Annotated in this window: 70 protein-coding genes and 2 riboswitches (2 of these 72 cut by a window edge); of the genes, 25 read left to right on the top strand and 45 right to left on the bottom strand. The window is 39.7% G+C overall.

The genetic code is table 11. The features are described from left to right. On the top strand, window positions 1-433 hold the 3' portion of the coding sequence (locus tag NST66_RS16780; RefSeq protein WP_028414703.1) for a hypothetical protein. The gene continues 38 nt to the left of window position 1, outside the view; 433 of the gene's 471 nt are visible here — the last part of the coding sequence; the start codon falls outside the window, past its left edge; it ends in the stop codon at window positions 431-433. A 44-nt stretch (window positions 434-477) separates the two neighbouring features. Here NST66_RS16780 and NST66_RS16785 read toward each other — a convergent pair whose 3' ends face one another. From NST66_RS16785 to NST66_RS16795, 3 genes are all read right to left on the bottom strand, one after another. Beyond that, window positions 478-1,173: a FadR/GntR family transcriptional regulator gene (locus NST66_RS16785; RefSeq protein ID WP_013058211.1), complete on the bottom strand. Its 696-nt coding sequence runs from the start codon at window positions 1,171-1,173 to the stop codon at window positions 478-480. A gap of 225 nt (window positions 1,174-1,398) precedes the next feature. Then, window positions 1,399-2,028, bottom strand: coding sequence for a CPBP family intramembrane glutamic endopeptidase (locus NST66_RS16790; RefSeq protein ID WP_155007807.1), 630 nt, complete (start codon window positions 2,026-2,028; stop codon window positions 1,399-1,401). Between the two features lie 104 nt (window positions 2,029-2,132). Beyond that, entirely contained in the window at window positions 2,133-3,062 is a 930-nt protein-coding gene (locus NST66_RS16795) for a hypothetical protein (RefSeq protein WP_182030348.1), read from the bottom strand. 115 nt (window positions 3,063-3,177) lie between these two features. Here NST66_RS16795 and NST66_RS16800 point away from each other — a divergent pair, with 115 nt between their 5' ends. Both NST66_RS16800 and NST66_RS16805 read left to right on the top strand, forming a co-directional pair. Beyond that, complete coding sequence (locus tag NST66_RS16800; protein ID WP_028414706.1) at window positions 3,178-3,678, top strand: GNAT family N-acetyltransferase; 501 nt, start codon at window positions 3,178-3,180, stop codon at window positions 3,676-3,678. Window positions 3,679-3,751: 73 nt separating this feature from the next. Beyond that, complete coding sequence (locus NST66_RS16805) at window positions 3,752-4,441, top strand: YoaK family protein (protein WP_340843551.1); 690 nt, start codon at window positions 3,752-3,754, stop codon at window positions 4,439-4,441. Window positions 4,442-4,457: 16 nt separating this feature from the next. Here the strand turns inward: NST66_RS16805 and NST66_RS16810 are convergent, their stop codons facing one another. Both NST66_RS16810 and NST66_RS16815 read right to left on the bottom strand, forming a co-directional pair. Next, entirely contained in the window at window positions 4,458-4,688 is a 231-nt protein-coding gene (locus NST66_RS16810) for a hypothetical protein (RefSeq protein WP_340843552.1), read from the bottom strand. Window positions 4,689-4,740: 52 nt separating this feature from the next. Then, on the bottom strand, window positions 4,741-5,499 hold the full coding sequence (locus tag NST66_RS16815) for a DeoR/GlpR family DNA-binding transcription regulator (protein ID WP_014458988.1): 759 nt from the start codon (window positions 5,497-5,499) through the stop codon (window positions 4,741-4,743). Window positions 5,500-5,663: 164 nt separating this feature from the next. Between NST66_RS16815 and NST66_RS16820 the strand changes: the two genes are divergently transcribed. Then, the gene (locus tag NST66_RS16820) at window positions 5,664-6,539 is read left to right on the top strand and encodes a Cof-type HAD-IIB family hydrolase (protein ID WP_088048686.1); all 876 of its coding nucleotides are present in this window, start codon (window positions 5,664-5,666) and stop codon (window positions 6,537-6,539) included. A 28-nt stretch (window positions 6,540-6,567) separates the two neighbouring features. Here NST66_RS16820 and NST66_RS16825 read toward each other — a convergent pair whose 3' ends face one another. After that, window positions 6,568-6,798 carry a DUF3953 domain-containing protein gene (locus NST66_RS16825; protein WP_034264376.1) on the bottom strand — a complete coding sequence of 77 codons (231 nt, stop codon included), beginning with the start codon at window positions 6,796-6,798 and terminating at the stop codon, window positions 6,568-6,570. 11 nt (window positions 6,799-6,809) lie between these two features. Further along, on the bottom strand, window positions 6,810-7,775 hold the full coding sequence (locus tag NST66_RS16830) for a 2-hydroxyacid dehydrogenase (protein WP_063247490.1): 966 nt from the start codon (window positions 7,773-7,775) through the stop codon (window positions 6,810-6,812). A gap of 126 nt (window positions 7,776-7,901) precedes the next feature. Between NST66_RS16830 and NST66_RS16835 the strand changes: the two genes are divergently transcribed. From NST66_RS16835 to NST66_RS16860, 6 genes are all read left to right on the top strand, one after another. Then, window positions 7,902-8,384: a DUF2500 domain-containing protein gene (locus NST66_RS16835; RefSeq protein ID WP_340843553.1), complete on the top strand. Its 483-nt coding sequence runs from the start codon at window positions 7,902-7,904 to the stop codon at window positions 8,382-8,384. A 428-nt stretch (window positions 8,385-8,812) separates the two neighbouring features. Continuing rightward, window positions 8,813-9,124 carry a DUF5391 family protein gene (locus NST66_RS16840; RefSeq protein WP_340843554.1) on the top strand — a complete coding sequence of 104 codons (312 nt, stop codon included), beginning with the start codon at window positions 8,813-8,815 and terminating at the stop codon, window positions 9,122-9,124. Window positions 9,125-9,189: 65 nt separating this feature from the next. Next, window positions 9,190-10,323, top strand: coding sequence for an IS4 family transposase (locus NST66_RS16845; RefSeq protein ID WP_263046296.1), 1,134 nt, complete (start codon window positions 9,190-9,192; stop codon window positions 10,321-10,323). Continuing rightward, window positions 10,320-10,526: a hypothetical protein gene (locus NST66_RS16850; RefSeq protein WP_340843555.1), complete on the top strand. Its 207-nt coding sequence runs from the start codon at window positions 10,320-10,322 to the stop codon at window positions 10,524-10,526. The genes NST66_RS16845 and NST66_RS16850 overlap by 4 nt, the downstream gene beginning before the upstream one ends. Before the next feature lie 196 nt (window positions 10,527-10,722). After that, a complete protein-coding gene (locus NST66_RS16855) occupies window positions 10,723-11,355 on the top strand; it encodes a LysE family translocator (RefSeq protein ID WP_310883817.1) in 633 nt (210 codons plus the stop codon). A gap of 166 nt (window positions 11,356-11,521) precedes the next feature. Next, window positions 11,522-11,662, top strand: coding sequence for a hypothetical protein (locus NST66_RS16860; protein ID WP_013058226.1), 141 nt, complete (start codon window positions 11,522-11,524; stop codon window positions 11,660-11,662). 81 nt (window positions 11,663-11,743) lie between these two features. Here the strand turns inward: NST66_RS16860 and NST66_RS16865 are convergent, their stop codons facing one another. The 4 genes from NST66_RS16865 to NST66_RS16880 form a co-directional block, all read right to left on the bottom strand. Then, window positions 11,744-12,157, bottom strand: a complete 414-nt coding sequence (locus NST66_RS16865; protein ID WP_257042786.1) for a DUF5301 domain-containing protein — start codon at window positions 12,155-12,157, stop codon at window positions 11,744-11,746. A 31-nt stretch (window positions 12,158-12,188) separates the two neighbouring features. After that, a complete protein-coding gene (locus NST66_RS16870) occupies window positions 12,189-12,353 on the bottom strand; it encodes a hypothetical protein (protein WP_186807949.1) in 165 nt (54 codons plus the stop codon). Between the two features lie 74 nt (window positions 12,354-12,427). Beyond that, complete coding sequence (locus tag NST66_RS16875) at window positions 12,428-12,640, bottom strand: hypothetical protein (RefSeq protein WP_028414716.1); 213 nt, start codon at window positions 12,638-12,640, stop codon at window positions 12,428-12,430. A gap of 24 nt (window positions 12,641-12,664) precedes the next feature. Continuing rightward, window positions 12,665-12,865, bottom strand: coding sequence for a helix-turn-helix transcriptional regulator (locus tag NST66_RS16880; protein ID WP_154991910.1), 201 nt, complete (start codon window positions 12,863-12,865; stop codon window positions 12,665-12,667). Between the two features lie 242 nt (window positions 12,866-13,107). Here NST66_RS16880 and NST66_RS16885 point away from each other — a divergent pair, with 242 nt between their 5' ends. After that, complete coding sequence (locus NST66_RS16885) at window positions 13,108-13,239, top strand: hypothetical protein (protein ID WP_259345520.1); 132 nt, start codon at window positions 13,108-13,110, stop codon at window positions 13,237-13,239. Between the two features lie 22 nt (window positions 13,240-13,261). On the opposite strand, the gene NST66_RS16890 is transcribed toward NST66_RS16885, so the two are convergent. The 10 genes from NST66_RS16890 to NST66_RS16935 all read right to left on the bottom strand — a co-directional run bounded on the left by NST66_RS16890 (window position 13,262) and on the right by NST66_RS16935 (window position 25,028). Beyond that, entirely contained in the window at window positions 13,262-13,762 is a 501-nt protein-coding gene (locus NST66_RS16890; protein WP_340843556.1) for a GNAT family N-acetyltransferase, read from the bottom strand. 144 nt (window positions 13,763-13,906) lie between these two features. Continuing rightward, window positions 13,907-14,524 carry an acetate uptake transporter gene (locus tag NST66_RS16895; protein WP_013058231.1) on the bottom strand — a complete coding sequence of 206 codons (618 nt, stop codon included), beginning with the start codon at window positions 14,522-14,524 and terminating at the stop codon, window positions 13,907-13,909. Between the two features lie 142 nt (window positions 14,525-14,666). Further along, window positions 14,667-16,961 (bottom strand): 5-methyltetrahydropteroyltriglutamate--homocysteine S-methyltransferase, encoded by a 2,295-nt coding sequence (metE, locus tag NST66_RS16900; RefSeq protein WP_033580156.1) that lies wholly within the window; start codon window positions 16,959-16,961, stop codon window positions 14,667-14,669. Window positions 16,962-17,111: 150 nt separating this feature from the next. Next, window positions 17,112-17,300, bottom strand: a riboswitch (cobalamin riboswitch). Between the two features lie 79 nt (window positions 17,301-17,379). Continuing rightward, window positions 17,380-17,490: riboswitch (SAM riboswitch) on the bottom strand. A gap of 80 nt (window positions 17,491-17,570) precedes the next feature. Then, window positions 17,571-17,822: a hypothetical protein gene (locus NST66_RS16905; protein WP_033580155.1), complete on the bottom strand. Its 252-nt coding sequence runs from the start codon at window positions 17,820-17,822 to the stop codon at window positions 17,571-17,573. A 258-nt stretch (window positions 17,823-18,080) separates the two neighbouring features. After that, window positions 18,081-18,251, bottom strand: coding sequence for a hypothetical protein (locus NST66_RS16910; RefSeq protein WP_176544811.1), 171 nt, complete (start codon window positions 18,249-18,251; stop codon window positions 18,081-18,083). Between the two features lie 158 nt (window positions 18,252-18,409). After that, complete coding sequence (locus NST66_RS16915; protein WP_230624695.1) at window positions 18,410-19,285, bottom strand: metallophosphoesterase family protein; 876 nt, start codon at window positions 19,283-19,285, stop codon at window positions 18,410-18,412. A 440-nt stretch (window positions 19,286-19,725) separates the two neighbouring features. Beyond that, window positions 19,726-21,105 carry a sugar porter family MFS transporter gene (locus NST66_RS16920; RefSeq protein ID WP_033580154.1) on the bottom strand — a complete coding sequence of 460 codons (1,380 nt, stop codon included), beginning with the start codon at window positions 21,103-21,105 and terminating at the stop codon, window positions 19,726-19,728. A gap of 145 nt (window positions 21,106-21,250) precedes the next feature. Then, window positions 21,251-22,675 (bottom strand): L-arabinose isomerase, encoded by a 1,425-nt coding sequence (gene araA / locus NST66_RS16925; RefSeq protein ID WP_165636345.1) that lies wholly within the window; start codon window positions 22,673-22,675, stop codon window positions 21,251-21,253. Between the two features lie 29 nt (window positions 22,676-22,704). Beyond that, a complete protein-coding gene (locus tag NST66_RS16930) occupies window positions 22,705-23,403 on the bottom strand; it encodes an L-ribulose-5-phosphate 4-epimerase (RefSeq protein WP_328141151.1) in 699 nt (232 codons plus the stop codon). Next, on the bottom strand, window positions 23,397-25,028 hold the full coding sequence (locus NST66_RS16935; RefSeq protein WP_340843557.1) for a xylulokinase: 1,632 nt from the start codon (window positions 25,026-25,028) through the stop codon (window positions 23,397-23,399). Before NST66_RS16935 ends, NST66_RS16930 begins: the two co-directional genes overlap by 7 nt. Before the next feature lie 338 nt (window positions 25,029-25,366). On the opposite strand from NST66_RS16935, the gene NST66_RS16940 reads away from it, so the two are divergent. Then, entirely contained in the window at window positions 25,367-26,473 is a 1,107-nt protein-coding gene (locus NST66_RS16940; protein ID WP_048019405.1) for a GntR family transcriptional regulator, read from the top strand. An 88-nt stretch (window positions 26,474-26,561) separates the two neighbouring features. Here NST66_RS16940 and NST66_RS16945 read toward each other — a convergent pair whose 3' ends face one another. Then, window positions 26,562-27,545, bottom strand: coding sequence for an HD domain-containing protein (locus NST66_RS16945; RefSeq protein WP_340843558.1), 984 nt, complete (start codon window positions 27,543-27,545; stop codon window positions 26,562-26,564). Window positions 27,546-27,775: 230 nt separating this feature from the next. Here NST66_RS16945 and NST66_RS16950 point away from each other — a divergent pair, with 230 nt between their 5' ends. After that, the gene (locus NST66_RS16950) at window positions 27,776-28,156 is read left to right on the top strand and encodes a FixH family protein (RefSeq protein WP_328172047.1); all 381 of its coding nucleotides are present in this window, start codon (window positions 27,776-27,778) and stop codon (window positions 28,154-28,156) included. A gap of 45 nt (window positions 28,157-28,201) precedes the next feature. Here NST66_RS16950 and NST66_RS16955 read toward each other — a convergent pair whose 3' ends face one another. The 6 genes from NST66_RS16955 to NST66_RS16980 form a co-directional block, all read right to left on the bottom strand. Beyond that, window positions 28,202-28,579 (bottom strand): hypothetical protein, encoded by a 378-nt coding sequence (locus NST66_RS16955; RefSeq protein ID WP_154991898.1) that lies wholly within the window; start codon window positions 28,577-28,579, stop codon window positions 28,202-28,204. A 73-nt stretch (window positions 28,580-28,652) separates the two neighbouring features. Then, window positions 28,653-28,994, bottom strand: a complete 342-nt coding sequence (locus NST66_RS16960) for a hypothetical protein (RefSeq protein ID WP_340843559.1) — start codon at window positions 28,992-28,994, stop codon at window positions 28,653-28,655. Window positions 28,995-29,159: 165 nt separating this feature from the next. Further along, entirely contained in the window at window positions 29,160-29,336 is a 177-nt protein-coding gene (locus tag NST66_RS16965) for a hypothetical protein (RefSeq protein ID WP_340843560.1), read from the bottom strand. 180 nt (window positions 29,337-29,516) lie between these two features. After that, complete coding sequence (locus NST66_RS16970) at window positions 29,517-30,884, bottom strand: nucleoside recognition domain-containing protein (RefSeq protein ID WP_445326393.1); 1,368 nt, start codon at window positions 30,882-30,884, stop codon at window positions 29,517-29,519. 13 nt (window positions 30,885-30,897) lie between these two features. After that, complete coding sequence (locus NST66_RS16975) at window positions 30,898-31,629, bottom strand: FeoB small GTPase domain-containing protein (protein WP_340843562.1); 732 nt, start codon at window positions 31,627-31,629, stop codon at window positions 30,898-30,900. Continuing rightward, window positions 31,622-31,879 (bottom strand): FeoA family protein, encoded by a 258-nt coding sequence (locus tag NST66_RS16980; protein ID WP_098627654.1) that lies wholly within the window; start codon window positions 31,877-31,879, stop codon window positions 31,622-31,624. Before NST66_RS16980 ends, NST66_RS16975 begins: the two co-directional genes overlap by 8 nt. Before the next feature lie 424 nt (window positions 31,880-32,303). Between NST66_RS16980 and NST66_RS16985 the strand changes: the two genes are divergently transcribed. After that, on the top strand, window positions 32,304-33,233 hold the full coding sequence (locus NST66_RS16985; RefSeq protein ID WP_340843563.1) for a DUF3298 and DUF4163 domain-containing protein: 930 nt from the start codon (window positions 32,304-32,306) through the stop codon (window positions 33,231-33,233). A gap of 833 nt (window positions 33,234-34,066) precedes the next feature. Next, window positions 34,067-34,447 carry a VOC family protein gene (locus NST66_RS16990; RefSeq protein ID WP_340843564.1) on the top strand — a complete coding sequence of 127 codons (381 nt, stop codon included), beginning with the start codon at window positions 34,067-34,069 and terminating at the stop codon, window positions 34,445-34,447. Window positions 34,448-34,509: 62 nt separating this feature from the next. On the opposite strand, the gene NST66_RS16995 is transcribed toward NST66_RS16990, so the two are convergent. Both NST66_RS16995 and NST66_RS17000 read right to left on the bottom strand, forming a co-directional pair. After that, window positions 34,510-34,893, bottom strand: a complete 384-nt coding sequence (locus NST66_RS16995; protein ID WP_028414740.1) for a FixH family protein — start codon at window positions 34,891-34,893, stop codon at window positions 34,510-34,512. A gap of 204 nt (window positions 34,894-35,097) precedes the next feature. After that, complete coding sequence (locus NST66_RS17000; RefSeq protein ID WP_028414741.1) at window positions 35,098-35,445, bottom strand: DUF6054 family protein; 348 nt, start codon at window positions 35,443-35,445, stop codon at window positions 35,098-35,100. Between the two features lie 143 nt (window positions 35,446-35,588). Between NST66_RS17000 and NST66_RS17005 the strand changes: the two genes are divergently transcribed. Next, window positions 35,589-36,008 (top strand): MarR family winged helix-turn-helix transcriptional regulator, encoded by a 420-nt coding sequence (locus NST66_RS17005; RefSeq protein WP_016765035.1) that lies wholly within the window; start codon window positions 35,589-35,591, stop codon window positions 36,006-36,008. 46 nt (window positions 36,009-36,054) lie between these two features. Here NST66_RS17005 and NST66_RS17010 read toward each other — a convergent pair whose 3' ends face one another. Together NST66_RS17010 and NST66_RS17015 are read right to left on the bottom strand one after the other, a co-directional pair. Next, entirely contained in the window at window positions 36,055-37,218 is a 1,164-nt protein-coding gene (locus tag NST66_RS17010; protein WP_340843565.1) for a DUF4179 domain-containing protein, read from the bottom strand. A 19-nt stretch (window positions 37,219-37,237) separates the two neighbouring features. Next, on the bottom strand, window positions 37,238-37,750 hold the full coding sequence (locus NST66_RS17015) for a sigma-70 family RNA polymerase sigma factor (RefSeq protein WP_340843566.1): 513 nt from the start codon (window positions 37,748-37,750) through the stop codon (window positions 37,238-37,240). 148 nt (window positions 37,751-37,898) lie between these two features. On the opposite strand from NST66_RS17015, the gene NST66_RS17020 reads away from it, so the two are divergent. After that, window positions 37,899-38,912 carry a S66 family peptidase gene (locus NST66_RS17020; protein ID WP_328158937.1) on the top strand — a complete coding sequence of 338 codons (1,014 nt, stop codon included), beginning with the start codon at window positions 37,899-37,901 and terminating at the stop codon, window positions 38,910-38,912. Window positions 38,913-39,058: 146 nt separating this feature from the next. Continuing rightward, window positions 39,059-39,241: a hypothetical protein gene (locus NST66_RS17025; protein ID WP_340843567.1), complete on the top strand. Its 183-nt coding sequence runs from the start codon at window positions 39,059-39,061 to the stop codon at window positions 39,239-39,241. Here the strand turns inward: NST66_RS17025 and NST66_RS17030 are convergent. Next, the gene (locus tag NST66_RS17030; protein WP_047750252.1) at window positions 39,216-39,569 is read right to left on the bottom strand and encodes a DUF4181 domain-containing protein; all 354 of its coding nucleotides are present in this window, start codon (window positions 39,567-39,569) and stop codon (window positions 39,216-39,218) included. The genes NST66_RS17025 and NST66_RS17030 overlap by 26 nt on opposite strands. A 191-nt stretch (window positions 39,570-39,760) precedes the next feature. Between NST66_RS17030 and NST66_RS17035 the strand changes: the two genes are divergently transcribed. Beyond that, entirely contained in the window at window positions 39,761-40,411 is a 651-nt protein-coding gene (locus tag NST66_RS17035; protein WP_340843568.1) for a DUF975 family protein, read from the top strand. 48 nt (window positions 40,412-40,459) lie between these two features. Here NST66_RS17035 and NST66_RS17040 read toward each other — a convergent pair whose 3' ends face one another. After that, the gene (locus tag NST66_RS17040) at window positions 40,460-41,374 is read right to left on the bottom strand and encodes a DMT family transporter (protein WP_098626351.1); all 915 of its coding nucleotides are present in this window, start codon (window positions 41,372-41,374) and stop codon (window positions 40,460-40,462) included. A 338-nt stretch (window positions 41,375-41,712) separates the two neighbouring features. Here NST66_RS17040 and NST66_RS17045 point away from each other — a divergent pair, with 338 nt between their 5' ends. The 3 genes from NST66_RS17045 (at window position 41,713) to NST66_RS17055 (ending at window position 45,174) form a co-directional block, all read left to right on the top strand. Then, a complete protein-coding gene (locus NST66_RS17045) occupies window positions 41,713-42,573 on the top strand; it encodes a LysR family transcriptional regulator (RefSeq protein WP_034267104.1) in 861 nt (286 codons plus the stop codon). Window positions 42,574-42,602: 29 nt separating this feature from the next. Then, the gene (locus NST66_RS17050) at window positions 42,603-44,027 is read left to right on the top strand and encodes an NAD-dependent succinate-semialdehyde dehydrogenase (protein ID WP_154991888.1); all 1,425 of its coding nucleotides are present in this window, start codon (window positions 42,603-42,605) and stop codon (window positions 44,025-44,027) included. A 304-nt stretch (window positions 44,028-44,331) separates the two neighbouring features. After that, entirely contained in the window at window positions 44,332-45,174 is an 843-nt protein-coding gene (locus NST66_RS17055; protein ID WP_034267107.1) for a C40 family peptidase, read from the top strand. Window positions 45,175-45,231: 57 nt separating this feature from the next. Here NST66_RS17055 and NST66_RS17060 read toward each other — a convergent pair whose 3' ends face one another. Further along, on the bottom strand, window positions 45,232-45,903 hold the full coding sequence (locus tag NST66_RS17060; protein WP_340843569.1) for an MOSC domain-containing protein: 672 nt from the start codon (window positions 45,901-45,903) through the stop codon (window positions 45,232-45,234). A 54-nt stretch (window positions 45,904-45,957) separates the two neighbouring features. Continuing rightward, the gene (locus NST66_RS17065; protein WP_311264813.1) at window positions 45,958-46,164 is read right to left on the bottom strand and encodes a hypothetical protein; all 207 of its coding nucleotides are present in this window, start codon (window positions 46,162-46,164) and stop codon (window positions 45,958-45,960) included. Window positions 46,165-46,631: 467 nt separating this feature from the next. On the opposite strand from NST66_RS17065, the gene NST66_RS17070 reads away from it, so the two are divergent. Next, window positions 46,632-47,807 (top strand): NupC/NupG family nucleoside CNT transporter, encoded by a 1,176-nt coding sequence (locus tag NST66_RS17070; protein ID WP_025750788.1) that lies wholly within the window; start codon window positions 46,632-46,634, stop codon window positions 47,805-47,807. 53 nt (window positions 47,808-47,860) lie between these two features. On the opposite strand, the gene NST66_RS17075 is transcribed toward NST66_RS17070, so the two are convergent. The 3 genes from NST66_RS17075 to NST66_RS17085 form a co-directional block, all read right to left on the bottom strand. Continuing rightward, window positions 47,861-48,181, bottom strand: a complete 321-nt coding sequence (locus NST66_RS17075) for a hypothetical protein (RefSeq protein ID WP_328172058.1) — start codon at window positions 48,179-48,181, stop codon at window positions 47,861-47,863. A gap of 80 nt (window positions 48,182-48,261) precedes the next feature. Continuing rightward, window positions 48,262-49,110 carry a sialate O-acetylesterase gene (locus NST66_RS17080; protein ID WP_340843774.1) on the bottom strand — a complete coding sequence of 283 codons (849 nt, stop codon included), beginning with the start codon at window positions 49,108-49,110 and terminating at the stop codon, window positions 48,262-48,264. A gap of 91 nt (window positions 49,111-49,201) precedes the next feature. Continuing rightward, window positions 49,202-49,429, bottom strand: coding sequence for a hypothetical protein (locus tag NST66_RS17085; protein WP_340843570.1), 228 nt, complete (start codon window positions 49,427-49,429; stop codon window positions 49,202-49,204). Window positions 49,430-49,930: 501 nt separating this feature from the next. Here NST66_RS17085 and NST66_RS17090 point away from each other — a divergent pair. Continuing rightward, window positions 49,931-50,119, top strand: coding sequence for a hypothetical protein (locus tag NST66_RS17090; protein ID WP_014458940.1), 189 nt, complete (start codon window positions 49,931-49,933; stop codon window positions 50,117-50,119). 262 nt (window positions 50,120-50,381) lie between these two features. On the opposite strand, the gene NST66_RS17095 is transcribed toward NST66_RS17090, so the two are convergent. From NST66_RS17095 to NST66_RS17120, 6 genes are all read right to left on the bottom strand, one after another. Continuing rightward, a complete protein-coding gene (locus NST66_RS17095; protein ID WP_340843571.1) occupies window positions 50,382-50,867 on the bottom strand; it encodes a tetratricopeptide repeat protein in 486 nt (161 codons plus the stop codon). Between the two features lie 123 nt (window positions 50,868-50,990). After that, the gene (locus NST66_RS17100; RefSeq protein ID WP_340843572.1) at window positions 50,991-51,284 is read right to left on the bottom strand and encodes an RNA polymerase alpha subunit C-terminal domain-containing protein; all 294 of its coding nucleotides are present in this window, start codon (window positions 51,282-51,284) and stop codon (window positions 50,991-50,993) included. 162 nt (window positions 51,285-51,446) lie between these two features. Beyond that, entirely contained in the window at window positions 51,447-52,154 is a 708-nt protein-coding gene (locus NST66_RS17105) for a DNA alkylation repair protein (RefSeq protein ID WP_098626334.1), read from the bottom strand. A 40-nt stretch (window positions 52,155-52,194) separates the two neighbouring features. Beyond that, on the bottom strand, window positions 52,195-52,566 hold the full coding sequence (locus NST66_RS17110; RefSeq protein WP_340843573.1) for an iron chaperone: 372 nt from the start codon (window positions 52,564-52,566) through the stop codon (window positions 52,195-52,197). Window positions 52,567-52,727: 161 nt separating this feature from the next. After that, complete coding sequence (locus tag NST66_RS17115; protein ID WP_340843574.1) at window positions 52,728-53,321, bottom strand: YdeI/OmpD-associated family protein; 594 nt, start codon at window positions 53,319-53,321, stop codon at window positions 52,728-52,730. Window positions 53,322-53,494: 173 nt separating this feature from the next. After that, complete coding sequence (locus NST66_RS17120) at window positions 53,495-54,604, bottom strand: Gfo/Idh/MocA family protein (RefSeq protein WP_340843575.1); 1,110 nt, start codon at window positions 54,602-54,604, stop codon at window positions 53,495-53,497. A 125-nt stretch (window positions 54,605-54,729) separates the two neighbouring features. Here NST66_RS17120 and NST66_RS17125 point away from each other — a divergent pair, with 125 nt between their 5' ends. After that, window positions 54,730-55,026, top strand: the 5' end (the start) of a protein-coding gene (locus tag NST66_RS17125) for a LysR family transcriptional regulator (RefSeq protein ID WP_340843576.1). Its footprint extends 576 nt past the window's final position; the window shows 297 of its 873 coding nt (coding positions 1-297); the start codon lies at window positions 54,730-54,732; its stop codon lies beyond the right edge, outside the window.

Here is a 55,026-nt window from a genome sequence, read left to right on the forward strand (position 1 = left end):
TCTTGCTTTTAAAACAAACAAGCGCTTCACAGCAAATCAAATTGTACACATTTGGATGTTCACCATTGCTGCTCAGCACATCTTTGACGTCTTTATTAATTTCAAATTTCACGGCTACTGGTATTTTACACAAGAGACGGACTGGCAAGGTATTTTTGCTTATACTGTTCTCATTCCGCCTGTAAACATGCTTTTTCTTACCTACTATCCCCTTGCCGGGAAACTCACAAAAAAAGCCGCCTATATTTTATTTTGGTCGGTTGCTGTTTTACTTTATGAAGTAGTGGCTCTTCTCCCTGCTCCTTGGGGTTATTTTCACTACGGATGGTGGACGTGGTGGTATTCGCTCCTCTTAAATCCACTGTTGTTTTGGATGGTGGTGCAGTATTACCGGTGGGTGTGTAAGTTGGAGAGGAATTCTAAAACAATATAAGTAAGCAATAAAAAACGACAACCACTCCGGCTGTCGTTTTTTTATTATTGAGATACCATTACTTTTTGGCGAACGTGCTCTAAGTGATCACGAACCGCTTCTGCTGCTTCTTCTGGCTCTCCATTTTTAATCGCTTCAAAAATGCGTTCATGGTCAGCATCCGTTTGCTTGCGATTTTCTTTTTGGCTTTTATTTAACGAATAAGCAAGCGCTTTTCGATATAAATGCCCTAAATCTTCTACGGCATGAAGAAGGAATGAATTATGAGCTGCTTTCACGATATCATGGTGAAAACGATAGTCTGCTTCATGTCCAATTTCTTCACTGTTATGAACCGTCTTTTTAAATGCTTCTAACGATTCTTTAATTTCAATCAGTTCTTCATCTGTGCGGCGCAGCGCGGCTAAGCTTGCTGCCTGCGACTCAATGATAATACGCATTTCAATTAATTCAAGAACCTGATCTGCTTCAACCATTTCAAACGTCATTGGATCAAGCATCCCCACTAAGTTTACACGCTTTACGTAGCTTCCTCCGCCTTGTCTTGATTCAATCAATCCACTGGCAGAAAGAACGCTTAGCGCTTCACGAATTGGTGCGCGGCTCACTCCAAACATTTTTGACAGTTCATGTTCCGACGGTAAACGAGACTCTGGCGGGAACGTTTTCTCTTTAATCATCTTCTTTAATTGATCAAGCACTTGACTAGATACTTTTTTACGCTCAATAGGTACAAACATACTTCTATTCCTCCTCCAAGTAATTATCTCTCTCTCTTTTTTTAGTGTTCATCGGACCCAGATTAACTATGTGTATTCCGATTTATGTAAACGCTTCAATCTTTGTATTACAAGTATACATTATTTCAATTCAAATGTGTTGATAAAATTTTACTATTATTGTTATTATACCATGAAAACAAGTTATAAATGAATAACGATTCATGGTTTTTTGATATAATACCACTATCTTACATATAATCCGTATACAATCATAATCGCCGCATCCGCTAACGCATGACTGATGATGGCCCCTTTGATACCATATCGCTCTCTTATATACGCCCACATCATACCTGCTGAAAAGACGCCTATTACCGAGATCATATTAAACGGAAATACGAAAACAGGAAGGATAATGAATACGTGATAAAGCGTATAAAAGCTTGATGTAACAGCGCTTGAAGCAAGTACAGAAACATGCTTTTTCACTTTATTTTGTATATACACCCGCCAATACATTTCTTCTAAAACAGGATTAATAAAAATCAAAACGACGGCTAAAACGATAACTTTCCACCCGCTAAATCCCCATATTTGCAAAACCGCTTGCATATCTTTCACATGAAAGATTTTACCAGAAAAAAGCAGGCTGCTTCCAATTATCGCAGCGGCACATAGAATTCCGCTGAGAGTTCCCACATACAGAGATTTCTTTGTAAGCGCTACCTTAAAGTTAATTTTATTATTCGCATATAAAATCATAAACATCCAGCCGTAAAAGCAAACAAATGTTACCAACACATTTTGGATAAGCCACAAACCGAAAAAAACAAAGATTGTAGGCATGAACAGCAAAAACAAAAATTTTATCACGTTTATGGCGCACCTTCTTTAAAAGCCGCTTTTCTTTTACCAAGTAAACCTTTCGTCTTCAAAAGGTTTACTATCTTTTATCTTATAAAAGTCCAGTGGTATTTTCAATTATTTTTTAATTCTTGCTCCAGCTCGCGAAGACTTTCTGCCAGCTTTTTCTTTTCTTCTTCAAAGTGAGCATCGTCTTTAAAAGCTGAAGCCAAAGGCGCTGCCTCTTCATTTTCTCTTAGCCAATCCGGCGTCAATTCTCTGCGAACGACACGCTTTTTATTGACGTAGGAAATCGGCTTGTCAGTCTGTTGACTCGCTAGCGCTCGCTGTGATGTTACATAATGCTTATGAAAAAGATGCTGTTTGATATAAGCAAACGCTCGAATGGTATCACCACTGTATTTAGGCTCGTAGTGATCGAATGCTTCATGCAGTCCTGATAGCGCCGTTTCTAGTGGTATTTCGCTTTTTGCGACTTCGTACATATGCTTCAAGTCATTCGCTGAAGGATACACCCCTCGGTTTCTTCTAGCAATAAAAGCAGCTTCTAACGTTTGGACGTAAGCGTCATGCGCGTCTTCTTCTTTTTTTATTTGAGTTGTATTTTCTGCTGTAGTCTCTGTTAATGACGCCTTCACTGTGACCGGCTCCGCTGCTTCAATTTGACTAGCCCTTTCTGTCAAATTGACATCTTCGAGCTCTTCAAATTCATCGCTTGGCATAAGCTTTTCTAATTGCTCATAATCAATTCTATACCAAACCGTATTATTAAATTTAGAGCGGTTGTATTTTCCTTTTATAATTAACCCTTCTTTTTCAAGCTTTGAAATGATGCGTTGAATCGTTGAAAGCGACCAAAACGGAAACTGCTGCAGCCACTGCTGATTGGTATTGTATACCCACGTATATCCGTCCTGCACGTTTACGCTTTTTTCAAGCCAGTAGTGAAGCTGCTGAAGAAACAGCGCTCCGTTCACTCCTACTTTGACTGCAAGCGCCGGCAGTACAAGTAACGGCTGATCTTTTAATAATAATTTACTCATTACGTCATCTCCTTTGTTATGTAAAATAGCTACTATATATATACAAAGAAAACGGAAAAACGGGGATACCACCTTTAAATTTATGTTAAAATATAGAAAAAAACGAGGTGAGCAGATGATACGTCAAGGGAGAATTGGTGATGAAGCGGGCATTGCCCACGTACATGTAGAAAGCTGGAAATCGACTTATAAAGGACTTGTTCCGGATTCTTTTTTACATTCGTTGAACGCTGAAAAGCGAAAAGCCGTCTGGAAAAAGCAGCTGGAATCAAATTCTGTTTTCGTTGCAGAAGAAAACGGTCAAATCGTAGGCTTTGCTTCTTATGGTAAAGAAAGAACCAACAAGCATCCTTCCTATACCGGAGAACTGTATGCCATGTATTTACTCACAGAGCATCAGCGAAAAGGAATTGGCAAAGCGCTTATGCATAAAATAGCGCAAGAGCTTGTAGACCGTGATATACATACGATGCTCACATGGGCTTTTGAACAAAACGGCGCCTGTCAATTTTATGAAGCGCTTGGCGGAAAAAGAATCGATCGCGCCGACGTTATCATTGATGGTACATCTCTATCTGAAGTGGCTTTTGGGTGGGACACACTTGAAAATTTGTAGGACAACTCTCTGGACAGATTTTTTTCTTCACGGTAAACTGTTTAGTTGGTATAAAAAGAAAGGATGACTTACCGTGACGAATTCTACTTATCGAAACATTATTTTGCTCGTTCTTTGCGTAACAGCAGGTATCGTCGATGTGATTGGCTACTTAAGCCTTGGCCATATCTTTACTGCAAATATGACGGGAAACATCGTGCTGCTTGGGTTAGCAATCGGAAACTCGCTTGAAACAACTGTTTTTCATTCCCTCACAGCTTTAGGAGGTTTTATTGTAGGAGTTGTAGGAGCTGCAATCCTAGTTGGAAACAAAGAAAAAACGTTTTGGCCTAAAGCCGTAACGATTGCCCTTGGAATAGAAGGATTGATTTTACTTGTTTTTGCACTTTTATCTTCGTTTTCTCCTTCTTTACACTTAACTTACTTATTTATTTTCTTATTAAGCTCAGCAATGGGTCTTCAAACAACGGCCGCTCGAAAGCTTGGCGTAGCCGGAATTTCTACAACTGTATTAACAGGGACGCTTGCTAACTTCTTTGAAGACGTAACGGCACGTTTTCGCAGCCCTCGCTACCGCAAAACGTTTAACACCGATGCGATTCTTCGCGCGCTGTCTCTTGTGCTTTACTGCTTTGGCGCTGTTATCGCCGCACTTGCAGAGCCAGCTTATAAATTTGAAATTATTTGGCTGCCAATTGTGATTCTATTAGCCATTATCATTTTTGTCAGCACGAAGTTTCGTACTGATTCAGAAAACAAATAATAATAAAAAACCCGTTTCAATAAAGAAACGGGTCTTTTATTTTCCGGATAGTGCCCCCTAACACGCCAAAAATAATGGCGACCACAGGTCCTACAATAAATAGTCCAATTAAAATCGATCGTATAGCTTCCCATAGAAACCATAAAGGGCCTTGCTTAGACTCTGCTTTTTCCACTCTTTTCTCTAGGTGTTCAACTCTTTGCTGAAGCTTCGCTAATTCCTGCGTAACATCTATTTGTTCGCTCATCGCTCAAGCTCCTTTTTACTCTACATTACCATATACTTCCTTACCAAAACTACTATTTATTTGTGATCACTTCAATGCCGATTTCGCGATAAGCATTTAACACGGTTTCGTTCACATGTTCTTCTGTAATGAGCCAATCTAGTGAGTTGGCTGAGCTGAACGTGTACGTTGAAGACGTATTGAGTTTTTTAGCTGTTACAATAGCCGCTACTTCACTCGCGCTTTTTATCATTTGACTTTTGATGTGCATTTCTTCAAGCAAAGGAATGCTCATACCGATTTTAGGATCGATTGCGTATACGCCTAAAAAACAAAGATCCGCTCGAATTTGTTTAAGCGTATCAACCACGCTTTGTCCTACCGTGACCATCGATTCTTTTCGAAACGTTCCTCCAAGAGAAACAACTTCTACAAAGTCATGTTCCGCTAGTGCAACGGTAATTAACGGACTGTTTGTAATAACCGTAACGTTTAAATTCTTTGGAAAAGCTTTGACGAGCTGAATATTTGTTGTACTTCCGTCCATCAGCAGCACCTGCCCGTCTTTAATTAACGGAAGCGCCGCAACGGCAAGTGAATGCTTAACATCCATCAATTCACGTTTACGCTCTTTGTAATCAACCGCAGACGTGGAACGCGGAAGCGCTCCTCCGTGTACGCGCTGCAGCAGACCAAGCGCATCCATTTCCCGGAGGTCTCTGCGGATTGTATCTTCTGAAACGTTCAGCGTTTGGCTAAGAGTCGTAGCTACAATGCGCCCTTCTTTTTCAAGCAAATTCATAATTTGTTTGCGTCTTTCTTGTTTTAACATTGCTTGTTCACCTGTTTTCTTTCTGCTTTTTACTTTATTATACTTGTTTCTTTTGTAAAAACAATGTAAAAACGCTTGATTATCAGTGTTTTTTCGTTTATTGTAGGATAAACAAGATAAAACATGCAAAAACAAGTAATAATAGTCAAAGGGAGAGATAGTTTATGAAGATGATTTTTACAGACTTAGATGGAACTCTTTTAAATAGCAGCAGTGAAATTAGCACAATTAATGCAGAAGCAATTAAAAAAGCGCAAAAACACGGAGTTGAAGTCGTGGTTGCTACGGGGCGCGCTTATTTCGACGTGCAGGAAATTTTAAAAAAAGCTGAGCTTTCCAACCTTTGGGTGATTGCCGCAAACGGAGCGACTATTCATGACCCGGACGGACAGCTCAGACATTCTGTTCCAATTGATGACCAGCACGTAAAAGAAGCGCTTCAGTGGCTAGATGCAAACGAATTTTATTATGAAGTGTTTGCTGAACATGCGATTTATACACCAAACTCAGGCCGTGAGCTGCTCGCCATTGAAATTGACCGGGTAAAAAGCGCCAACAAAAACGTGGACGAACAAAGACTTCATCACGCGGCGGCTAAGCAGTACAGCCAAACGGGATTTGCCTTTGTTGCATCGTATGAAGATATTTTAAATACAAACGCTGAGCTTTATAACGTATTAGCTTTTTCATTTGATGATGAAAAACGAAAAAAAGGCTGGGATCACTTTAGCAAGCAGCACGACATGACGCTTGTCTCTTCCGCTGATCATAACTTTGAACTCGAACACAAAGATGCGTCAAAAGGAAACGCATTAAACTACGTTGTAAAAGAGCTTGGCGCTTCTCTTCACGATACCATTGCCATTGGAGACAGCTTTAACGACGTATCGATGCTGCAAAGAGCTGGAAAAGGAATCGCTATGGCAAATGCGCACGCAGAAATTAAAGCACTAGCTGATGACGTTACATTAACAAACGATGAAAACGGAGTAGCTTCCGTTATTGAAAACGTGTTAGAAACGCAGCTAAAAGCACATTAAAAAAACGCTTGGCGTATGCCAAGCGTTTTTAAATGGTCATGCGATAAAGACCGACAAACCAGCTGAATAGCGCAACGAAAAACAGCAGCCACGCGCTGGTTTTCTTTCTTTTTTGCCATTCAATTGCTCCTAAAACTAGCATCGTTAAGCCTAGAAGTATATTTAAAAGCGAAAGGAACTGGTCATTGTGAGTGAACATCATATAAAGAGCCAGTCCAACGGTAATAATTGAAAAAATAAGCTGTAATGCTTTTAACAAAAAATCTCTCCTTACTTGTAGTTCACTTCTTCATTCACGCACGTCACTAAAGGCTTTTTCTCAAGACCTAAAAGCAGGTTCTGTACGGCTAGATCTGCCATGCGATTGCGCGTCTCGTACGTAGCGCTTCCAATATGCGGCGTTACTAGCACATTTGAAAGCTGCAGCAGCTTGTGATCTGCCGGAAGCGGCTCTGGGTCTGTTACGTCCAGTGCGGCATACGCAATTTCTTCATTTTTCAGCGCTTCGTACAGTGCTTCCGTGTCCACTAATCCTCCGCGCGCTGCGTTTACAAAATACGCGCTGTTTTTCATAGCTTTAAATTCCGCTTCTCCAAACATGCCTTTGCTTTGATCTGAAAGCGGTACTAAGCATACGATACAGTCAGCTGTGTGAAGCAGTTCTTCAAACGAAAGATATACGGCATCAAGCTCTTTTTCGGCTTCATGCTTGCGGCTTCGGTTGTGGTAAACGATGTTCATCCCCGATGCCTTTGCTCGTCTGGCAACGGCGCTTCCGATATCGCCCATTCCAACAATACCAAGCGTTTTTCCAAATAAATCAACGCCAAATACCGTTTCCCAGTTTCCTTGTTTCACTTTTTCATAGCCTTCATGAATGCGGCGAGCTGCTGACAATAAGAGACCAAACGTTAAGTCTGCCGTTGCTTCTACTAGCACTCCTGGCGTATTGCTAAACGGCACGCCTTTTTTGGTACACGCTTCGACATCTACACTGTCATACCCGACACCCGATTGAGAAATAACGCGCAGATTCGGTGCTGCTTCTAACAATTCTTCATCTACTGTAATGTGGCCGATATTAAAAAAGCCGTCAGCATTACGAAGCCAGTCGCGCAGCGTTTCTTGTGGAATCTTCCCTTCTCCTTCCCACATTTGAATATCGCAGTGTTCCGCTAGCTTTTCGTAAGCGTTTGGCCACGTCTTTCCAGACATAACAACTTTGTATTTCCCCATGTTGATCTCTCCTTTTCCTTGTTCACTCATATGTATGAATAGTAACTAGCTATCCTATCATAAGACTACTATAAAGATGAAACTTTTTCCATTCAGGAACCGTATTTATAGTAAGGGGGAATACGAATGTTTGAAGATGAAATGATATTTGAAGATGATCCGTCCGGAGATGACATTGTTTTTGAAGGTGATGCTGACCTAAGCGGAGGCGCTTTTTTTCCAGACGATGCGTTACTTAACGGAATGCCTACGTTTGTTATGCTATTTTTTGTTATTGTTATTGGTATTTTCTTATTTTCTATTTTTAAAGGAATCAGCACGTGGAGCAAAAATGAGCAGTCTCCCCGTCTATCCGTAAAAGCAAAAATTACGGGCAAACGGACAAACGTCCAGCACCATAACAGCCATGCTCACGAACATCACCACTCTCATACGTCTACAACTTACTACGTAACCTTTCAATTTGAAAGCACCGACCGCTCTGAATTTACTGTTTCAGGCAGCCAGTACGGCAAGTTTGCAGAAGGAGACGAAGGAATACTGACGTTTCAAGGAACTCGTTTTTTGGATTTTCAAAGAAATCTCAGTGAAGAACATACAGATGCGTAGCTTATGACCTCGTGCTTTTAGAGGTCTTTCTTACTGTAAGGGAGCATTGATATAGCCAATGACCTATTTATGCCTTTTTTACATTCTACAAGAACGTTATTTAATACAAAAACATACCGTGTAACACATTCATTTAAACAGGCAGGTGATTTTATGTATTCTCCTTATTCAGGAAGCGGCATCTACTACGGACATTACGGAGAGGCCCCTCATTCGCACCCTATTCAAACAATATTGACGCAATACTGGCACGAAACCCACTATCCAGGCCCACACAAAAAATATGTTCACGTGTATTATCTCAACCCATCTTCTCTTCATTATTATCCAGCCTATCGAACATTTTTGTAAAAAATTGGTGATTTCCGGACTTTTATATTGTAAAATTAATCCATATACTTTTAATTTGGAAAGGAGGTTAACAAACAGTGCGTAATTCTACAGCAAAAAATAGTGTGGCGATCACCACTTTGCTTTCCGGCCTATTTTTCTGCTCTATCATAGTTCTTGCTTCGCTTTCTCCTCTAGCAGATTCAGGCCCCAACGTTAACACGTTTGGTTCAGTTGGGATGTGGTTATCGCTTGGCATGATTCTATTTTTATATCTGTTGCCTTTAGCATTTTATCTGCTAGGAATGCATTTCTTAAAATTTGTAATGGCTGCTTTTTGCAGCATTGGACTTTTAATCGCTGCTAGCACGCCTGTTGATTATCTAATTTATTCCAATAAAACCAAATAAAAAAGAGAGATTCTCATGTAAAATGTAAGTTACCACACCAACATTTACGAAAAGAGGAATCTCTCATGAATAAGAATACCACGTCTCCACATCTCATTCAAAACTTTCTTTCTGAAGCTGAACTTCAAGCGATTCTAGCCGAGTTTGGTTTTGTTGACACAGCCCGAAAATGTACCGTGTCAACGCTTATTTCTTATTTAATTGGTGCAGCGACAAACGAATGGAAAAGCTTACGTCACGCAGCCGATGTTGGGCCAAGTGTTGGACTCGTTTCCATTGACCATTCTTCGCTTTCCAAGCACATGAAGGCTCTTAATTACGCCATTATGAAACGTATTTTTGAAGTCATTGTCGGGAAGCTCAACCGAGCTACTCGTCGCACCCTCAAGATGAAAAAAATACCGATGGCAGTGGATTCGACAACGGTAACAGTCGGGAAGACACGCCTACCATGGGCAGTTTATCACGGCGAACGCGCGGGCATTAAACTGCATGTTAGCTTCACCAACGAAACTGCGATGCCTCTTCAAGTTGTCGAAACAACCGGATTAAAACATGACGGACCCGTTGGTACATGCCTTGAGGATAAACGCTTTATCTTCATAGGCGACCGTGCCTATTTTTCCATTGAAAAAGTCGATCGCTACGTGACAGAGAAAGAAAAACAACATTTTGTCATTCGCTTAAAAGAGAATATCCAGTTAAATCGCAAAAAAGCGCTGAAAGGTACACGTAAAAAGGATTCGAATGTGACCGGCGATTTTACGTGTATCCTTGGTACCCCACAAAAACAGACAAAGACACGCCAGCGTGTCGTGCAATTTACCGATCATGACGGTAAGGAGATACGCGTTGTGACAAGCTTGATGAACGTCACGGCAGAAGAAATTGCCGACATGTATAAAGCACGCTGGGCCATTGAATCGTTCTTTCGCTGGATCAAACAAAACTTAAATGTACCGATTTTATTCGGTACAACACCAAACGCCGTGTTCAATCAGTTGTTCACCGCACTCATCGCCTACGTTTTACTAAAGTTTTTACATATACAAGGTAGCAAGAAAAACACACGAAAACCCTTATCATTTGCAGGGTTCACACGTCTGTTTCTTTGCGCTACCCTGCCTTTAGAATGGCGAATAGCCATCTATGAAACACTTGAATTCTATCAAAAACTATACGAAGGAGTTTCTGGATGATTTTGGTTAATCAACACGTGTGCGCTGCTAGTACTCTATTACTGATGCCGGCTCTGTTTTTATTTGGACTGGAAGATTTCTCAGGAAACTTAGCTTCAATTATAGGAGTAATGATTTCTTGCTTAGGCTTACTGATCACGAATATTGTGTGGTTTGTTGCTGCGTTTAAAAGACCGTCAGCCACTATGCAGGAAAGCGTTTAAAATGGTGAAGAGGAGCAGCTACTGCTCCTCTTTTTATAGCTTGGTAGGTAAAAAGTGCAAATATATATCGAAGCAGCCTTTGTGCTTACTGTTTTTTATACATAACATCAAATTTCACTACATATTTTTATATAATGAAAGACCACTTAAACGGAAAACGATAGTAGATACGAGATTGAAAGAGGTTTTGTTTTTGGTGACGTTATTTTTAACAAATGTGCTGCTCGGTCTTTCGATTGCCCTTCCCGTTGGTACGGTAACGATTGAAATGACGAAGCAGGGTTTAAAAAATGGTTTTCTTCACGGCTGGGTTGTGGGACTTGGAGGCATGACGGTTGATTTGTTGCTAATTGTGCTTCTTTACTCTGGACTGGCTTCTTTTTTGTCTGCTCCTTTTATCCAGCTTGTTATGTGGCTTGTAGGGGCACTTTTTTTACTTTATATTGGCTATGACAGCATTAGACACGCGGATCATGATATAACGGCTCCTGGAGAACACGTAAAAAAGTCGTTTGCCTCTTCTTATGTGAACGGAATCTTTGTTGCGATTTCTCCGAGCAATCTCATTTTTTGGCTGAGCGTATTTGGAACGGTGCTGACAAATTCGCTTCAAGCCTCTCACTCTTTTCATTTCCTAGTGATTGCTGCCGGAATATTAACGGGAATTTTAATTCATGATCTGGGCTTAATGACAATTGTCTCTGGAACTAGAAAAGTGCTGAATCAGCTTTATATCAAATGGGTTTCTATTGCAGCTGGATGTATCTTAATTGGCTTTTCATGCTATTTTCTCTACCGATTTATCGAGAATCTGCGCATGTACTTTTAATGTTTCTACATATTTTATGATTTACTATATCCCCTCTTTATCTAGTATAGAGAGGGAATTTTTATAATCTATCAGGGACTATCAGACAAAAAGTTCACAATTTCGTCACATTTCTATTGATTTTTTTCTCTTTTTATACGAAAATATAAAAAAGGGAGGAAATATCATGAAAATCAAAAAAGCACTTCGCATCTTTATTGGATCAAACGTCCTTGTATTATTAACATTTGGCCTTCTTCCAGCACTGTTAGTTAACCCTGATATTGACCTAATTCAATCATTTATTAATTATATAGGCAAGGATTAATTCTACTTAAAATAGTCTAAATTTTCAATCTATTATTTTCATAAAAAAAGACAGCGCAGGCTGTCTTTTTTAGTAGGTTTTTTATTTAGTTGAAAACAGCTTTTTAACATCTACTTTTTGATCTTTAACAATCGTATACGTGGCCTGCTTTTTATCTTTAAAATTAAATGCTTTTATGTAGTCATTATCGTAAATCGTTAAGCCGTACGCATCTTTTCCGTTTTCAACGATTTTTACCCAGTAAGACTGGTCAAACTTTGGATCGAGTTCCTTGCTTTTTTTCACTTCTACTTTTGCCAAAGAATGTACGATTTGCTTTATCTCTTTTTTATCATCTACTACACGTTTTCCTTCGTCCGTATCTATTTCAATACGCGTAACGTTTGCTTCCTCTACTTTTATGACGTCTTTTAACTGATAGGCTTTCCCGGTATATGTAAAATAAAATACGATGATAAATAAAAGTGCAGCTATAATAATCGTTCTTTTTTTCAAAAGGAACCTCCTTTTCTACATCACGCTGCATTCAGGTGATACACCTTTTTATTCCTCCTGTTCCGCATCCTTTTAGTAGAATGCTGCTTCCTACAAGTAAACTGTAGATTAATCCCGGAACAGGAAGTATTAACGTTATCATCAACAGTAACATGCCCATGCTTGTAAGAGCTACTCCTGCAGCTCGATTTTTCATTCATTTCACCGCCGTTGCTCTGTAAATCTCTTTTATGTGAAGTGATCAAAGTATTTTCGATTTCCGTTCACTTATTAGCTATGTACTTTTCGTTTATAATAAACGAGTGTCCAAAAATATACGCATATTCCTACTAGTAAGATTGTGGCTTCCCAGCCTCTTTCACCGGTTTTAATAAAATCATAGGAAGACCAAATTAACAGCGCTACTGTATAAAATAAAAAGCCGTTTCGCGCCGCTTGCTTGATTTCAAACTTTTCCATTTCGTCCGCTTTTTTTACTTTCACATTACCTTCTCCTTTTTTACTAACTCATGATTTATGAAATAAAAACAGCTCATCTACTGTTGCTCCCAGTTCTTGGGCCAGCTGGAAAGCTAGCGTTAAGCTTGGATCATACTTATTGTTTTCAATTGCATTGATCGTTTGTCTCGAGACGCCGCATACTTTTGCCAGTTCATCCTGAGACATTTTTTTGATTTTACGCAGTTCTTTAATTCGGTTTTCCACCATTCATCACTCATCTCTAAAATGTAAAAAACTTTTTACACCCATATCTTATATTATCTTCCTTGTTACTGTCAAATATGTTTGACAAAGTAGCGTCTTTTACATAACTGAAATAGAGATTGAAACAAAAGTAGGTTAGTTGAAGGACAAGGCGAACGAGTTTGATTAAGAATTCATCTCGTGCTAATTTTTTTATGGGTATGGTGAACGTAGGTTTCGTGTATGTAGGTGCTTCTAGCTGATGATTGGAGGGCAAGGCGAAGACTCCTGCGGGAAAAAGCGGAACAGGTGAGACCCCGCAGGAGCGCAAGCGACGAGGAGGCTCAGCGGCCGCCCGCGGAAAGCGAAGCCTTGCACGGAAATCATTAGCGGTGTAACAAGCAATTCATAGTAGTAACATTAAAGCTCCTTACTCATATTAAACCACTGCACGCCTGCATGCTGAGACTGCGCAACGCCTTGATTCACATATTCGTTTTTTTCGTAAAAAGGAATCAATTCTTCTTTGCACGTTAAGGTAATCGTTAAGCGCTGTTTGTTCCGTGCTTGTTTTTCAAACTCTTTTAGCAGCATACTGGCAATTCCTTTGTGATGATGCTTGGGATTTACAACGATACCTAAAATACTTTGATGACCACCTGTCTCAGGGTTCGAAATCGTTTTTTTAAACAAATCATCCGTAATAAACGGAGCTGAAATGACGGGTCCGTTCACATATCCAATTATTTCGTCATTTTCTTCAGCGATGATAAACGTATCAGGAATAGTTTTAATTCGCGTGATAAATGCTTCTTTTGAGGCAGCTTCTTCAGGTGTAAAGCCTTTGTTTTCTAACGTAATTAATTGGTTTAAATCTTTTTCATCCACTTGTCTTATAATCATTGAAACGATTCCTCTCATTATGTATTTCTCTTTTTTCTCTAAAAGCTTCTATTATATATAACTATCTCTTTCTACTATATATAAAAATGCCCAAACAAAAAAGGATTGACCTCTGCATCATACAGAATTCAACCCTACTTCGCTGTTTAATGAACGTCTTGATTATTTGATAAATGCACCAAACGGCTTGCCAACCGGAAGCACAACTCGACCATAGTGAGTATTTAATACAGCCGCTGCAGATCCATAGAATGAAAACAAAGCGATTAATAGCTCTGACACTGCTGCTAGTAAGTGCGTGTATTCATATGCCACACCAAATGTACTTAGCGATAATCCAATAAATAAGAAATCAATTAACACAAAAATAATAAATAATACTTTATGAGTGCCCATTGCTCCAACCGTCATAAAAACGCTGAAAATTAAGTAGCCGACAAAAGCAAATGCGAGCTGCTTCGGATCCGCTTCTTTTGCGAGCGCTTCCCCAAATGCGCCAAGCTGAATAAGCCATGTCATAGCTACACCTAGCCAAAATAAACCGAAGGCACCAAAAGCAGTTGCGCCGAAGGTATTATTATGTTTGAAATCTTGCATAGACGCAATTAGCTGTCCTATCCCGCCTAAAAAAATTGCCCATGGCAATACCAATGAAACACCATCGGTTACCCCAAGCTTTTGAAACGATGCAACAAGTGTCACCATGGCAAGTCCGAATAGGCCTAGCGCTGATGGATCCGCTGTTACAATTTTAACGTGCTGCGTGCTGTTGTTACTCATGTTGTACCTCCCTGATTTTAAAAACACCTTTAAAAAGATACAAAAATCTACGGGAAGTGTCAATGGATATTTTTGGCCTTTAAAAAACCCATAAGACCAAGCAGTGTAGCGTTTACACTGCTTGGTCTTGACTTTCTTGTTATTAAGCGTTTTGTAATAAATTTTTTCTTGTTTGTTTTGCAGACTCAACCATCACTTTTAAAGCTTCCACCGTCTCGCTGATTCCTCTTGTTTTAAGACCGCAGTCGGGATTAATCCAAAACAATGCAGGATCAAGCACTTTTAGAGCGCGGTCAATGTTTCGTGTCAGCTCTTCAAGCTTCGGTACGCGCGGGCTGTGGATATCATATACGCCAAGTCCAATTCCCTGGTTATACGTATGTTTTTCAAACGCATAAATTAATTCACCGTGGCTTTTGGACGTTTCAATGGAAATCACGTCGGCATCAAGCGCTTTGATCGCATCAATAATCTCTTCGAATTCCGAATAGCACATATGCGTGTGAATTTGCGTCTCGTTTTGCACCGATACCGTGGCTAATTTGAACGCATACACCGCGGCGCTCAAGTAGCTTTCCCAGTTTTCTCGTTTTAACGGCAGTCCTTCACGCAGCGCCGGTTCATCTACTTGAATCATTGAGATGCCCTGACTTTCAAGTGCTTCCACTTCTTTTCTAAGAGCAAGCGCAATTTGATTTGCCACGTCGTAGCGCGGGATATCATCACGCACAAATGACCAGTTTAAAATCGTAATCGGCCCCGTCAGCATTCCTTTAACAGGCTTATTGGTTAGAGACTGTGCGTAGACCGTTTCTTTGATCGTCATCGCCTGCTCGTACGAGACATCTCCGTAAATAAGCGGCGGCTTGACACAGCGAGAACCGTATGATTGCACCCAGCCAAACTTCGTAAACTGAAAGCCTCCTAATTTTTCACCGAAGTATTCAACCATGTCGGTACGCTCAAACTCTCCGTGCACAAGAACATCTAAGCCGATGTCTTCTTGAATTTCAATCCATTTTTTGATTTCAGCGTTAATGTACGCTTCATATGCTTCATCGCTTAACTCTCCTTTACGCCACTTCAGACGCTCTTTTCGCACTTCTTTTGTTTGCGGAAAGCTTCCAATTGTTGTCGTTGGAAGAAGCGGCAGTTGAAACGCTTCTTGCTGAACGCGTTGACGTACGTCAAACGGCGCTTGGCGCTCTGCTTTATAGCTGTGCAGCTGCTTCAGCTCTTTTTGCACGTCTTGGTGATTTCGAAAAGATGATCCATTTAATGCTTGAATCGCCTGTTTGCTTACACTTATTTCTTTTTCAATTGCTTCTTTTCCTTGCTGCACCGCTTTTGTTAAAAGCGTGATTTCCTTTAGCTTTTCATCTGCAAAAGACAGCGCGTTTTTTAGAATTGGCTCAATGGTTTTTTCGCTTTTCACCGTGACAGGAACATGTAATAAACTTGATGAAGGCTGCAGAATCAAACGGTCTTTTGATACGGCTTCTTCAATTTCACTGATTGTTAAAAGCTGTTCGTCCAAGTTTTCACGCCAAATGTTTCGTCCGTCAATCACTCCTGCTGCCAGCACTTTATCAGTTGGAAACCCATATTTATTAAGTGCCGTGAGATTTTCGCCTCGGTCATGTACAAAATCCAATCCAATTCCGTGAACAGGAAGAGCAACTACTTCTTTATAGTAATCTACGCTGTCAAAATACGTCTGCAAAATGACTTTTACATTCGGTGCCGCTTTTTTCAAAGCTTCATAGACTTCTTTATAGAGCGCCAGGTCTTCTTTTGATAGCGTTGTAGCTAAAACCGGCTCATCCATTTGTACCCACTCCACGCCTTCTGCCTGCAGCTCCGCTAAGATTGTTGCATAAAGAGGAACAAATTGTTCAACTACTTTTTTAAACTCACTTTTTTTATATCCTTTTGACAGCTTCACAAATGTTACTGGACCTAAAATAACGGGTTTGCCTTTGATATTCAGCTTTTGTTTTGCTTCTTTGTAAAATTGAAGCGGGCGATTTTCTACAAGTGCCGGCGTACATTCCTCAAGCTCGGGTACGATGTAGTGATAATTTGTGTTAAACCATTTTGTCATCGTAGAAGCTACCGCACCTTTTGTTCCTCGCGCGATGTCAAAATACGTTTCAAGCGATACCGGGCCTCCGTTATATTCAAAGCGCTTTGGCACCAAACCAAACATAGCGGCTGTATCTAACACGTGATCGTATAAGCTAAAATCGCCGACTGGAATTAATTCAATTCCTGCGTCACGCTGTTTTTTCAGATGTCCTAGACGAAGAGCTTCAATTTCCTGAAGAAAGATATCTTTCTCTAGCTTTCCTGCCCAAAACTGCTCAAGCGCTTTTTTCCATTCTCGTTTTTCACCAATTCTTGGATAACCTACATTTGAACTTTTTACACTGCTCATTTTTTCCACTCCCTGTATATTTTTTTATCGCTAAACTAAAAAATCTCCCTTTTCGAAATGAAAAGAGAGATGATACGCATACTTAACTAAAGTTGAGATAGCCTGTTTTTCTCAACACGTATTCCTCACTCCTCTCTATATCCCGTAGAGCTTAAGTGCATACAACAGGCAGGTCTCCTGACTTAGGTTCATCGCTTCCTATCCCTTCCCATTTCAACATGAAACAGTGGTTAATAAGTTGCTCCCCATTACAGTGGCGGGACCGCGCCGGCTTTTCACCGGTCTTCCCTTTTAAGCTGCGTACATTCGTTACACAGCACCTGATGCATTTCTATGAAATTGTTCATTCAAAACACCTTTACATAAAATAAAAAGCCTCTCTATTATGAATAGAGAGGCATAGTATCTATGAAATCCTCTCTTATTTTTCAAAGCTGTACGCTTTGCAGGATGTAGCACCTTTTTAACAAGATTGTTAAATGGTTGCCGGGCTTCACAGGGCCAGTCCCTCCGCCTCTCTCAATAAGAGTTTTAATTGTTTATAATATTTTGAATGTAGAGTCATCTTAACACCTTACATTTATGTTGTCAAAAGAAATTTCAACAAAATTAGTTTTCAGGAGGTGCTGACGCTAATTTTTGCCTTAATAATTTGTAATCATCTTTTCGATGTGTTTCGATCAAGTCTTTTGCTCCTTGATGATACCCTGAAGAATAGATGTACTCTACAGCCGTTTCGATAAGCATTCTCTTTTCTTCCGCACATTCTCGGTCCATTAGGGGGAACAGTCTACCTAAAAGGTCATTCAAATCTTCCTTAATAAAACGATTAAGTCCTTCTTGCATCTTTTCGTTTGCCATGATAGCTCCTCCATTTGCTGTGTATGTTCCAAGCCTCTATAAACAGGCATTTCACTGTGAATGTTAAGATAAAGTTAAGTCATTAAACAGTATATCAAGTAAATGTTTTTCTTCAATTACATATGTAATACAAATATATGACAAATATAGAGAATATATCATCATTCATTATCTATTATAACGCTTGACTCGGCCTTCTGCTACAAGGTTTCATACGGTTTTCTAAAAGAGGGTGAGACACAACGAAGTGAATCCAATCTAAAGGCAAATGGGATACATAAGCTGAATCGCTTGTGACACCGCAGTTGATTTCCGTACAAGACTTCGCTTTGCGCGGGCGGTCGCTGAGCCTCCTCGTCGCATACACTCCTGTGGGGTCTCACCTGTTCCGCTTTTCCCGCAGGAGTCTTCGTCTTGTTCTCCAATCACCTGCTAGAAAGACTTATACACATGAAATCTACGTTTACCCTAATAAAAAAAATGAACCACTAATCAAGCATCTTGATCAATGGTTCATTTTTCATTTCGTCTAAAATCCTTTTTTCCCAGCCTCTTTTTTTTGAACCTAGCTTTCTACTTTCTTGTTTTTACAAACAATTTCTTCGAGGTCGTCCAAAATCCTTCCAAAGAAGAGGTCCCAAAATGTCGTACCGGCTAACAAAAAACTCCGTAAAATTATAATTATTTAAAATTAAAGGCGGTTCAAAATCAAGGGGTGCACCCGCGCCTCCTGATAATACAAAATCAGTACCTCTTCCAAGCGTAAACGACCCGTTTCTGTTTTTTCTAATAAACTGCTCGTCATACGCATGCACGTGGCTGACTAACACTTTTTTCACGCGATGTTCTTGAATTAAATCAAAAAATTCTTGACTTTGAGGAGTCGTTACAGGAAAACCTCCGAGGTCTGACCACCGGCCAATATTTGGCTGTGCATGCATGGCTACAACGGTATTACGAGGAGCATCCTCTAGCTGCTGCTCTAAATAATTCAGCTCTCTATCTGTAAATCCATATATTTTATTCTTGGGACTGATGATATTATTTAATGCGATGCAACGGAAGTTAAAGACAGGAATATCAATGACCCAGTGCACTTTTCCGATAGTGGCTCTGAAGTTTTCGAGGTTGCTTTCTTCAAGGTTTAATTCATCATGATTCCCTACGCATACAAACACGGGAATGTTTGGTGCTATTTTTTCGACAACTTTAACAAAGTGCTCCAAATACCTCTTTTCTCCTGTATACACGGTGTCTCCCCCATGAATAATAAACAGCGGATTCAATTCCACCGCCTTTTTTAACACAAGCTCAAATTCACCGCTCATCGTGTAACAATTATCGTTTGGTCCGTCACCTCTGCTGTCGCCCATAAAAACAAAGTTGAATGGATCTCTCGGATTTAATTGTTTAATTCTTTGCTTTAATAACTTTTCAGAACGTTCATGAAGCGTCAAATTCATCAACTAGTTAATCCCCCTATTACTAAATAAATTTAGTTAAAAGTAAACAAGCTTACTTATTTATATGAGAATTTGCTGATGAAGGTCACTATCTTCTTGTAAGCAGAACGCACATTTAAATGAGTTTCCATAGCCTATCTATTCTTTCATTTTGTTAAGCACTAATAGGACAACATAAAAGCTAGAATCTCAGTATCTATTAATAAGAGCTGGAGCATAATCCAAAGACGAACAAAGGCCGACATGAGCTGAACCGCTTGTTGCCCCGCAGGAGTCTTCGCCTTGCTCTCCAATCAACTGCTAGAAGAAATGAAACAGCTGAAACCTGCGTTCACCATAAAAAACGAACCACTAATCAAACACTTTGATTAGTGGTTCGTTTTTTACTTCAGCTAACATATTTTTATCTCAGCACCTTACATTTAAAACATTTACGACAATTAAACGTATTTATTACGCTCAACGGGACTTAACGAATTTCTTTCAGAACGAGCTGCCATGTCTGTTTCAATTTGCTCTAGGCTGCGCCCTTTTGTTTCAACAACTACAAAGCGTATGAAGAATAATCCGAGAACACAAATGATCCCAAACGTTGAAAAGATCACGCCTAAACTAAACTGGTCGGCTAAAATTGGGAACACAAGCCCTACTGCAAGCGATCCTGTCCAGTTAAAGGCAGATGAAATACCAGCACCGATTCCGCGCACAGAAAGCGGGAAAATTTCTCCTACAATGATCCACGTAAGCGGCGCCCAAGAAAACGCATAGCACAGGATAAAGCAGCACAGTGCAATTAACGTAACCCAGTTCACGACGGATTCATTAACGCCTACTGCTCCAAGAATAGCCGGGGTAAAAAAGGAAAGAGCCATTCCCGCTCCGCCAACCGTAAGAATAGTACGGCGATTAAATTTATCAACAAACTGCAGAAAAATAAGTGTTGTCACAACGAAGATTACCCCAACAATAACCGTAAAACCAGCAGCTACCTGCGGCGCTAAACCAACTTGACGGGCAATGCTTGTTGCATAATAAACAATCGAGTTGGAACCTTGAATCTGCTGAAAAGTTGCCATTCCGACACCGATAATTAATGCTAAACGAAACTTTTTCTGAAACAGCTGTTTAATGCCTGATTGTTCATGCACAGCTACGCTTTGAATTTCAGATACTTCAGCTTCGACTTCCGCTGCTGAGGAACGAAGCGTGCGCAGCACTTCACGCGCTTTATCTGCCATTCCGTTTTTAATTAAGTAGCGAGGTGACTCCGGAAGCTTGATCATCCCGATGCATAAAACGATCGCAAAAATACCGGCGCTGCCAAGCATTAATCGCCAGCTGTTTGGAACCGGCTCAAAAATAAAGGCTACGATATAGCTTAATAATAATCCAATTACAATCATTAGCTGATTTAAACCTGAAAGCTTTCCGCGAATATGAGCAGGTGCGATTTCTGACATATAAGCAGGAACTAAAGAAGAAGCCGTTCCCACTGCTGTACCTAAAAAGACGCGCGCAATCGTTAACGTAATTTCCTCTGGTGCAATCGCTGAACCGATGGAGCCTAACAGAAAAATGATAGAGGAAATTAAAATTAACTTTCTTCGTCCAAACTTATCCCCTAATAATCCGCTTAAAATGGAACCGATAATTGCTCCTCCCATTAGCGACGAAACCACAATTCCCAGCCAGAGCGGACTTAAATGAAACGCTTCACGGATATGACCTTCTGCACCAGCAATAATCCCAATATCATAACCGAATAAAATACCGGCAAATGAGCCGAAGAAGAAGATAAACTTACTTGATACTTTACTCATGATTATATCCCCTTTGTATTGTCTTAGTTTTTCTTCCTGCCACACTTATTTAAAACGCTTTCATTTATTTCTAAATACGGCGTTCTTTTACTGACGCTATATTTTCACTTCCAAGGAAGCAGCGCTCCCTTGGAAGTAATGATGCTTACTTAATAATGACGTACTCTAAATTCACAAGCTTTGCATAGCTCACAATTTGATCCGTAGTTAAATTTAATGAAAGAACTGTATGATGTCCTCCTCCGTTTTCAATCCACGCTTTAACGCCGTCTTGGAAGTTCGGCTTAATGTTCCAAAGCACGCGCGCCACAGGAAGATTAGGAGCTGGAACTTCCGGCTCAAATGCCGATACTTCGTTAATTAACAGCTTGTAATGCGTGCCGAAGTCAGCCATAGAAACGACTACGCCTTCTCCTTGTTTACCGTCAAACACTAAGCGGGCCGGGTCTTCGCGGTTACCGATACCTAGCGGAGAAACGATTAGTTTTGGCTTGTTTACCGCTAGCGTTGGGTCTACTTCAAGCATGTGTGATTGAAGTACTGACTCACGTCCGGGAGCCAATTCATACGTGTAGTCTTCCATAAAGCCCGTTGACTGATTATGGCTCATTACTTTAAGCAAACGGTCAAGCGCCGCTGTTTTCCAGTCTCCTTCACCAGCAAATCCGTATCCCTTTGCCATCAAGCGCTGTACCGCTAGACCAGGAAGCTGTTTCATACCGTACAAATCTTCAAAGTTAGTGGTAAAAGCGCTGTAGCCGCCTTCGTCTAGAAAACGTTTAATCGCAATTTCATAGCTTGCCTGTACTTTTACGCTAGACTCCCAGTCTTCTGCAGAATAATCACCGTAGACAAATTCGTACGCGTCGGCATATTCAGCAAACAAATCATTGATTTCTTCTTCCGTAACGGCGTTGACATATTGAACAAGGTCACCGATTCCAAAGTAGTCAACCGTCCAGCCAAATTGAATTTGCGCTTCAATTTTATCTCCTTCTGTTACCCCCACGTTGCGCATATTGTCACCGAAACGCGCAACTTTAATGTTGAAGCTTTCGTTATAAGCAGCGGCTACGTCCATCCACTGTGCAATTTGCTGCTGTACGTCGGGGCGCTCCCAGTAGCCCACTACAATTTTATTTTGCTTGTTCAAACGCGCGTTGATAAAGCCGTATTCACGATCACCGTGAGCGGACTGATTCAAGTTCATAAAATCCATATCAATCGTTTCCCAAGGAATGCTTTCGTTAAATTGTGTTGCCAAATGAAGCAGCGGTTTTTGCAGCAACTTGGTACCGCGAATCCACATTTTTGCAGGCGAGAACGTATGCATCCACGTGATTACACCGGCAACTTCATCTCGGTAATTCACTTCTTTCATCATGCTTGTAATCGTATCAGCGTTCACAGCTAAATCTTGCAGCACAAGCGGATAAGGTAAGACACCGCTTTCATTTAAAGCATCAGTCATACTTTGCGCGTGTGCTTTTACTTCTGCTAGCGCTTCTTTTCCGTAAAGATGCTGTGAACCAACAATAAACCAAAATTCTTTTTGAGTCGTTTTTAACATGATAATCCCCTTTTCTGTATGTAAGTCTTTTACTGTCCTTGCCCGTAATACGCATTTTGTCCGTGTTTTCGTAAATAATGTTTGTCTAATATACGCTGCGGCAGCTCTTCAGCCAGCACGTTTAATTTTTGGGTAAAGAAATTCATTTTGGATACTTCGTCTAATACGACGCTGTTCATTACCGCCGTTTTGGCATCTTTTCCCCACGTAAACGGCCCGTGTCCTTGAAGTAAAATTCCAGGAACCGCTAGCACATCTAAACCGCGCTTTTCAAACGTTTCAATAATCACCTTGCCCGTTTCCACTTCATATCCGTCATTCACTTCTTTTTCTGTCAAAAAGCGCGCGCACGGTACGGAACCATAAAAGGTATCAGCATGAGTCGTTCCCATTGCCTGCACATCAAGTCCTGCTTGAGCCCAAATGGTCGCCCACGTTGAATGCGTATGAGCAATACCGCCAATTTCGGGATAGTGTTTATATAGTACGGCGTGCGTCAGTGTATCAGAGGACGGATTAAGCTCACCTTCTACCACGCGGCCATCTAAATCGACGACTACCATGTCTTGTGCCGTCATTTTTTCATACGTCACCCCGCTTGGTTTAATCACAAACAAACCGCTGTCTCGATCAACTGCACTTACATTTCCCCACGTGTACTTGACCAGTCCCTGTTTTGGCAAATCGAGGTTTGCTTGAAATACTTCTTCTTTTAATTTATCTAGCACAGTAACTCCTCCCGTTCTTCGCTGTGATGCTCGGCAGCTGCTTTTTCAATTACTAGCCCTTTTTTATATCTTTTAATAAATGCTTCAAACCCTTTTACATCGAGTTCGTCAGGGTAGATTTCCTGTGCGGTCACTTCTTTAAAAACTTTATCATCCAAGAAATCTTCTAAACTTTCATTCTCACTTTTATTGAGCATATAAGAAGAAAGAATAGCCATGCCCCACGCGCCGCCTTCTCCCGCTGTGTCCATGACGGAAACCGGGGTATTAATTGCCGCTGCCATCATTTTTTGACCCACTACCGGCGTTTTAAATAATCCTCCGTGCGCTAAAATACTGTGAATCTTTACGTTTTCTTCTTTGACTAAAAGATCCATTCCTATTTTTAAAGCGCCAAAAGCTGTAAAAAGATGCGTTCTCATAAAGTTTGCTAGATTAAAATTGCTTTTTGCTGACCGGACAAATAGCGGACGTCCACTTTCTACTCCGGTAATATTTTCACCTGAGAAATAGCCGTAGCTAAGCAAGCCCCCTCCATCAGGATCAGCTTCTAACGCTTTATTTAACATCACTTCAAACAATTTATCCGACTCTACTTTTTGCCCCATCGCCTCCGAAAATTCACGAAACAATCCGAGCCAAGCGTTTAAGTCGCTTGAGCAGTTATTCGCATGAACCATGGCAACTGGACTGCCGTTTGGCGTGGTAACCAAATCAATTTCCGGATAGACTTTTGAAAGCTTTTTATCTAGTACAATCATCGCAAAAACGGACGTTCCTACTGAAACATTTCCCGTGCGTTTTCTTACGCTGTTTGTCGCCACCATTCCCGTTCCTGCATCTCCTTCTGGAGGACAAAACGGAATGCCCGGCTGCAAATTTTTTGATTGATCTAAAATACTAGCCCCTATCGCTGTTAACGTGCCTGCTTGCTCGCCTGAAGTATGAACTGCAGGCAGAATATCTGATAGTTGCCACGGATATCCTTTGTAAGAAATAAGCTCATCAAACTTCTTCATCATATCTTCACTGTAATTTTTTGTGCGTTCATCAATCGGAAACATCCCCGAGGCATCTCCAATCCCAAGCGCTTTACTGCCCGTCAGCAGCCAGTGAATATAGCCGGCTAGCGTTGTTATGTAATGGATGCGGGGCAGGTGTTTTTCTTGATTGATGATTGCCTGATACAGATGCGCAATGCTCCATCGTTCAGGAATATTAAAGTTAAAATGTTCAGTTAATTCTTTTGCTGCTTCGCTTGTTGTTGCATTACGCCACGTTCGAAACGGAACAAGCAGCTCACCCGTTTTATCAAACGCCATATATCCGTGCATCATAGCTGAAACGCCGATAGAGCCAACTGTTCGAATGGTGATTCCGTAGCTTCGTTCCACTTCTTGCTTCATTTCACGGTAAGCACTTTGCAAACCTGTAATAATATTAAGTAAGTTGTACGTCCAAAAACCGTCTTCCAAGAGATTTTCCCATTCATAACTGCCTGATGCGATCGTTTCAAAATTTTCGTCAATCAGCACCGCTTTAATACGAGTAGATCCAAGTTCAATTCCAAGGGACGTTTTTCCTTTTTCAATTGCTTGTTTTATGGTTTCTTGAGTTGTTTTCACGTTTAATCTCCTTTCTGATAGCTATAACAATACCTATAGCAGCAAGGAAGCGCTTTCCGTTTTGTGTAACGCTGTTTGAATTTGTTAACAACCTAAGTATATTTATTTGTACGTACATTTGTCAATAATAAAATTATATATGCACACAAATACTCAAAACACCCTACTATTCTCTTCTTAAACTTTTAAAAAATCGGTATTCAACCCTTAAATCATTTTCCTTTTGATTAAAAATTACGGAAATCTTTTCATTTATTCACGTTCATGATAAAATATGTCCATACAAATTTTTCACATAAAAAAAGTTGAATGTATACAACTATGAAAGAAGTGAAAACATGAAACCAAAATATCAGGTGATTATTGAGGATATAAAAAGCAAAATTCTTTCAGGCGATTACAGCATTGGCGAGCAAATTCCGACTGAATCGGTCATGCAAGAAACGTATGGTGTCAGCAGACATACGGTTCGAAAAGCGATTTTAGAGCTGTCGAATGAAGGATTTTTAAGAAGCGAAAAAGGGTCTGGCACCTATGTAAGCAATCAGTATCAATCAAAATCTAGCGGGGCTTCTGCCAACAAAACGATCGGTGTAATTACTACGTATATTTCCGACTATATTTTCCCTTCGATCATTCGCGGAATTGAAAGCAGATTAAATAAAGATAATTATTCGCTGCTGCTGGCTAGCACGAATAATGATGTGGAACAAGAAAAAAAAGCGCTGGAAATGATGCTTTCCTACGGAGTAGACGGCTTAATTGTTGAGCCTACAAAAAGTAATTTGTACAATCCAAACATCTCGTATTATTTATCATTCAAAGAACAAGACGTTCCATTTACGATGATTAACGCCTACTACGAAGAATTAGAGGTTCCGTTTTTTTGTTTAGATGACGTTCAGTCAAGCTACCTTGCCACAAATGAATTAATTTCAAAAGGACATACACAAATTGGACTCATTGCCAAAATGGATGACTTGCAAGGAAAATACCGAATGAAAGGCTACATAAAAGCGCTCGGTGATGCAAAACTCCGCTTTCAGCCTGAGCATATTTTGTCTTTTAACACCGAAACAAAGCTCGATTTGTACGCTAATTTAAAAGAGTTTCTTACTGAAAATCAAGACGAAATGACCGCTCTTGTCTGCTATAACGATGAAGTAGGGTTAGAAGTCGTAAATGTATGCAGACAGCTTGGCATTTCCATTCCGGACAAGTTGTCAATTATTGGTCAAGACAATTCGTACATCGCTAAAAATGCGACGATTAATTTAACAACGTTAACCCATCCGCAGGAACAAATGGGACGCGATGCGGCTGATTGGATCATTAAAAAGCTGCAGGGCAAAAAAGATTTGCCCAACGAAACTTACTATCAGCCTGTGTTAGTTGAAGGAGAAACGATTAAAGAACTAACTGCAAAGCGTGATGAAGTTCGTTAAGAGAAGGCTTCCTTAGAGGTCTATAAAACTTCTTATAAGATAAGGGGATGCACATTATTGCATCCCCTTTTTTATGTAACGATTCATTTTATAACGGAGCCTGAACGATGATATATACTCCTTTTTCTATCCTTTGTTTCGCTTGCTCTATTGCTCTTTTAGCGGTAAGTGATAGCTGAGATACAGGAGCCGCCCCATCTGAACCAATAACAAGAGGATCAACCCAGCGCATTTTTGTCGTTTGGTAAACATCATAACAAGACGCCGTTCCTGTTTCTACTTTGCTGTCAAAAAGAGCAGATAACATCCCTTCAATGCTGCTATCTCCAGCGTTTTTCAGCAACCTAATCACATCGTCATCCTGCTTTAAAAAATCTTCCATAGACACTATATCTTTCTGCAAAGCAAGCTTGATAGTTTCCGTCAGCTGATAATTCCCAAACATATTGAGCGGATTCATAAAAAAGCCAATGACTTCTTTGTAGTAAGCATCCACAAACCACTCTGCCGCTGATAAATTACTGCACGCCACTTGTCCATTAAATCCGACAAGCTGATCCAAAAACGCATGCACTTCTTGTAAAGTAATCTCGCCGCATACGTACAAATCCCTCAGCGTATAATCCACGCGGTCAGCGCATAAGCGCGGAGCGTTCTGTTCAAGCAGCGTCCACTCGCTTTCATCAAGTAAGATATCTCGCCAGTTTAAACCGGCGCTCGTTAAAATAGAAGGAATAGACGACCCGGTCACAATTTGTTCGTAAATCATTTCATGATAATTTTCTTCTTTTTGTTCAAGAACGTAGTCAATCACATGAGAAAATGCCGTATGTGAAACGTCATGTAATAAAGCCGCTATTTGCTCTTCCAAAGAGCCTCCTAGCCTATGTACAAGCATCATCGCACCAACGGAATGATCGTATCGTGTAGTATTCCATTTTTCATTTACAAACCGGCTCGCTCCGCCTTGATAAATTCCTTTTAAACGCTGTACGGGGTCACTTTGAATCAGTTCTAAAAGAACGCCTTCTGCTTCAAAATTTCCGTACAGTTCATCATAAAGTGTAAGCATATCCTTCTCTCCCTTTCCTAGCTTATTATGTTTAATCCTAAGATCAAGACACAATGCTGTAAAGCCGCGTTGCGATAGTAACCTATTTTTTGTAACAAAATGTTCAATTTTCTTGCCGTCACACTCATAAAAAATCACTCATTGGGATGATTTTATTTTATAACTTAAGTGATAAAGTTTTATGGAGAAATTTATTTACTAGTAGAAAGTAAGATAAAAAGGAGATATTTATGAAAAAGCTTAGTATGCTGCTGCTCATTTTAGTCATTGCCGTAGTCGGCTGTTCAAAAGGAAACGAGCAAAAATCACAGGAAGTTAAAGGAACAATTGAAGTCCCTCAAACCATTAAAGTAAATGAAAAAACAGCTATTAACGTGCTCGTTACACAAGGAGACAAAAAGATAGAAAATGCAGATGCCGTAGAGATCCAAGTCGAAAAAGAAGGCTATATTAATCAAGAAATGATCGATGCAAAACATCAGGATAACGGCGCATACAGCACCGACTATACGTTTAAAGACGACGGCGAATATACGATTACCGCTCATGTGACGATAAAAGGCGACATGAAAATGTTTACGAAAAAAGTGACGGTTGGCGAGAAAGAATAAATAGCCTATCAAAAAGCGACCTCTGCTTGTCAAAGGTCGCTTTTATTATTTCTTTGATTCTTTAATACGGTCAAGATACTGCTTCGCATGAAGCAGACCAAGATTTTTTTCTTTTCGTATGTATTTAATAGCCTGAACGTCACTTCGGCCATTCATCATCATCAAATTGACTCTGTTTTCAAAAGCCTCGTCTTTCTCTATTTCTAGCTGCTTCCACTCTTTCTCTAAATCACGTTTAGGTGTTTTGAGCAGGAATACCACTAGTATAACAAGAACGCTACTTGTGGTGATATAAAGCCACAGCCACTCGAGAAACCAGCTGTTAATCACATTGATTATGATGAGAACAGTGAAGCAAGAATACAGCCTTGTTTGATACTTACTTCTCTTGTTTGAATCTATTTTATTAAAAAATATCCCCACCGTCAGCCTCCTTTTAGCATTTCATTGGCGCTTTTTTCTATTAATCTCTCGTGATGCAAACCGCCGCTTCTTTTTACCTGATGATAACGCTTTTGGTCGTACCCTCGCTTGTCTCATAGCTTCCCGAACTGTTGCTGCCAATCACTTGTATGCTGCCGTAATCACGATAATCTTTGTTCGAAGAATGAGAGGTTTGTAGTTGTTTTAACTCCGTTCCCTCTAGAACAAAGTAAGGACCGTCATAGCTCGTATTCTCGTACTCACCGGTAGAATAAAGGTGCGTGTACGCATAGCGACTAGTTGTAAAGAAATGCTGGTTGTTAAGGATTTCCACCTTCGAAAAGAACTCATCTGCGGTCATTAATCGGTCATATTGAGCAGGCTTTCCATCAACTTTGTCGCTTGTAACCGTCAACCAGTCCTCTCCTTGATCTTCACATGAAAAACAAGAGCTGTAACCCAACATTTTATAGGAGTTATTATCAGAAGGATCTATCACTGTAAACCGCATAGAAGATATGTTTTGATCTCTATCTAGCGTTAAACGAAAATTTTCTATTTTTGCTTTGTGCTGTGACAGCTACTGCTCTTTTCGAAACGATTCCCAGCTTTTGCTTACTTCTCCAGACTTCAGCTCATCTCTCGTAAATAGAAGCGTTTGTTTTGTACCTTTATAAACGACATTTACGATACTGAGAATAAGGAGAGCAAGGATTGCCAGCCAGCAGATGGTTTCTGCTGCCTTGTTTTTTGCCATAGTTGTTCTCCCCCAGAAGTTAAATCTGTGCATATCATAAAAGAAATACACACCATATAAATTACCATTTCATCTAAAAAATATCAATTCATCACCCGTGGGGAAACTAAAAATCTATTAAAACAGCAGCTCATAAAAAATACAGGGCTTTTCGCAAAGCCCTGCACGTTTATTTCATATTTAAATAAGGTTCAACGCTTTTACTACTTGAGCAACCGCAAACGTAACGCCAATCGCAATCACTGTTGGAATCGCAAAAGCAAGAAACGTCCACTTAACATTTTTGGTTTCTTTATAAATGTTCACAAGCGTTGTTCCGCACGGAAAATGCAGAAGCGAAAACAGCATCATATTAAGAGCCGTTAGCCACGTCCAGTGGTGATCAAGGAAAATTTGTTTGAGTCTTGTTGCATCTTCAATTTCAATTAATGATCCTGTTGATAAATACGCCATTAGTAAAACTGGTACAACAATTTCATTAGCGGGCAAGCCAATAATAAAAGCAGCTAGTATATACCCGTCTAGTCCTAGCGTCTTGGCAAACGGATCAAGAAACTGAACAAAGTGCATTAAAATACTCGTATCGCCAATATAGATATTAGCCAATACCCACGTTAATACCGCTGCGGGTGCTGCAACAATAATCGCGCGTTTTAACACGAACAGCGATTTATCCAGCGTCGCACGCACAATTGTATCTACAAATTTTGGCTTACGGTAAGGCGGAAGCTCGAGCGTATAGTGTGTTGGTACTCCGCGCAGTGCCGTTTTAGACAGTGCCCATGATACAAACAGCGTCACAACAATTCCAAATAACACGGTTCCCACTACAACAAGCGCCGTTACGAAAGTTTTAGCACTCCCTGTAAAGCCTGTTGCCATAAATAAAGAAGCTAACAAAATCAGCGTAGGCCATCTGCCGTTACATGGAACAAAGTTATTCGTTAAAATCGCCATCATACGTTCACGGGGTGATTCAATAATACGCGTTGACATAATCGCTGCGGCGTTACATCCAAATCCCATCGCCATCGTCAGTGACTGCTTGCCGTGTGCGCCCGCTCGTTTGAACAAACGATCCATATTAAACGCGACGCGAGGCAAATAGCCATAGTTTTCTAAAAGCGCAAACACCGGGAAAAAGATGGCCATTGGAGGCAGCATCACGCTAATGACCCATCCCGTACCGCGAAACAGTCCTAGTACAAGAATTCCGTGCAGCCATTCTGGCGCATGCATCGCTTGAAAGAAAGCTGTTAAATATCCTTCTGCCCAGCTAAACCCATCTGCGATTAATCCAGAAGGAACGTTTGCGCCTGCTATGGTGATGTAAAAAATCACCGATAAAATGCCAAGCATAATGGGAAATCCCCAAATTGGCGAAGTGAAGACTTTATCCAATTTCTCCGTTCGCTGAAGCTTTGAACGATCTTCGTATACAACGGCTTTTTTACATATTTGCTGTGACGACTGATAAATGCTTGCCACCATATTTGAACGATGATCTTTTTCTTTTGCCTGCTGCGCATAGCGCGTTAGCTGTTCCATCGCTAATGAGTTTTCAGGAGTTAACGGATTTCCCATATGCGCTGTTCCTCCTTTCTGTGTGGCTGATATCTTTTTGCTGACGCTGCTGAATCGTTTCTAAAAAGGACGTGTCTCCATCAAGAACTCGTAAAGCAATCCAGCGGAGAGGAAATTGATTTCCTACCATAGAAGCAACTTGAGGTTCTAGCTCCTTTAGTGACGCTTCAATTTCTTTTGTATACTGCACCTGGTAAGGAGTAAGCTTTACTTCCCCGCGCACGACTCCTTCAATCGCATCCAGCAAATTCGTAATGCCTTTTTTATTGCGAGCTGATATAGGTACAACCGGTACGCCTAACGATTCAGCGAGCTTTTTTTCGTTAATCACAATTCCTTTTTTCTTTGCTTCATCCATTAAGTTCACGCAAATCACGACGTTTTCCGTCATTTCCATTACCTGCAGAGCTAGATTAAGATTTCGTTCCATCGCCGTTGCATCGACCACAACAACCGTCACGTCAGGTCTTTCAAATAAAATATAATCGCGCGCTACTTCTTCGTCTGCCGAATTTGAATAAAGTGAATACGTTCCAGGCAGATCGACGATTGTGTAGAGCTGCTGGTGATGTTCAAACGTCCCTTCTGCTTTGGCTACAGTTTTCCCCGTCCAGTTTCCCGTGTGCTGCTTAAGACCGGTTAATCCGTTAAATAACGTACTTTTTCCTGTATTCGGATTTCCTGCTAATGCAATGCGATACTCACTCACCGTCGTCACCTACTTTTTTCACATAAATTTTTGAGCTTTCTTCTTTTCTGAGACCAATCGTTGTATGACTGACTTGATAAGCAACAGGATCTCCTAACGGGCTTTTTTGAAGCACTTTGATGATGGCTCCTGGAATAAACCCTAAATCTAACAAGCGGCGCTTTAAGGCACCTTCGATTTCAATTCGCTCTAGCTGCACCGTTTCACCTGTCGTAAATGTAGACAGCGGAGAATTTTTTACACTAGCCATCTATTTTTCACCCCTTCTTGTTTTTTATACAAGGTTATATTTTTTTCGTTAGACCAACTTTTAAGGTGAAAAAATATACTCGTTGATTTGTAATAGGCTATTCTGCTTAAGCAGAAAAGTGAACCTGTCTGCATCAATTATTTAAAAATTTTAGTTTTCACTTATAATAATACCGAAAGTTTACCACAGGAAAATTTTTTAGTCCAGGGTAAATAACTGACTTTTTTCTTCTTTCTGCTGAAGGCATAAAGTGGTAAGTGCTGGTCTATTTTTTCTAATAAAAGTAAGTCGAAAAATAATTACGTAAAAAGGAATTAATAAAAGTAAAAAAATGTAAAGTTGTGCTATACTAGTGAATGGGATTTTTGGAAAATAAAGTATGAATTAGCTTTAAAGCCTAAAAAAATCACTTTAGGGGGCTTCTATGAAAATGTTCAAAAGAGTTAGCGCAGTTGTTTTAGGTTTTGCTTTGTTATTTTCACCGCTTGCACCCCAAACCGTTGCAGAAGCAAAAGTCGTGTGGGGGAATCAGGAACTGGTTAAAGGGCAAATAGGACGCGTTACCGTTTTAAAGAACACGAATCTTTACAACATTAAAAACAACAAGTTATTAGCGGCTAGAAAAGTGACAAAAGGGCAAGTATTCCGCGTGTATTCTGAATCTAGTAAATTTGGTGGTCTTTATGGGGTATCAAAGGGTACCTATGCTCAAAAATCATCAAGCATTAAGTATGAAAAAGCCCCTAGTGACAAAATTCAAGCACTAGGAGTAACGGTTACGAAGAAATCTTTAGCAAGCAACATTAGTTACCCTCAGGTATCTGCTCTTATCAATAAACCATTTGAGGCTAGCTATAATCGAAAGTTCTTAAATATTGCGAAAGAAGCACAAAAAGAACATAACGAGCTAAAAGAACAAGAGAAGGAAGACCGCAAAAACGGCTGGGCGCCAGGTCCTTATTCTCGTAATATGACATACTCTGTACCTTACAACCAAGATAATATTTTAAGTGTTGCTGTTACGAATGATGCGTACGCTGGCGGCGTTCACGGCAACGCTTGGATTGATACTTACAATTACGATTTGTTAAAAGCTCGACAAATTAGCTTAAAAGATATTATTAACACCAACACTAAGTTAAACAAGGTTAATAACTATATCCGGAATGAAATGATTGCGCGTAATAAAAAAGGTGCTCAGTTCTGGGTTAATGAATTTAAGTCTGTAAATGTAAAAGACGATCAGTTTTACTATACAAGTAGCGGCATTGCCATTATATTTGGTGAGTATGAGTACGGCCCGTATTCTAACGGCATTCATACGTTTAAAATTCCGTCCAGCGTTTATAAATAAGATCGTCGTACAAAAAAACATAAAAAAAGAAGCCTGCGAACCATCAGTTCACATGCTTCTTTTTCTTTTTTTCTGCAGAATAAGCGGAGCAAAAAAGAAAGGTGAGCCCTATTCCGCCTCCAACCATCATTGAATAGGAAAACGTATCTCTTAACGCTAGACCGCCTATCATTGACAATACAAACAGAAAATAAAACAGTAATGTGTAGTTCCTCTTCACAATCTCTACTCTCCCCTTCCCCATCATTTTCCGAAAACCAAATCATACAATACAATCACGAAAGAACTCAGGGCCGCATGTATTACGCTTCTTGTAGCAGACGGAAAACCGCTTTTCAAGGTATTTTTATAGTGTTTGAAAAAGTGAAATGGTCAGAGCTAACGTCAGCAAGGAGCCTGCGGATGTTAACATCATTATTTTTCGGTTACTCTGATTCTTTTCGGGTTTCAAAAACTCTTGAATGACTACAAACCAGATAACAAAAGTGATTAAAGAAAGTATCCCCATAGACATACGAGCATCTCCATTCTTATATGTATTTAAATTTTTAGCATATCTACTCAACAAACTTTCCCGACCGAGTTGCGAAAATAAATGTTACTCTCCACTCAATGTTAACATAAAATTCCATAAATTTTTAATGTGTGATGTAAAAACCGCAGCATTTTAGAAAATAAGCTATTTATAAAACGCTCATTTGAACTAAAAATGGACATAAAGCTGTTTTTGACTATCCTCCACTTTACAAATGATATACTTATTTATAGAAAACCCTCTCAGATTTCACCTAGTACTTGCACTACCGTCGTTTAAATTGTCAGGAGGAAACGAAATGATTAAAAAATTAGACCATTTTGTGTTAACAGTAAAAGACATTGAAAAAACCATTCACTTTTATACGGTTATCTTAGGCATGCAAAAAGAAACGTTCGGAGAAGGAAGAGTAGCGCTTCGTTTTGGTGAACAAAAAATAAACTTACATCAAGCAGGACATGAATTTGAGCCTAAAGCAAAGCATCCTCTTCCGGGTTCCGCTGATTTATGTTTTATTACAGAGGAAAAAATTGAAAGCGTCATTAGTCACTTACAAAAACATAATGTAAACATTGAAGAAGAGCCGGTCAAACGTACAGGTGCTGTAGGGCCTATTGTTTCTGTTTACATAAGAGATCCTGATTACAATTTGATTGAGCTGTCGAACTACGTAGATTAAAGTGTCCTTATGAAAAAAGAGAATGCACAAGGCATTCTCTTTTTAAATGGCTATATAAGGTACTACTCTTTAGACTTACCTACTTCTACTTTTTTCGTAAACATTTTCATGTCACCATCTACCGTAACATGAGCGGTAATCATGTATTCGCCGTCTTCTTTAAACGTATAGTCCGTGCTGTATACACCTTTTCCTTCGTGCGGTGCTTTTGTCATTTCTTGATTGATGTAGCCTTCTTTTTCAACTTGGAACTGTACGTCATCTGCGTTTTCTACTTTTTTATCTCCTTGCGTCACAAGGACTTTAAGCTTGACTTGTTCATTTGCTTGAATGGATTCCGGTACTTCAATCGTTCCTTTTACTTCTTTTGAACGTGAATCATTTGCCTTTGAACAGCCTACTATAGCTATCATTAAAACGAATAATACGATGCTGAGTTTTTTCATTATGTTGTTCTCCTTTGTTATGTAAATGTGAAGTCTTCCTGCAATTTCATATTATACTCATTTATCCGGTAAAAAGAGAAAAATTGCTTATTGTCCACATAAAGTTCTTATTTCTACAGTAGCTTTTACATCTTTTCATTTCTCTAATCGTCATTTCCTTCACAAAAAAGCTGAAGAAGCGTATTGCCTTCTCCAGCTTTACCTTTATCTCTGCGGTTCTTCTAGCGTATAAGCAGACAGTGCGTTTTCGACCCATCGTACAAAATCTTTGCTTGCTCCCCAGTCAATATTTAATACCCCTTCTGCGCTTCCTGAAGGAATACACTTAACTTTGTTTGGACCCGACACATTTTCTAGAATAATGGTTAGTGATCCTCTGCCGCCGGTGCGGAAAAAATAGCGTTCAAACACAAGCGTGCACAGCTGCTTGCCGTCTCCAAGGTCATAATATTCTTTGTATAGTAAGTCACTTTCCGAATTATTTGCGTTCACAAGCTTTTTTGCTCCATCAAAAGGAAGCAGCGTCGTTTTAAATTCAATTACCTTTCCCATCACTCAAGCCCCTTTCTATCGCAACAGATACCCACTACTTCTCTTTTTCCCTCTAAAAAACCTGCCGCTTCTCTTTATGTACAATATGGTACAATAGAAAAGAAAAGAAATTGTTTGAACGGAAAAAGGAGCATGCAACCTCTATGAATACACGAGATCAACTTATCCAAAATGTGGTTTCCACGATGCGAAACCAAACGAAAAAAATGCAGCTATCGGTTATCCCCACTTTAAAATCATATATTCCTTTAAATGAATTTTTAGCGCTTCGCCTGCTGTATAAAGAAGGCAATCATATTGTTTCTGAGATTGCCGAGCATATGCACATCTCAAACAGCAGCATGACGTGCGTCAGCGACCGTCTCATGGAAAGAGAATTTGTCACGCGCGTACGCAGTCAAAAAGACCGCCGCGTTGTCTACTTATCGATTACGGATAAAGGAAAAGCGTTTGCAGAAGAAATGGAAAAAGTTCTCACTAAAGAATACGGTGAAAAGCTTAGCCATTTTACGGATGAAGAATTACAAACGTTTCTTCGCTTGTTAAATAAAATGGATATTTAATAAAAAACCAGATGCCCGCTAAGCAGGCCTCTGGTTTTTATTTGTGTTAGTTGTCATTTACCTTCAAATTAAAGGCGTCTGAAGTTAAGTCTTTTGACCAGTCTTTTTCGTAATCACTTACATACGGAATAAATCGAAGCATAGTGACGTCCTTATCATTTCGGTACTCTCCGTCCATCTCTATCACTGTGTCTGTTCCTCCTCCACTGCCGCTTTCAGAAAGATTTCTTCCATTTTGATCTTTTATGTCTACACCAACGTCCGTTCCGCCTCGGATGCTTCCGTTTGATGATGTAAACGTATAGTGCATTTTAATCGAAACAGGCGATACGCGAACTTCTTTAATAGACAATACGCCTTCTATTCCCTTTTCGCTAATCGGAATTTCTTTGTTTAACGGATACACTTTAGTATCAGCGATGATTTTTGAGCCGTTTACGCTTGTATGAACCGTCCAATTCCCTTTAATTTCTCCGTACGAATCCCGGTAGTTCCCGCTTTTCGTCTGACCAGGATTCTTTTCAAATTCGAGGCTCGTGAACTGCGCGCTGATTTGATAGTTTTTATTCGGATCAATATGATCTAGCACGCTGTAGCCTTTCACATCGATTTTCCCGTCTCCGTTCGTGTCCGCTTGCGTTAATTTTAAAGCGTACAGATAGTCCCAGCTTCCGTCTTTGTTTTTGATTGGTTCCTCTCTAATACTTGAAGCAGAATCAAAAAACGACATATTACCAATTTTCACGCGCAGCTCTCCCGGTCGAATTGGGGTGTTTCGGTTAAGACCTAGTGCCGTTCTTCTAAATTCATCTGCGCTAATGGTTAACCCAAGCAGCACCTGTCCGTCATCAAGCATCATTTCATTTACTTTTACTTGAATGCCTTGGTCCGTTGCCGTTTCATTTACCGCTTTTTTATAGCTGCTCAAACTGCCTTCAGGCTTGTTCATAAGCAGCTCAATTTGCTGACCAAGCTGCTGACTAATTCGCACAGCCGATGCCCATACCGTTTCGTTTTGTATCATCACAGGTGTTACAGCAAGCAGCAGCACCGCAGCGGCAATCAGCGGACGCGCTTTTTTCCGCACCGGCTTTATTTCAAGTTTTAAGCGCTTTTTCATTCGTTTTTTCTCGCTTTCCGTTAGCTCGATTTCTTCATATTCATCAACATCTATAGACGATCCGTTTAATAAGTCGTACTGATTTTTCATCTTTGTCCCTCCTTATTTCTTATTTAAAAATGGCTTTTAATTTTTTTCGTCCGCGCGACAGCCGGTTGTATAAATTGCTGATGGTGGTCTCTTGTTTTTTCGCAATTTGCTTAAGCTCAATTTCTTGTAAGTAATACGCTTTAAACAGCTCGCGGTCTCCTTCACTTAAGTGACCTAAAAGTTCTTCCACGTCGTTTATTTGAACGTTATGAACTCCTGATGTTTCACCAGACTCCGCTTCACCAAGCGCTTCGTGCTGCGTTTTTATGTATTTGCGCTGATAGTCGATGGCTTTGTACTTAGCAACAGCCGCAACCCAGTTTTTAAACGTATTTTTCTCCGAATCAAAGCGGTGAATATGGTGCCATACCGCTAATAATACGTCGTTTATACACTCTTCTTCATAGCTTTTTAACGTGCCTAAATGCTTGCGGACGATGGCCGTAATTAATCCTCCGTACTGATCAATTAACAGCTCCAGCCCTTTTTCTTTTTTACGCATTATACATGCAACAATCCAGTCATCTTCCATGACATTGCTCCTTTCTCCTTGCTTTTACATCTATTAATACGCATTCTTTTTACAAAACCTATCAATCTTCCTAAATTAAATAAAAAATAAGCTTGTTCCGTATTTCTCTCGCTGGTAAAATAAGCTAAAACCTTTGAAGGAGGCCGCTATGATTACTTATCCTTTTCTTACATCTAACCCAACCATCGGCGTAACCGCACCGTCTTCCGGTGTACCTCAAGCTCTTCATTCCATGTTTTCTTTATCGCGTAAACGAATGGAGGAAAAAGGTTTTTCTGTTATACCCGGAGAAACCGTGTGGACGCAGCACAAAGCAAAATCTGCTTCTCCTAAAAAACGTGCAAATGAGCTTCAAGCCATGATTACTGATGAAAACATTGATATCCTTATCCCGCCTTGGGGAGGCGAGCTGCTCATTGAAATTCTTGAACATCTTGACTTTACAAAATGGAAAACAAAATGGGTGCTTGGTTACTCTGACACCAGCGTTCTTCTGCTGGCTATTACACTTAATACGGGGATCGCAACGGCTCATGGAACGAACTTTGTGGATTTACGCGGAGAGTACTGGGATCCAACGACTGCGATGTGGCAGCAGGTATTAACGACCAAAGAAGGCGAAAGCGTGGCTCAAGTTTCTTCTGATCATTATCAAACAGAATGGCAGCACGATAACCCGTCACCATGCGTGTTTCATTTAACGGAACAAACGGCTTGGAAACATACAGAGTCACGTGACGTTCACCTCGAAGGGCGCTTGCTTGGAGGATGTATCGACGTGATCAGACACTTAGCGGGAACTCCTTTTGGAGATGTAAAAGCTTTTCGAGAAAAACATATTCCTGCTGAACCGGTGATTTGGTATTTTGACAACTGTGAACTGACGACTGTAGACCTTCGCCGTTCGCTTCTTCAGCTTAAGCTAGCGGGCTGGTTTGATAACTGCTCGGGTATTTTATTTGGCAGAAGCATAGCTAATGAACCCGTTGATTCCTACACTGCTGAAGACGTGTATCATGACCTCGCCTCTGACTTACATATTCCAGTTATCTATGACATCGACTGCGGCCACCTTCCTCCTCAGCTCACGCTTATTAACGGCGCGTATGCTCGTGTTAACGTAGAGAAGAATAAAGGCACAGTTGTTCAATGCTTTACGTAAAAAAAGAGGCTTGTATATAAGTAGTTTATTTAATTGAAGAAAAATTCGAACGAACTTGATTCTTGATGCAGAATCCAATTCGTTCGGATTTTTTTATGGATATGGTGCATGTAGGTTTGTTTCATATATGTAGGTGCTTCTAATGGTTGATTGGAGGGCAAGACAAAGACTCCTGCGGGAAAAACGGAACAAGTGAGACCCCGCAGGAGCGTACGCGACGAGGAGGCTCACCGGCCGCCCGCGGAAAGCGAAGTCTTGCACGGAAATCAACCGCGGTTCATTTCGTCGTTTCACAATTTTGTTTTACATATCTGTCATCAGTAATATAAACGTCCCAAACAAGAAAAAAGTTGCACCAAACCACGAGTGATAGTGCTCTTTTTGTTTTCTTTCAAACTTCCATTCTTCAAATCCTCGAATTACGTACAGGAAAAAAAAGAAAAGAAACATAAAAACGGAGGTATAGGCTGGAGGTATAACAAAGATCAGCACTAAAAACGCAGCAAGCATCACCATTTCAAGTGTGATAAACAGCGGACGCCTTCCCTTAAAGCTTCTCCAATAGCTTTTTTTCATCTTTGTATTCAGCTTCTTTCGCATGGCAAGATCCAGAAAGATATAAACGACTGCCAGAATCAGCAAATACACAAGCGTCATTTCCGTCCCTCCTTCCGACTTAAAATATCCTTATACTTCCATTTTAAAGGACTTTCCATAAATTTCAAGTCTCTAAAAACTTTATCCAACTTATTAGTGCAAGCATTCATATATTTAAAAATCGCTAATATATTGACTAATGTACAGGTTAAATTCTCTGTATAAACTCACCTAGAGGGGGACATCAAGTTATGAGAATAAAAGAAGTGAAGCAAGGTGCACTCACAGCGCTGAAAAACCGCTGGGGATTCGCCGTACTGCTTACGTTCGTTACGTATCTAATTGCTGCCGGTATTCCAGGACTTATTGACTTTCTTGTTAACGGATTTCCAAGCGGGTCTGAAACCGAATACTCACAGTCTACCTTAGCTAATATTGTATCTCTGCTGCTCGTACCGCTCTTTTTTTCTTACTACTGGGTACTATTGCGTCTGGTGCGAGGAGAAAGTGTACGTGTAGGAAACGTGTTTGATTCGTTTTCATCTGTGGGATTATACTTTAGAACACTCGGACTTTACTTGCTAACGATTATTTATACCGTGCTGTGGAGTATTTTACTAATCATTCCCGGCATCATCAAAAGCCTTGCCTATTCACAGGCTTACTACGTATTCCGCGATAACCCAGATTATTCGGTGAACCAGTCTATTACTGAAAGCAGACGGTTAATGAACGGCTACAAGTGGACCTACTTTTTACTCGTTTTAAGCTTTATCGGCTGGGGAATTTTAAGCTTGATTACGCTTGGCATCGGGTTATTATGGCTTGTTCCGTATGTAACGACTTCGCTTGGCGTATTCTATGAAAAGCTAAAAGCAAATGAAACAGAAGTTGCTGAATAGAAGAAAAACCGTATTCGAGTTGCGAATACGGTTTTTTTATGGGTGATTTCAAGCTGCCTGGTCTCCTCCAGCAGAAGGTCTTGCCTTTTTATTCTTCGCTTTTTTATTCACTAAATAAATACTGATAATAATAAGCGCTAACCCTACAAGAAGTGATGATGTAAACGGTTCGTCTAAAAAGAGTGTTCCAATGACAATTGAAATAATCGGAACAAGAAAATTAAACGATGCCACTTTGCTGGCATCTCCTTGGCTGATTAAATGAAAATAAATAAGCCACGCAACGGCAACGGAAAACAGTGCTAAAAATAAAAGCAGCAGCACAGATGATGAATTCCACACCATATGAGACCACCCTTCTACTCCACTGCCTGTCGCTGTCATAACCACTCCGCCGACAAGACTTTGAATGGTAATAAGCCAAATGCCGTCTACACTGTCGCTAATACGTTTGATATAGACCGTTCCAATCGCCCAGCTCAGCGCTGTAAGGACAGCAAGAATAATTCCAACGGCTGAAGCATTAGCAGATAATTCCCCCATGCTGATAGTAGCTACGCCTACAAACCCAAGAAGCAAGCCCCCTACTTTCACAGCGTTCATGCTTTCTCCAATCCATAGCCATGCAATGATGCCGATGAGTACCGGCTGCAAGTAGACAATCACGCTGAAGACACCCGCTGGCATAAACATAAGTCCGAGCGTTTGCAGTCCGTAGAATAAAATGGCATTAAATAAACCAGATACCATGTATTTATGCCAGTTTTGCTTCCAGTGAAGCCGTTTATATCGTGGCAGTGCAACTGCTAATAACACAATTCCTGCAAGTAATGACCTCACGCCAGATAACAAAATGGGCGATGAATACCCAAGCGCCAGCTTCGATACCGGCCACGTTAATCCCCAAATCAGTACAAGAGCAGCTAAAAGAATCCCGTTAATAAAAGATGATGACTGTTTCATACAACAACCACTCCTACATATATGAATGTAAATGACTCACGCGTTCATTCCTCCTTGTATACTACGCCTCTTTTTCACTCGCTTCAATTGCATGTTTTTTATGTAATCGATGCATAGTAGTTATAAATAATGATTTTGTTCTTTTCTTTTATGAAAGCTTATCTTTCTTATTTATAAGCTAATCCAGAAAAAGATAACGTGGATTCCCAGTGACGATATCGTTTTTTATCTATAACCTTCATGCATAGTTTTAATAACTAAGTGGTAATAGATTTAATATAAAAAAGTAGATAAGCTAAATAGGCAGATGACAAAGAAAAGCTTAAAGGAGTCGTTTTATGGAGTGGCATCAGCTAAAGTATTTTCAGACGCTAGCGCGCATTCAGCACTATTCTAAAGCAGCCGAGCAAGCAGCAATTTCGCAGCCGGCTCTTAGCAGGTCGATTGCCAAACTCGAAGCAGAGCTCGAAGTTCCTTTGTTTGAACGTATCGGACGAAATATCAAGCTCACGAAATACGGAGAAATTTTTCTTCATCGTGTGGAAAATGCGTTAAAAGAAATTGAAATAGGAAAACAAGAATTACAGGACTTTACAGATCCTGAATACGGACATTTATCGATTGCATTTGTTCAATCTGATTTTGTGGTCGGGCTTATTCACTCTTTTCAGACTGAATACCCTCACATTGATTACCGTTTAACTCAAACGGGCTCAAACGGCATTATCCGTATGCTGCAGTCCGGCGAAGCAGATATTGGCTTTGTATCGTTAATTCCGATCGAGGACAAACTGATAAACGTTGAACCCGTTTATAAAGAAGAACTTTTTATCGTGGTTTCACGGAATCACGCTTTAGCTAAGTATGATCAGCTTGATTTAAAGTCGTTAAAAGATGAGCACTTTGTCACTTATAAAGCAGGCTACGGGCTTCGTACGCTGATGGATACATTTTGCGAACAAGCCGGTTTTACTCCGCGCGTTATTTTTGAAGGTGAAGAGCTTTCTTCTATTTTAGCGTGCGTCTCTACAGGTTTTGGCATCACGCTGACGCCAGACCTCCATTCGCTCGACAAAACGACGTTCAAACTGATTAAAGTCATTCAGCCCTACTGCATGAGGACAATTGGCATCGCATGGAAAGAAAACAGCTATTTGTCCCCCGCGGCTAAAAAGTTTATTTCTTTTATTCCATCTTAACTAATTAAAACATCTAAGGAGGACACATCATGTACCCAAATAAATTGTATATTAACGGAGAATGGACAACGACTGAAGACACAATTGACGTAGTAAATCCCGCAACAAAAGAAGTGATCGGCCATATTCCAAAAGGCGGAGAAAAAGAAGCCGCAGCTGCTGCTGATGCGGCGGCGACAGCTTTTAAAACGTGGTCGAAAAAAACGGCGCAAGAACGCAGTACCATTTTAATGAAGTGGCATCAGCTTATTGAACAGCATCAAGATGAATTAGCTGAAATTATGACAACGGAACAAGGAAAGCCGGTTGAAGAAGCAAAAGGCGAAATTCAATACGGAAATGACTATATCGCTTGGTTTGCTGAAGAAGGAAAACGCATCTACGGAGAAACGATTCCAGCACCTTACGAAAACAAGCGCATCACTGTAAAAAAACAGCCGGTTGGCGTCGTTGCAGCGATTACACCGTGGAACTTCCCGGCAGCCATGATTACACGTAAAGTAGCTCCGGCTCTTGCTGCAGGCTGTACAATCGTGTTAAAACCATCTGAAGAAACGCCGTTTACCGCTTTTCGCTTGACTGAACTGGCAGAAGAAGCCGGCGTACCAAAAGGTGTACTAAATATTGTAACAGGAGACGCAGCAGCAATCGGTGATACGTGGCAAAAAGACGGACGCATCCGCAAGCTAACATTCACAGGTTCAACGGCTGTCGGAAAACATTTAATGCGCGGCGCAGCGGATACGGTCAAAAAATTATCGCTTGAACTTGGCGGACATGCCCCGTTCATCGTCACAAAACACGCTGATCTTGACGCAGCCGTTGAAGGCGCAGTCGCATCTAAATTTATTAATGCCGGCCAGACGTGTATTTGTACAAACCGCATTTACGTGCACGAATCGATTGAAGCAGCGTTTGTTGAAAAATTCAAAGAAAAAACAGCTGAGCTAAAAGTAGGAAACGGCTTGGAAAAAGACACGGACGTAGGCCCTCTTATCAACGAAAAAGCCGTTGAAAAAGTTCAAAAACAAATTGAAGATGCCAAAGCAAAAGGCGCTGAAATTGTTCTCGGCGGACAAGCCGTGACAACGGAAAACGGATTTTTTATGGAACCGACTATTTTAACGAATGTAACTGATGACATGAACTGTATGTTTGATGAAACGTTTGGCCCTCTGGCTCCTGTCGCTACATTTAAAACAATTGATGAAGCGATCGAACGAGCAAACAACAGCCCTTACGGCTTGGCGGCATATGTTTTCACAGAAAACATCAAAGAAGCAACGTATATCTCTGAAGAATTAGAATACGGAATTGTTGGGGTAAACGACGGCTCTCCATCAGCCGCACAAGCTCCATTCGGCGGCTTCAAAGAAAGCGGTCTTGGCCGTGAAGGAAGTCATTACGGCATCGAAGACTATTTAGAAGTGAAATATATTTCAATGGGACTATAACCCTAAAAACCAGCAGCTATTTAGCTGCTGGTTTTTATTTTGCACCCTCTTTTTTAACGGAAAAACGGAAAAATTCCATCCTCCTTACATATTTTCTAATAAATCTATGAATCTCCTAAACATTTCTACCTAGATGAATTGTCAGAATTATTACAGAGATGGTGACAATTCTACTTATATCGCCCTTTAATATTAAAACTATGTTACAAAATGTCGTAATTTGGAATTAGATGTTTACTTTTCCTGTCAGGATTGATAGACTCACAGTTGTGAATAAAACAAGTTATGGAAAGGGAGAAAGAACATGCTAAAGAAAGCAAATCGTACAGTTATGAATATGGGGTTAGCAGCATTACTTGTTCCCGCTGCCCTAACATTTAGCACAACTTCAGCAAGTGCAAATGACGGAGGCGCTGCACCAGCACCCGTACAAGAAAAGGTAACGCCAAGCGTACCTCAACAACAAGCAACTACTACTAATCAAAAAGTCATCGTAAACGTGAGTGCGTTAAATATTCGTCAAGGAGCTAGCTTTTCATCTCCAGTTGTTGGAACTGCAACACAAGGTCAAGAGTTTGCTATTTTAAAAGAAGCAAACGGCTTAGTTGAAATTGCACCAAACAAATGGATTTCAAAAAGCTCAAGCTACGTAACAATTGCATCAGGTAAACCAAGCGCAAGCCAAGTAAAAGGTGTAAGCACATCAACTCCTTCTACTTCTACAGCATCTGCATCTACATCAGCAGCAAAAGAAACTAGCACACCAGCACCTGCTCCAACAACAAGCACGGCTTCTGGAAGCACAGTAAATGTTGCACGTAGTTTAGTAGGATCACCTTACCAATGGGCAGGAAACACACCAAGCGGATTTGACTGCTCAGGCTTTATCGCATACGTGTTCAACCATAGCGGTCACAGCATTTCACGTACAAGCGTAGCCAACTACTGGAACATGGCGACAAAAATTTCGTCTCCACAACCAGGCGATCTAGTATTTTTCCAAAACACATACACAAGCGGCCCATCTCACATGGGAATCTACATCGGAAACGGCCAAATGATTCATGCTGGTTCACACGGTGTAGCTGTAGCTGACCTAGATGTTTCTTACTATCAAGATCATTTCTTAGGATACGGACGCTTCTAAGAAAAAAATGCCCTCCAATCGTTAGATACGTTCTAACGATTGGAGGGCATTTACTTTTTATCGCTGCGCGACAGAAAGCGCCTTTTCAATCCGCGTTTGAAATTTATTTTTCCAGTCTTCCGCAAGCTCAGCCACTTCTAAAGCCCGCTGCATTCCTTCTACATCTTTTGAATGATGGAAATATAAATCAAGCGTAAACCACACGGATACTTGGTCCGGATGAGCTTGAATTAATTTCACTTCCGCGTCTTGCGTAATCTTACCTTCTTTCAGCACGCGGCAAAGATAGCCGGTATAGCTTGTCTCAATCATTCGTTTTAAAATCCCTTTAACGCCCGTTCTCTTTGTAATCGTATCACATGGATTTCGCCCTTGCGTCACTTGAATAACGGCGTCTCCCACTTGATAAACGTCTCCAATGCATACGTCTTTTTCAATCATGCCCGCTAAGACAAGATTTTCTCCAAACGCAGACATTGGCAGCTCCGTATCAAACTCTTCATTCCATTTTTTGTAGTGCTCATACGGATACACGCACACCGCACGATCGGGTCCGCCGTGATACCTTAAGTCCGCTACGCCGTCGCCTTGAAACCCTTCTTTTGCTAAAAACGTTTCGTCTACTTGCTTTTTGCAGATACCTGTCCGCATTTCTTTGTCAGAGCCGTATGCCATTTGTTCGGGCATGCCGGTTGCTAAATGAATCAGCCTTCTCTCGGGTGTTGTCATTATGTTTACACCTCTTTTATCATTTTTACTAGTTTACCACACTTATAGAGCGTTTTATTTACTTGTTAGCTCTCTCAGCGGTTTCCACTTAAGTCCTAATGCATAATTAATAGCGGTAGCTGCGACAAATCCAAGCAGCACTCCTGAAACGGTCGGCATAAATAAAGATGGGAACACCGCTACGCACGCTAGTGTTACAACAAAATTTCCAGTGTACGACCATTTTGGATGCTTTGAAAAAAAGGTTTGAATACTACTCATTGTTAACTCCTTTGTACTTTTACTTTGTCATTATTCATGAATATTCTATCATTAAAAAGGAAAAATTTCTCTTAAACAACGTATTATAGGTCATTTTGTCTCTTTTTTACTTCTCATGCTGTAATTCCAAGAACCGGAAGTATCATAAATTTTTAAAAATATTTCACAATTATATTAAAAATATCTTCATTTCCCCTTTTTCTTTTGTTCAAAATGATTTAAGATAGTAGAGGCTGTCGAAATATAAGTTATTATGTCAGTTCTGCATGTTTTTTTACATATTAGCACATAGTAAATATTATTTTACAATTACGTCATTTTTTATAATGGCCTAAAAAATTTTGCCCATTTTTAACAAAATTGGCGTAGAAGTTCCGTTTTTGTATAAAATAGAGGCCGATTTACATAGTCATTTCTATGCACGTCCCTCTTTTATAAATATAGAATACATGTAAGGAGAAAAGTAAATGTCAATTTTAATGGGAATTATCGGGATTGTAATTATCTTAGCAGTTGCATTCCTCATGTCAAACGACAGGAAACTTATCAACTATAAAGGCATCGCAGTTATGCTTGTCATCCAGCTTGCTATCTCTGCTTTTATGATGAATACATCGATTGGTCGCAAGGTGCTTGACTTTATCACAAGTGTATTTACAAAGATCTTATCATTTGGTAACGACGGAATTTCGTTCGTGTTTGGAGATCTTGCAGGAAAAGGCATTTTCTTTATCCAAACGTTAGTTATGATTGTATTCGTTTCAGCATTATTAAGTATTTTAAACTACTCTCGTATTTTACCCTTTGGGATCAAATATATCGGAGGACTTGTTTCAAAAATTACCGGACTTCCCCAAATTGAAAGCTTCACAGCCGTGAACGCGATGATTTTTGGTGATACAACGGCGCTAATTGCGGTGAAAAACCACATCGGAGGTTTAACACCAAACCGTTTATTTATCGTTACAACAACATCTTTAGTATCCGTTTCTTGTTCAATTCTAGGCGCATACATGCAGATGATTCCGGCGGAATACGTATTAATTGCTCTTCCGCTAAACGTATTCTCTGGCTTAATCGTTTCTTCTATCGTTGCACCAGTAAAAGTAGAAGATGAAAACGAAGTCGATATTAAAGCGCCTGCTAAGCAAGGCACGCTGTTTGAAGCAATCGGTGACGGTGCCCTAGACGGCGGACGCGTTGCGTTAATCGTAGCAGCTATGCTTGTAACGTACGTTGGTCTTTTAGCATTAGTGAACTACGTATTAAACGGTGTCATCGGATTAACGGTTCAAGACATTTTAGGCTATATCTTCTACCCAATTGCCTTTATTATGGGTATCCCGGCAGACGAACTGATGAGAGCCGGCGGCGTAATGGGAACAAAAGTAGTAGCAAACGAATTCGTTGCCATGCTTGACTTCCAAAAAATGATGCCTCACCTTTCTGAAAAAACAGTCGGTATCGTATCAGCTTACTTAATCTCATTTGCAAACTTCAGCTCAATTGGTATCGTTCTTGGTACGATCCAAGCAATCAACGGTGAACAAGCTTCACGCGTTGCAAAGTTCGGATTGAAGATGCTGTTAGTAGCGACAATGGGATCGATTTTAACAGGTATTATGGTTGGATTGTTTATTTAATGAGGAAAGCACTCACTTGTGGTGAGTGCTTTTTTAGCATTTTCTATCTGTTTTTAATCCATATCTACAATAGAAGTAACGCGGTAGTTATCATTGTAGCTGACGTTTACTACGTATTGCTTAGAGTTATCTTCTTTCACCTTCCCCGTTACCTCTATATAATCAAAACCATGGTCCGCAAAATCTGCTTTTTCCACCACCAGGTCGTTATGTCTTTTTTCTTTAAAATATGTAATAGCTGCCTGCTCCGCCTTATGGAACATTTGATCATTTTGTTTTTGCTCCATTTGTTTTCCTTTAGAATGATTGATGTAAATTCCTCCTACTAAGACTAGGAGTATAAGGACTGAACAAAAAATGAGAGCTTTTTTCATTGCTTTTCTCCTTCTTCAGCAATACTGCAAGCTTTCTGTTGGATTTATCCTGTAATCTGCCTCAACCTTTTAATTCTGCTTTACTTACTTTCATTAATAATAGAGATATTAAGAGAAAACTCCTCAAAACTTAATTGTCCCAAGGCAAACTTCATACTTTCAACAAATATACGTTCATTTTTAGTTAGTTCACGCTTTGCTTCCTTTTCAATCCATTCATGCTCACTGTCCAAAACATCTAAAACATGCTTTTGTTTTGAAAAAGCCTCATAGTATCTTAATCCAAACTTTCTTTGAGAGACGGCATCAATATGAATGCCATCTGGATTTGCTGTTAAGCCTTTTGATGTTACAAAATAACAATTTTTTTCAGAATGGGCAACTTTAGATAATATCTGATTTATTTGTTTATATTCTACGGCGCTTTTTCCAAATCCGACGTCTCCAAGGTAATGTCCCAACTCACCGATAATGATCGGGATATCTGGTGCATTCAATTCTTCTCTCAAGTGTTTAAATAATGAAAGCAGTTTATCTTCATACGTCTTATAACGTTCTCCGTAACTGTCGCTTTCTCCTTGATGCCAAAGAATTCCCACTAACTCACTTGTTTCCATTGCGAATTTCGCTTCAGAAATCGCGTGTCTTGTTAATAGTCCGTCACTTGTCCACTCATCAATTGAGCTTCCTCCCTCGGCACATGGTATTAGCCCAATGGACTCGCCCAGATGATCCTCTGTCCAAGCTTGAGCAAAAGAGGCTGCCGGCCCAACACCAGATATGTGACGATCAAAATTAAGTGGTTCTGCCATCGTTTGCCACCTACCGTTTCGTAACATATGTATATGCTCATTATAAATCGGCGGTACATCCTCAATAAATCCTCTGCCTGCCATATTTGATTGTCCAATTAATAATATAGATTTCATCGAAATACCTTCTTTCTCTTCCATGTTGATCACTTTTTTAAAATTTGCTCGTGCTTATACTTATAGAATTAGTTACACTCTGATATATGGCTCAATTAATGGCTTCAAGAGCTTGTTTCAAATAATCCATTTCAGAAGTTATATCATCTATCTGTTGGTTTAACTGACTTACTTTATCAAGAGTATTCCGTGCATCCAATAAATTAATTTCTAACATCAAACGGCTTGCTTCACTCTCAAGTTCCAATCTCTTTGCAAATAATACCTCGTGCTTTTTTATAATTTCTGATTTTAGATTCTTACTATTGGTTTCTTTCATACTTCTACCTCACTAACTTGTAATAACAGTGTTTTATTGAGCTGTAAATTCCCCTATATAATTTAATAATTACCTACAGGGTAGTTTATGACATAGTTAAAGTTGCCTTTTTCACTTACAGGAAAACCGCATTTACATAAGATAAATAATAAGAACCAATTAAAATAAAGTCCATTATTCACTTTCCTTGGACGGCGTTCATAAGCTCTTGGTGTTGACATTGAGATACATACTGAGCGTTCAGAAGCTTTCCTAACTATCAAAAACAAACGAAACATTCCATAATAAGGGAAATTTGAAATCATTTTGTTTTTTTTGCAGGAAAAAAAAGCAAAGTATATAAAGATAACAGTATGCATCAAAAAGTGTTGAGAATATTTTATGATCATTTTCTATCAGCACGAGAGCAATAATTTGAGAAAAGAGCTTATATCAGTCCGTGTCTTAAGTATGCCTATTATATAGAATGGGTTACTTAGTAAATAAGGGAAGGTGATTTATATGTTAGGGGAAGAAGATTTAAAAGTAAATTGTATATCAGCTGCTATAGGTTTACTCATCCAACATAATATCATCACTCACCAGGAACTGGACAAACTAACTAAAACGAATTATCACGTTTTTTATCATTTTCTCATGGATAAGCTAATTGAAGAAGAGTTTAGTAAGGATAGAGTGGTACAAACATAAGTGCTTCAACAAAGAAAGAAGCACAAGATCCAAAGCAAAGATCTCCTATTTCAAATGTAATTCGTATAGGGCTCCTTACATATTAGACATATATAATATGTAAGGGCTTTCTTATTCAGCAAAGCCTCCTATAGTTTAAATGTATTTCTTCACAATCTATCATTTTAAAAGTCATGTTATCAAAGGAAGTCTGCCAATATTGTTACAAAAAAGTCCTTTCCTCGTTTCAGGAAAAGAACTTATATTCAGTGAATTTTACAAGCTACTTCCAAGTCTGATCCAGTTTATCTGAATAGAAATGTAAGGCTTTTTTATAACTTAGTATTTCATTGTCACTTGTCGTATTTAGTAAGCACTTCAGTATCAGTTCCATCGCTTTGCTATGTTCTTTTAAATTGTATAAGGTCATGGAATAAAACACTTTAATTACATGATTATCTGGGAATGATTCCATTCCTTTTAAAAATGTCTCTTTTGACTTTTCATATTCCCCCAAGGCTCTATACGTGCTGCCCAATCCCACTATTGCCCCTTCCATATCCTTAGAAGATAATCCTATCTTTATGGCATTTTCGTAAAAGGGCACTGCCTTTTCTTCTTCCCCTAATAGGTCGAAGCTCCAAGCACATTGATAGTTATATAAAGCATTGTCTGGACATTCCTTAACTAATTCACTTAGCAATTCGTTAGATTCTTTGTGATTTCCATTCTTTCGTAACGCTAATGCTTTATCTAGTTTGTTATTCATCACTTAAATCTCCAACCCTTCTTTTTCCCCCTATTTATCTCTTAAGATCCTTCCATATCCAGAAATTCAGCGTATTTGTACACTTTATCCCAATCTATTTCTTGTTTTAACTATCCTTAATATTTAATTTTTAAAGGCTAACCCATTGGCCTGCAAAGCTGCTTTAAGTTTAGGTAAAGAAGCCGGACCCATACCATGAAATTGTAATATCTCTTTTTCACTAAATGTTGATAGCTGCTGCAAAGAAGTTACCCCGTTGTTTTCCAATGCTCGTCTTGCTGGTGCTGATAGCATAGAAAGAAATCCATTGTCAGGTTTGCGTTCTTGCTCGCAGGTTGGGCAGGTCGGACAGCTACTGCTTTTATAATATTTGTGTCCTTTATGACAGATTCTTAGATTTCCCTTTTGGATTTTCATTTTTAATCTCTCCTTTTCACAAGAGCTTTTTAGCTTTTATCCCCTGCCACTTCTGCAATGGATGATTTATGGAGAAACAGAACATCATGCGTATAGTAAACTAACTATTATTAAATGCTTGTTAGTCTCGTTTCAGATAGCGCAGCTCCATTACAAATCATGTTAACACCTTACATGTTTGCGTTTGAACCCAAGCCTTCCTCTATCTATATCCTTTTGAATGTTTTCGGAAGCAAGAAGAATACTACTTTTTTTCTTATCCTTCTTAACTTCGACTGGACCTACTGCCTTTGCCGTTTCAAGCGCCTTCTCATGAAGTGGCAAATATGAAACACCGACTGTATAGATAAAATTATTCATAGCCGATTTCGTTCGATCTGGAGAATCGTGAATCGTATTCTCCACTTGATTAAGCATATCTGCAATCTTGCTTGTGCTAAATTCATCGTCAGGACGATTACCCAAAAGCCAGCAGTAGCAACTCCAACCTGCTGACATTTTAAGTTCTTCACCGCTTGCCACCCATCTATCAGCCACAGCTTGCGCAAAATCGGTTTCTGACAAAGTGACTGCAACTACATAATCGGATAGCATGTAGAAATACGCTTTATCAATCCAACGCTCAAAATCCTCCGCAGTCATCTCTGTTGGGTCTGCAATGATACCAGCAAAATACATAGCATCATAATTGCCAGACGCATAAAGCTGCTCGGCCAAAGCCTGATTTTTCTTGATTTTCTTTGCAATCGGCTTCATTTTTCCTGTTGCCACTCCAAAAAGCGGATCGTGTGCACCATTGTTTATGTAAGTCTTTTTAATTCGTTCCGTACCAAGCGCTTCAAGTTCTTTCATAACCATTTCAAAATCCATCTTTCTGTATCCTCCTTCTTCTCCGTTCATAATCTACTCTTTATTTCCGCCAAAAAGTTGAACAGTCTTTCTTATCTAACATATTAAACTCGATTATTTTTTTTAGTAATTCATAGTTTACCCGCTCAGTCCATAGAATTCGAAACAGACCTTTGGTAGCGCTATATCCAGCCTGAGCAATGTTATGATTAAAGTGCGCAATGCCTGTTTCTTCAGGTGAAACGCTCAAATGATGTTTCGCTGAGGCAAAGCCGATGATGAATGTTCCATGATCAGTAAACATTGGCGTATTCCATTTGATTTGTGGTTCCAAATTCGGGAAAGTATTAGCAACCCAATCCAAAACTTCCTCTGTTCGGTCACGGTGGTCAGGACTATCTATACGCGCTAAATATTCTGCAAAAACTCCCATATCATTTTCTCCTAAAATAAAAATTTTTGAACGCTGTCATTTTTTAACCTACTCTACTTTTACACAAAGCGAACATCAATCAGTTCACTTAGCCCTATTTCACTTTTAACTCAAATACATTAACAATTCATATTGACTACGTTTGTTTTAAATAAAGCGTACTAATCATTTAATCCTTTTCCATTAAGAATGTTCGGAATGCATTTTTCAACCCGTGATTGTCGAGTCTTAGATTGTTTGGCCGCAGAAAAATGAAGAATATATGCTCTTTGTCGTCCTGGAGTCAATGTAGTAAAAGCCGTTTTTAGAGCAGGTATTTCATCAAATTTATGTTGTAGCTCTTCAGGAATAATGAGTTCTTCAGGCTTTTTAACTTTGACTTTCAATCCGGCTTTTTCCACCTCGATGGCCTCATAAATATAAGCTTTTAAGATGGCTTCCTTTTCAACTATTTCTTGCACATTGGTAAACCGAATTTGTCGCGCCCCTTGTACATTCTCCGTTTGTTGGATTAGAATACCATGAGAATCTTGTAACAGAGAGCCTTTAGGAAACAGCAACGCACAGTATTCTTTAAAACCATGTATTAAAACAATGTTTTTTTTCTCAAACGTGTAACAAGGGTTCATCCATTTATAATCTTCGGTCAACTCACAGTCAAGAACAATCTTTCTCAGCGTCTCATATTCTTCTTTCCACTTTTTAGCTTTAGTTAAAAATTCATCAACCTTAGGATTCATTTTACTGTTTGTCATCAAGGAACACTCCTATTCAATTTTTTAATCTGTGGCTCTAGCAATGATATAGTCAGCCGTCAATTCATTTAATGGTGTTACTATTCTTCAAATGTAGGAAATGCCCTTCTTCAATTGACTTGATAGTTATTAAAATTATAAACATTTTAACTTTATAAAGAATAGGCTTTCGTTTACTTATCAAACGTTTCCCTTTCACCAGTCTCTGCAGATGTTCGAACCGCATCTAATAGTTGATGAAGTTTAACAGCATCATGGAAGTTTGGAATTTGACTTTTGTGTTCAAATATATCTTTTGCTAACACCTGATAAGCCTTTTCAACGTAATCTTTTGGATGATTATCTTTTGCTGAAGATACGTTTAGCTCTTCAACATACACACTTTCCGTACTTAATAAATAAGTAGGATGCTTAACCTTCTCTAATTTGAGATTACCAAATTGTACGTGACCGGATGAAGAATTCTGGGTTAAGCGAAAAACACCTTTTTCTCCTCTAACCTCTAATTGAAAAGCAGGATAAACTCCTCCTTGAATATGAACAGAAGCTGAAATATCACCGTCGAGTGTTCCCTGTATTAAGATTTGGTCCGCTGCATCCTTTGGCACCGTAACTTCTGTTCCTTGTATGAGAGCTTCTGTATAATACGTATTCATTATCGACGATAACTCTTTAAAATCACCTAAGATGTAGCACAGAACATCAAGCGAGTGTCCACCGTTGATTGTAAGAAGGTTGGCTCCGTTTTCTCTTTTTAAGATATAGCTGTTTGCTTCATCTGTTATTCCACCCTTTCCTTGTGTCGCTACCTGCATGGTGCAGGAGATAATTCTTCCAATTTCCCCTTGGTTAATAGCCTGCTTTACATAATTCACCTCAGGAGATTGTCTTGCTTGTAACCCAATCGCATGGTGAATGTTTGCCTCATCCGCTAACTTTGCCAGTTTAATTGCTTGCTTAGTATCTACACCTAAAGGCCACTCGCAATAAATGTGTTTCTTTTCCTCTATAGCAGCAATTGAAGCTTCGTAATGAAAGGGAACTTTTACACTAACTACTACTAAATCAACACCTTTGGATTGCGCTAATCTCTTATAGTCTGTAAAGCTATGGGGAGCATCAAGTACCCTCGCACTTTCCTTGGCGGTTTCTGCTTTTGATGTTCCAATTGCGGTTATTCGATAAAAAGGACTTTCTTTAAGTACTGGAATATGTGTTTTGCTCGCCCATTGATTATTTAAAGATCCCCCTATAATTCCTACTTTTATTAATTTCTCCTTCATTAGACATTCCTCCATCATTTTGTAGAAAATATTACCTTTTAATCAAGTATAATTAAAATGAATCATCATTTTAAATGTTAAAATATGATGGCTATATCACTTTTTTTGATGGAGGGTGAATATGAATGGATATTGAAAATATGAAAGCTTTTGTTTCAGTGGCCGAATTAAGAAATATATCTGCGGCTGCAATAAAACTGAACCATCTTCAATCTAATATGACCGCCAAAATAAAGAAAATAGAAAGCTATTATAATCAAGAACTGTTTATTAGAAACTCGAAGGGCGTTAAATTAACCAAGCAAGGAGAAAAGTTGTATCACCAATTTAAAAAAATATTGCTTCTTTGGGAAGAAACTGAAAATAAGATGAAGAAACAAGATGAAAAACTCCGTATTGGCACCATGATATCAGTTGGGGGC

This window comes from Priestia sp. FSL W8-0524 (genome assembly GCF_038005965.1).
Classification (GTDB): Bacteria; Bacillota; Bacilli; order Bacillales; family Bacillaceae_H; genus Priestia; species Priestia zanthoxyli.

What these genes read in the sequence shown, in the direction of transcription:
- NST66_RS16785 (WP_013058211.1), bottom strand. Translation starts at nt 1,173, where the DNA reads ATGTTTGTACCTATTGAGCGTAAAAAAGTATCTAGTCAAGTGCTTGAT.
- NST66_RS16795 (WP_182030348.1), bottom strand. Translation starts at nt 3,062, where the DNA reads ATGAGTAAATTATTATTAAAAGATCAGCCGTTACTTGTACTGCCGGCG.
- NST66_RS16800 (WP_028414706.1), top strand. Translation starts at nt 3,178, where the DNA reads ATGATACGTCAAGGGAGAATTGGTGATGAAGCGGGCATTGCCCACGTA.
- NST66_RS16810 (WP_340843552.1), bottom strand. Translation starts at nt 4,688, where the DNA reads ATGAGCGAACAAATAGATGTTACGCAGGAATTAGCGAAGCTTCAGCAA.
- NST66_RS16815 (WP_014458988.1), bottom strand. Translation starts at nt 5,499, where the DNA reads ATGTTAAAACAAGAAAGACGCAAACAAATTATGAATTTGCTTGAAAAA.
- NST66_RS16820 (WP_088048686.1), top strand. Translation starts at nt 5,664, where the DNA reads ATGAAGATGATTTTTACAGACTTAGATGGAACTCTTTTAAATAGCAGC.
- NST66_RS16830 (WP_063247490.1), bottom strand. Translation starts at nt 7,775, where the DNA reads ATGGGGAAATACAAAGTTGTTATGTCTGGAAAGACGTGGCCAAACGCT.
- NST66_RS16835 (WP_340843553.1), top strand. Translation starts at nt 7,902, where the DNA reads ATGTTTGAAGATGAAATGATATTTGAAGATGATCCGTCCGGAGATGAC.
- NST66_RS16845 (WP_263046296.1), top strand. Translation starts at nt 9,190, where the DNA reads ATGAATAAGAATACCACGTCTCCACATCTCATTCAAAACTTTCTTTCT.
- NST66_RS16850 (WP_340843555.1), top strand. Translation starts at nt 10,320, where the DNA reads ATGATTTTGGTTAATCAACACGTGTGCGCTGCTAGTACTCTATTACTG.
- NST66_RS16860 (WP_013058226.1), top strand. Translation starts at nt 11,522, where the DNA reads ATGAAAATCAAAAAAGCACTTCGCATCTTTATTGGATCAAACGTCCTT.
- NST66_RS16870 (WP_186807949.1), bottom strand. Translation starts at nt 12,353, where the DNA reads ATGAAAAATCGAGCTGCAGGAGTAGCTCTTACAAGCATGGGCATGTTA.
- NST66_RS16880 (WP_154991910.1), bottom strand. Translation starts at nt 12,865, where the DNA reads ATGGTGGAAAACCGAATTAAAGAACTGCGTAAAATCAAAAAAATGTCT.
- NST66_RS16890 (WP_340843556.1), bottom strand. Translation starts at nt 13,762, where the DNA reads ATGAGAGGAATCGTTTCAATGATTATAAGACAAGTGGATGAAAAAGAT.
- NST66_RS16895 (WP_013058231.1), bottom strand. Translation starts at nt 14,524, where the DNA reads ATGAGTAACAACAGCACGCAGCACGTTAAAATTGTAACAGCGGATCCA.
- metE (WP_033580156.1), bottom strand. Translation starts at nt 16,961, where the DNA reads ATGAGCAGTGTAAAAAGTTCAAATGTAGGTTATCCAAGAATTGGTGAA.
- NST66_RS16905 (WP_033580155.1), bottom strand. Translation starts at nt 17,822, where the DNA reads ATGGCAAACGAAAAGATGCAAGAAGGACTTAATCGTTTTATTAAGGAA.
- NST66_RS16915 (WP_230624695.1), bottom strand. Translation starts at nt 19,285, where the DNA reads ATGAATTTGACGCTTCATGAACGTTCTGAAAAGTTATTAAAGCAAAGA.
- NST66_RS16920 (WP_033580154.1), bottom strand. Translation starts at nt 21,105, where the DNA reads ATGAGTAAAGTATCAAGTAAGTTTATCTTCTTCTTCGGCTCATTTGCC.
- araA (WP_165636345.1), bottom strand. Translation starts at nt 22,675, where the DNA reads ATGTTAAAAACGACTCAAAAAGAATTTTGGTTTATTGTTGGTTCACAG.
- NST66_RS16940 (WP_048019405.1), top strand. Translation starts at nt 25,367, where the DNA reads ATGAAACCAAAATATCAGGTGATTATTGAGGATATAAAAAGCAAAATT.
- NST66_RS16945 (WP_340843558.1), bottom strand. Translation starts at nt 27,545, where the DNA reads ATGCTTACACTTTATGATGAACTGTACGGAAATTTTGAAGCAGAAGGC.
- NST66_RS16950 (WP_328172047.1), top strand. Translation starts at nt 27,776, where the DNA reads ATGAAAAAGCTTAGTATGCTGCTGCTCATTTTAGTCATTGCCGTAGTC.
- NST66_RS16965 (WP_340843560.1), bottom strand. Translation starts at nt 29,336, where the DNA reads ATGGCAAAAAACAAGGCAGCAGAAACCATCTGCTGGCTGGCAATCCTT.
- NST66_RS16970 (WP_445326393.1), bottom strand. Translation starts at nt 30,884, where the DNA reads ATGGAACAGCTAACGCGCTATGCGCAGCAGGCAAAAGAAAAAGATCAT.
- NST66_RS16980 (WP_098627654.1), bottom strand. Translation starts at nt 31,879, where the DNA reads ATGGCTAGTGTAAAAAATTCTCCGCTGTCTACATTTACGACAGGTGAA.
- NST66_RS16985 (WP_340843563.1), top strand. Translation starts at nt 32,304, where the DNA reads ATGAAAATGTTCAAAAGAGTTAGCGCAGTTGTTTTAGGTTTTGCTTTG.
- NST66_RS16990 (WP_340843564.1), top strand. Translation starts at nt 34,067, where the DNA reads ATGATTAAAAAATTAGACCATTTTGTGTTAACAGTAAAAGACATTGAA.
- NST66_RS16995 (WP_028414740.1), bottom strand. Translation starts at nt 34,893, where the DNA reads ATGAAAAAACTCAGCATCGTATTATTCGTTTTAATGATAGCTATAGTA.
- NST66_RS17000 (WP_028414741.1), bottom strand. Translation starts at nt 35,445, where the DNA reads ATGGGAAAGGTAATTGAATTTAAAACGACGCTGCTTCCTTTTGATGGA.
- NST66_RS17005 (WP_016765035.1), top strand. Translation starts at nt 35,589, where the DNA reads ATGAATACACGAGATCAACTTATCCAAAATGTGGTTTCCACGATGCGA.
- NST66_RS17010 (WP_340843565.1), bottom strand. Translation starts at nt 37,218, where the DNA reads ATGAAAAATCAGTACGACTTATTAAACGGATCGTCTATAGATGTTGAT.
- NST66_RS17015 (WP_340843566.1), bottom strand. Translation starts at nt 37,750, where the DNA reads ATGGAAGATGACTGGATTGTTGCATGTATAATGCGTAAAAAAGAAAAA.
- NST66_RS17020 (WP_328158937.1), top strand. Translation starts at nt 37,899, where the DNA reads ATGATTACTTATCCTTTTCTTACATCTAACCCAACCATCGGCGTAACC.
- NST66_RS17030 (WP_047750252.1), bottom strand. Translation starts at nt 39,569, where the DNA reads ATGACGCTTGTGTATTTGCTGATTCTGGCAGTCGTTTATATCTTTCTG.
- NST66_RS17035 (WP_340843568.1), top strand. Translation starts at nt 39,761, where the DNA reads ATGAGAATAAAAGAAGTGAAGCAAGGTGCACTCACAGCGCTGAAAAAC.
- NST66_RS17040 (WP_098626351.1), bottom strand. Translation starts at nt 41,374, where the DNA reads ATGAAACAGTCATCATCTTTTATTAACGGGATTCTTTTAGCTGCTCTT.
- NST66_RS17045 (WP_034267104.1), top strand. Translation starts at nt 41,713, where the DNA reads ATGGAGTGGCATCAGCTAAAGTATTTTCAGACGCTAGCGCGCATTCAG.
- NST66_RS17050 (WP_154991888.1), top strand. Translation starts at nt 42,603, where the DNA reads ATGTACCCAAATAAATTGTATATTAACGGAGAATGGACAACGACTGAA.
- NST66_RS17055 (WP_034267107.1), top strand. Translation starts at nt 44,332, where the DNA reads ATGCTAAAGAAAGCAAATCGTACAGTTATGAATATGGGGTTAGCAGCA.
- NST66_RS17060 (WP_340843569.1), bottom strand. Translation starts at nt 45,903, where the DNA reads ATGACAACACCCGAGAGAAGGCTGATTCATTTAGCAACCGGCATGCCC.
- NST66_RS17065 (WP_311264813.1), bottom strand. Translation starts at nt 46,164, where the DNA reads ATGAGTAGTATTCAAACCTTTTTTTCAAAGCATCCAAAATGGTCGTAC.
- NST66_RS17070 (WP_025750788.1), top strand. Translation starts at nt 46,632, where the DNA reads ATGTCAATTTTAATGGGAATTATCGGGATTGTAATTATCTTAGCAGTT.
- NST66_RS17075 (WP_328172058.1), bottom strand. Translation starts at nt 48,181, where the DNA reads ATGAAAAAAGCTCTCATTTTTTGTTCAGTCCTTATACTCCTAGTCTTA.
- NST66_RS17080 (WP_340843774.1), bottom strand. Translation starts at nt 49,110, where the DNA reads ATGAAATCTATATTATTAATTGGACAATCAAATATGGCAGGCAGAGGA.
- NST66_RS17085 (WP_340843570.1), bottom strand. Translation starts at nt 49,429, where the DNA reads ATGAAAGAAACCAATAGTAAGAATCTAAAATCAGAAATTATAAAAAAG.
- NST66_RS17090 (WP_014458940.1), top strand. Translation starts at nt 49,931, where the DNA reads ATGTTAGGGGAAGAAGATTTAAAAGTAAATTGTATATCAGCTGCTATA.
- NST66_RS17095 (WP_340843571.1), bottom strand. Translation starts at nt 50,867, where the DNA reads ATGAATAACAAACTAGATAAAGCATTAGCGTTACGAAAGAATGGAAAT.
- NST66_RS17100 (WP_340843572.1), bottom strand. Translation starts at nt 51,284, where the DNA reads ATGAAAATCCAAAAGGGAAATCTAAGAATCTGTCATAAAGGACACAAA.
- NST66_RS17105 (WP_098626334.1), bottom strand. Translation starts at nt 52,154, where the DNA reads ATGGATTTTGAAATGGTTATGAAAGAACTTGAAGCGCTTGGTACGGAA.
- NST66_RS17110 (WP_340843573.1), bottom strand. Translation starts at nt 52,566, where the DNA reads ATGGGAGTTTTTGCAGAATATTTAGCGCGTATAGATAGTCCTGACCAC.
- NST66_RS17115 (WP_340843574.1), bottom strand. Translation starts at nt 53,321, where the DNA reads ATGACAAACAGTAAAATGAATCCTAAGGTTGATGAATTTTTAACTAAA.
- NST66_RS17120 (WP_340843575.1), bottom strand. Translation starts at nt 54,604, where the DNA reads ATGAAGGAGAAATTAATAAAAGTAGGAATTATAGGGGGATCTTTAAAT.